Annotated in this window: 38 protein-coding genes; 5 read left to right on the top strand and 33 right to left on the bottom strand. The window is 49.2% G+C overall.

The annotated features are described in order from the left end of the window. Positions 1-404 precede the first annotated feature (404 nt). Positions 405-1,433 (bottom strand): DUF7309 domain-containing protein, encoded by a 1,029-nt coding sequence (locus FS806_RS12965; RefSeq protein ID WP_144936940.1) that lies wholly within the window; start codon positions 1,431-1,433, stop codon positions 405-407. A 568-nt stretch (positions 1,434-2,001) separates the two neighbouring features. Between FS806_RS12965 and FS806_RS12960 the strand changes: the two genes are divergently transcribed. Next, positions 2,002-3,279 (top strand): hypothetical protein, encoded by a 1,278-nt coding sequence (locus FS806_RS12960; RefSeq protein ID WP_144936938.1) that lies wholly within the window; start codon positions 2,002-2,004, stop codon positions 3,277-3,279. Between the two features lie 13 nt (positions 3,280-3,292). Next, positions 3,293-3,523, top strand: coding sequence for a hypothetical protein (locus FS806_RS12955; protein ID WP_144936935.1), 231 nt, complete (start codon positions 3,293-3,295; stop codon positions 3,521-3,523). A gap of 353 nt (positions 3,524-3,876) precedes the next feature. Here the strand turns inward: FS806_RS12955 and FS806_RS27000 are convergent, their stop codons facing one another. From FS806_RS27000 to FS806_RS12885, 14 genes are all read right to left on the bottom strand, one after another. Next, positions 3,877-5,649, bottom strand: coding sequence for an acetate/propionate family kinase (locus FS806_RS27000; protein ID WP_144936932.1), 1,773 nt, complete (start codon positions 5,647-5,649; stop codon positions 3,877-3,879). 377 nt (positions 5,650-6,026) lie between these two features. After that, complete coding sequence (locus tag FS806_RS12945; RefSeq protein ID WP_144936929.1) at positions 6,027-9,392, bottom strand: DEAD/DEAH box helicase family protein; 3,366 nt, start codon at positions 9,390-9,392, stop codon at positions 6,027-6,029. After that, positions 9,393-10,586, bottom strand: coding sequence for a restriction endonuclease subunit S (locus FS806_RS12940; protein WP_144936926.1), 1,194 nt, complete (start codon positions 10,584-10,586; stop codon positions 9,393-9,395). It lies immediately after the preceding gene. Continuing rightward, positions 10,586-12,040, bottom strand: coding sequence for a type I restriction-modification system subunit M (locus tag FS806_RS12935; protein ID WP_144936923.1), 1,455 nt, complete (start codon positions 12,038-12,040; stop codon positions 10,586-10,588). The genes FS806_RS12940 and FS806_RS12935 overlap by 1 nt, the downstream gene beginning before the upstream one ends. 118 nt (positions 12,041-12,158) lie before the next feature. Then, the gene (locus FS806_RS12930; protein ID WP_144936920.1) at positions 12,159-12,344 is read right to left on the bottom strand and encodes a hypothetical protein; all 186 of its coding nucleotides are present in this window, start codon (positions 12,342-12,344) and stop codon (positions 12,159-12,161) included. Positions 12,345-12,364: 20 nt separating this feature from the next. Next, positions 12,365-13,339: a helix-turn-helix transcriptional regulator gene (locus FS806_RS12925; RefSeq protein ID WP_144936917.1), complete on the bottom strand. Its 975-nt coding sequence runs from the start codon at positions 13,337-13,339 to the stop codon at positions 12,365-12,367. A 40-nt stretch (positions 13,340-13,379) separates the two neighbouring features. Beyond that, positions 13,380-13,640, bottom strand: coding sequence for a hypothetical protein (locus tag FS806_RS12920; protein WP_144936914.1), 261 nt, complete (start codon positions 13,638-13,640; stop codon positions 13,380-13,382). Positions 13,641-13,661: 21 nt separating this feature from the next. Next, a complete protein-coding gene (locus FS806_RS12915; protein WP_144936911.1) occupies positions 13,662-15,098 on the bottom strand; it encodes a PH domain-containing protein in 1,437 nt (478 codons plus the stop codon). Continuing rightward, positions 15,091-15,582 (bottom strand): PH domain-containing protein, encoded by a 492-nt coding sequence (locus tag FS806_RS12910; protein WP_144936908.1) that lies wholly within the window; start codon positions 15,580-15,582, stop codon positions 15,091-15,093. The genes FS806_RS12915 and FS806_RS12910 overlap by 8 nt, the downstream gene beginning before the upstream one ends. Before the next feature lie 144 nt (positions 15,583-15,726). Further along, positions 15,727-16,011: a hypothetical protein gene (locus tag FS806_RS12905; RefSeq protein WP_144936905.1), complete on the bottom strand. Its 285-nt coding sequence runs from the start codon at positions 16,009-16,011 to the stop codon at positions 15,727-15,729. A gap of 902 nt (positions 16,012-16,913) precedes the next feature. After that, on the bottom strand, positions 16,914-17,675 hold the full coding sequence (locus tag FS806_RS12900; protein ID WP_144936903.1) for a Cof-type HAD-IIB family hydrolase: 762 nt from the start codon (positions 17,673-17,675) through the stop codon (positions 16,914-16,916). Between the two features lie 136 nt (positions 17,676-17,811). Further along, positions 17,812-18,984, bottom strand: coding sequence for an ROK family transcriptional regulator (locus FS806_RS12895; protein ID WP_186328346.1), 1,173 nt, complete (start codon positions 18,982-18,984; stop codon positions 17,812-17,814). A gap of 100 nt (positions 18,985-19,084) precedes the next feature. Next, on the bottom strand, positions 19,085-19,705 hold the full coding sequence (locus FS806_RS12890) for a YdcF family protein (RefSeq protein ID WP_144936897.1): 621 nt from the start codon (positions 19,703-19,705) through the stop codon (positions 19,085-19,087). Positions 19,706-20,175: 470 nt separating this feature from the next. Continuing rightward, positions 20,176-21,381: a copper amine oxidase N-terminal domain-containing protein gene (locus FS806_RS12885; protein ID WP_260982072.1), complete on the bottom strand. Its 1,206-nt coding sequence runs from the start codon at positions 21,379-21,381 to the stop codon at positions 20,176-20,178. Between the two features lie 496 nt (positions 21,382-21,877). Between FS806_RS12885 and FS806_RS12880 the strand changes: the two genes are divergently transcribed. Then, positions 21,878-22,627 (top strand): YebC/PmpR family DNA-binding transcriptional regulator, encoded by a 750-nt coding sequence (locus FS806_RS12880; RefSeq protein WP_144936894.1) that lies wholly within the window; start codon positions 21,878-21,880, stop codon positions 22,625-22,627. A 1,623-nt stretch (positions 22,628-24,250) separates the two neighbouring features. On the opposite strand, the gene FS806_RS12875 is transcribed toward FS806_RS12880, so the two are convergent. The 17 genes from FS806_RS12875 to FS806_RS12795 all read right to left on the bottom strand — a co-directional run bounded on the left by FS806_RS12875 (position 24,251) and on the right by FS806_RS12795 (position 45,409). Further along, a complete protein-coding gene (locus tag FS806_RS12875; protein ID WP_144936982.1) occupies positions 24,251-25,603 on the bottom strand; it encodes an L-cystine transporter in 1,353 nt (450 codons plus the stop codon). Between the two features lie 620 nt (positions 25,604-26,223). Further along, positions 26,224-26,976 carry an MBL fold metallo-hydrolase gene (locus FS806_RS12870; protein WP_260982071.1) on the bottom strand — a complete coding sequence of 251 codons (753 nt, stop codon included), beginning with the start codon at positions 26,974-26,976 and terminating at the stop codon, positions 26,224-26,226. Positions 26,977-27,069: 93 nt separating this feature from the next. Beyond that, positions 27,070-29,445 (bottom strand): DUF4091 domain-containing protein, encoded by a 2,376-nt coding sequence (locus FS806_RS12865; RefSeq protein ID WP_144936891.1) that lies wholly within the window; start codon positions 29,443-29,445, stop codon positions 27,070-27,072. A gap of 80 nt (positions 29,446-29,525) precedes the next feature. Beyond that, positions 29,526-31,121, bottom strand: a complete 1,596-nt coding sequence (locus FS806_RS12860) for an extracellular solute-binding protein (RefSeq protein ID WP_144936888.1) — start codon at positions 31,119-31,121, stop codon at positions 29,526-29,528. Positions 31,122-31,174: 53 nt separating this feature from the next. Then, on the bottom strand, positions 31,175-32,056 hold the full coding sequence (locus tag FS806_RS12855) for a carbohydrate ABC transporter permease (RefSeq protein ID WP_144936885.1): 882 nt from the start codon (positions 32,054-32,056) through the stop codon (positions 31,175-31,177). 12 nt (positions 32,057-32,068) lie between these two features. Then, positions 32,069-32,983, bottom strand: coding sequence for an ABC transporter permease (locus FS806_RS12850; protein ID WP_260982074.1), 915 nt, complete (start codon positions 32,981-32,983; stop codon positions 32,069-32,071). Positions 32,984-33,067: 84 nt separating this feature from the next. Next, on the bottom strand, positions 33,068-34,243 hold the full coding sequence (locus FS806_RS12845; RefSeq protein WP_144936879.1) for a Gfo/Idh/MocA family protein: 1,176 nt from the start codon (positions 34,241-34,243) through the stop codon (positions 33,068-33,070). 176 nt (positions 34,244-34,419) lie between these two features. Next, the gene (locus tag FS806_RS12840) at positions 34,420-35,466 is read right to left on the bottom strand and encodes a LacI family DNA-binding transcriptional regulator (RefSeq protein WP_144936876.1); all 1,047 of its coding nucleotides are present in this window, start codon (positions 35,464-35,466) and stop codon (positions 34,420-34,422) included. Positions 35,467-35,805: 339 nt separating this feature from the next. Beyond that, positions 35,806-36,630, bottom strand: a complete 825-nt coding sequence (locus tag FS806_RS12835; protein WP_144936873.1) for a metallophosphoesterase — start codon at positions 36,628-36,630, stop codon at positions 35,806-35,808. A 219-nt stretch (positions 36,631-36,849) separates the two neighbouring features. Beyond that, positions 36,850-38,268: an ABC transporter ATP-binding protein gene (locus FS806_RS12830; protein ID WP_144936870.1), complete on the bottom strand. Its 1,419-nt coding sequence runs from the start codon at positions 38,266-38,268 to the stop codon at positions 36,850-36,852. Beyond that, the gene (locus tag FS806_RS12825) at positions 38,261-39,364 is read right to left on the bottom strand and encodes an ABC transporter ATP-binding protein (protein WP_144936867.1); all 1,104 of its coding nucleotides are present in this window, start codon (positions 39,362-39,364) and stop codon (positions 38,261-38,263) included. Before FS806_RS12825 ends, FS806_RS12830 begins: the two co-directional genes overlap by 8 nt. A 252-nt stretch (positions 39,365-39,616) precedes the next feature. Beyond that, positions 39,617-40,444, bottom strand: a complete 828-nt coding sequence (locus FS806_RS12820) for an ABC transporter permease (protein WP_260982070.1) — start codon at positions 40,442-40,444, stop codon at positions 39,617-39,619. Between the two features lie 9 nt (positions 40,445-40,453). Next, on the bottom strand, positions 40,454-41,395 hold the full coding sequence (locus FS806_RS12815) for an ABC transporter permease (protein ID WP_144936865.1): 942 nt from the start codon (positions 41,393-41,395) through the stop codon (positions 40,454-40,456). Between the two features lie 29 nt (positions 41,396-41,424). After that, a complete protein-coding gene (locus FS806_RS12810) occupies positions 41,425-43,044 on the bottom strand; it encodes an ABC transporter substrate-binding protein (protein WP_260982069.1) in 1,620 nt (539 codons plus the stop codon). A 34-nt stretch (positions 43,045-43,078) separates the two neighbouring features. After that, positions 43,079-43,813 (bottom strand): MBL fold metallo-hydrolase, encoded by a 735-nt coding sequence (locus FS806_RS12805; RefSeq protein WP_144936862.1) that lies wholly within the window; start codon positions 43,811-43,813, stop codon positions 43,079-43,081. 4 nt (positions 43,814-43,817) lie between these two features. After that, positions 43,818-44,681, bottom strand: coding sequence for a MurR/RpiR family transcriptional regulator (locus FS806_RS12800; protein WP_144936859.1), 864 nt, complete (start codon positions 44,679-44,681; stop codon positions 43,818-43,820). Next, complete coding sequence (locus FS806_RS12795; protein ID WP_144936856.1) at positions 44,681-45,409, bottom strand: HAD family hydrolase; 729 nt, start codon at positions 45,407-45,409, stop codon at positions 44,681-44,683. Before FS806_RS12795 ends, FS806_RS12800 begins: the two co-directional genes overlap by 1 nt. Before the next feature lie 209 nt (positions 45,410-45,618). Here FS806_RS12795 and FS806_RS12790 point away from each other — a divergent pair, with 209 nt between their 5' ends. Both FS806_RS12790 and FS806_RS12785 read left to right on the top strand, forming a co-directional pair. Then, positions 45,619-45,849, top strand: a complete 231-nt coding sequence (locus FS806_RS12790; RefSeq protein WP_144936853.1) for a hypothetical protein — start codon at positions 45,619-45,621, stop codon at positions 45,847-45,849. A gap of 21 nt (positions 45,850-45,870) precedes the next feature. After that, positions 45,871-46,428, top strand: a complete 558-nt coding sequence (locus FS806_RS12785; protein WP_144936850.1) for a cytochrome c maturation protein CcmE — start codon at positions 45,871-45,873, stop codon at positions 46,426-46,428. Between the two features lie 403 nt (positions 46,429-46,831). On the opposite strand, the gene FS806_RS12780 is transcribed toward FS806_RS12785, so the two are convergent. Continuing rightward, positions 46,832-47,743: a dienelactone hydrolase family protein gene (locus FS806_RS12780; RefSeq protein ID WP_222126659.1), complete on the bottom strand. Its 912-nt coding sequence runs from the start codon at positions 47,741-47,743 to the stop codon at positions 46,832-46,834. Positions 47,744-48,453 lie beyond the last annotated feature (710 nt).

Raw genomic sequence — 48,453 nt, 5'->3', positions numbered from 1 at the left:
AGCCCATTCCATCAAACTGAGCGAAGGGGATATTACCCAAATGCGGGGGAGACTCGTCTGCCTTCCCCGCTTCAGACCCTCATCTCCTACTATCTCCCTGAGTGCACCTTGTAGCCCATTCCATCAAACTGAGCGAAGGGGATATTACCCAAATGCGGGGGAGACTCGTCTGCCTTCCCCGCTTCAGACCTTCATCTCCTACTATCTCCCCGAGTGCTCCCAACGGCTCGCTCCACCAAACTGAGCGAAGGGGATATTACCCAAATAAGCGGTGTCCGGTATCTTCATCGTAATCGCGTCATACGAGCTTCCGTGATCGGCAGGGACGGCTGAAGGCCGGTCCGGGAAACAGATGCGCGGTTCATCGCTTCGAAGTTCGCAGGAACGGGGAACTTTCCCAAAATCTAAAAAGGGGCCAGTTCATCATAAAGATGCATCTTGATCTCCTCCAGCCTGTAAAGCCGCGGAGCCCGCTCCAGCTGGATATTAAGACCGAGAGCGACCGATTCGAAGGATTCCAGCACTTCCTCTCTCTGTACCAAAAGCTTGAAAGGCCTTCCTCCCAGACGCTGCATCAATGCTATCCACTGTTCGACGAATTCCAACGGCTCCCCGCCGGTCTCAGACCAATGAGTGTGCAATACCTCGCCGGAATAATGATCAACGATTAAACACATCTTCGGAAAGTACAGCTTGTCCCTGCCCTTCAAAGGCACCGGAGCATAGAAAACATCCATTTCCCATATCCCCATCCATTTCGGCAGGGTTCCCTGGATTCGGCGCAGACTCAATTCATCCAGCCAAACTGCAGGAACCCGAGAGCGAACCATCGGTTCCGGTACCGCCCACCGGTCCGTCCAGATCAAACCGCCGTTCCGCCTAAACGGAACCCGTACCAGGTAATATGGATGGTCCTCCCGCCGCAGCAGGCCCGGATTGGATTTAAACCGCAAAGCCGTTTCGATTACTTGCTTTATAGCTATAGTCATAAACCGGACCTGCGCCCCGCTCAATAGCCATGGAACATAACCCGGCTCAAAATAACGGAAATAGGGCCAACCATTCTTACTGCACTTCAGGCCTATTTTTTTATAAAGCTCCACATCGTGCTTTTCCAGCATTTCCCGATTTTCGAAAGAAACCATTATACAATGCTGGGCATGCAGCAATTCATCGGGGAGAAGATCCTCACTGCGTATCCTCCGGAGCCCTTCGAGGCCCTCGCTGCCCAGATGGATCGACAGAGCCGCCATATCGGCAATATCGTCCGAAGAGCCCATTATGCAGCAATACCCGATCTTTCCGTCTTCCGGATTCTGCACGCCGAACACCATTTCATCGGTTATCCAATTCCAGCAGCGAAGTTGTTTGAAATGCAAAGCCGCGGCAATGCATTCCTTCCATTCTTGAAGAGTCGGTTCGACAGAATTCATGTCCGTGTCCCCTTTTATATGCATCAGATCGTTCATGCATTTTCTACATTTGTATGCATTCGGCTGCCGAATAAACACGAGGCATTCAACTAAAATCGAAGGCTATCTACTGGAAATCGGCGTTTGCCCACCACGCGAAGATGAAAGCTGCCTAGTCCATGCGGCTGCTCTTCCGAACCTAGAAAAACATCTACTCCCCAGGCAACAATTAATCCGGAACTAATATTTTTTTAGGTATTTGGACCTATATTCAAATAATTTCTGCCATATATATTGGAAATGTTTTACAGTATTAACCGTTTGCATTTATCTTTTTCACTCCCCTTTTTTCATGAAAATTCCTTGCTTTTCAAAATTGCCGACTTTGACGAAGTTCCAAAAAAGTGTATAACGACGCGGAAAACCAACTTAAACTTATGACTTTAAAGGAATAAAACTACTGTTCTTTTATAGGGAACTTACCATTTTTCAGGGATATTTCGATTCTAAGGGACCATTTCTCCATATGTCGATTTATGGTATATTCGAATTTGGCTGCACGATTGCTAAAGGAGTGAGGAGAGAAGAAATGTCTATTAAAAGAAAAAAATTGGGGTTAATTGTTGCACTAATGCTTTCCATCGCGCTTATCGTAGCCGGCTGTGGGAAAAAACCATCGCCTAAAAGCGCTATTGAAACAGGCTTGACCAACACTATGAATATGAAGTCCGGTGCCTTCGAGATGGGAATGACTATGTCGATGGATTTTCCGGAAGAAGTGCTGAATGCTAACCCTGAGATGGCGATGGTCAGCGAAATGCTGAAAAACGCTGATATTAAAGCGAGCGGAGTGTTCAAGCAGGATCCTCAGCAGATCGAGATGACGCTGGAAATGAACCTGAAAGGCGACATGGAGATGAAATTCAGCATCCCGTTCGTCCTTACCCAGGATAAAATGTGGGTGAAAATCCCCAACATTCCGATGATGCCTCTTCCGCAGGAGCTTGTCGGTAAATTTGTCGAAATGGATATGAAAGAACTGAGCGAGCAAGCCGGAGAAGAATTCAATCCGGAGCTCTTGAACTTCAAGAAACAGCAGGAATTCAGTCAGGATGCGCTGAAGGCTCTTCTCGGCAGCTTCGATGAGCAGAATCATTTCCAACTGTTGAAAAAGGACGAAGCTCAGCTGCCTGAAGGCATTGAAGCTAAAAACGTCGTGAAATTCACGATTACTGATGAGAATCTGGAAGAAGCCGTCAAAACCATCGTTGAAAAAGCGGCACCGCAAATCATTGATTTGATCGCCAGCGAAAAATATGCCGGCATGTTCCAAATTAGCAAGGAAGAGCTGGATACCGCCAAGAAGGATCTCGAGTCTACCGATGCCGGCAAGCTGAAGGAAGCTATCGATGAAATGCGCAAGTCGTTAAAAATTAACGAGTTCAGCATTTTGACTGCCGTTAACAAACAAGACTTCGTAAACTACCAAGCCATTAACCTGGATGTCGATGTCAAGGACGAAGACATGAATTTCAAGCTCGGGTTAAAAGGTGACGTGAAATATACCAACATCAATGAAGAAGTAGAATTCAAGATCGGAGTTCCTACCGATGCAGTCAAGCTGGAAGAGTTCATCGAGAAAATGGATTCTCTCTATGGCGGCGCCGATGTCTATTACGACGAGGATGAGCTTACGGGAGAGCTGGGTATGGAAGGCTTGGAAGGTATTGACTGGGAAGCTTTGCAAGGCTTTGACTTCGAGAATATGACCGATGAAGAGTGGGAAGAGTTCCTGAGCGCTTTGGAAAGCCAGGGAATCGATCCCGATCAATTCGTGGAAATGATGGAAGCAGCCGCGGCACAATAATAATGAAGCCCGGATGCAATACAAGGATGAGCTGTCCTTCAGTAAACAACTACTGGAGGGCAGTTTTTTTGCTTTTCTTAACTTGTCCCGGCGTGCGTTGTGCGCTGCATGGCGGGTGGTCAGCCCCCAATATGCTAAAGATAATCCACTTAAAGGATTGATGGGACTGAATAGGGAGCAACGCCGAAACCAGCCCGGCTGGCCGAAAAAAGTCATCTGGCTGGATTTTATGCAGGTAAATTAAAACGAAAGGTAGAAAGCGATTAAAGTAAATGGAAAAACTACAGTTAGAATCGGTACTTTCTGCTGATAACGCCCTTTAATCGTAAAATAGCTGGAGGAAATCCAGTTAGTTTTCGCTTTTCACCTTAAACAGGCAAACTAGATGGAGGAAATCCAGTTAGACGAAGCATTCTGTTTGCACGGCACCAGCAGAAAATGAAAATAGACGGATTTTCAAGATAGTTGTCGCCCACGTCATCATGGGCATCATGGGCTGACAGCTAATTTTCAAAAAGGAAGGCTGCCCTCCGTCATAAGTGACCTGGGCAGCCTCTTTGTATCGCATTGTATCTAATTTATAAATAACATGAATGATTACGCGGTGCCGATCGTTGGAGTCTGTTTGGCAGCCGTATTTGCATCCGGATTTTTGACGTATAACTGATAGGCGTCGGTAGCCATCACCAATTCTTCGTTCGTCGGGACGACCATGACTTTGACAGGCGAATACGGACTGCTGATGAAGCCCTCGCTCTTGATCGTGCGGTTGGCCTCGCGATCGAGGATGATTCCGAACGATTCCAGTCCGTTGCATACCTTCTGCCGGACTTCCGGGCTGTTCTGGCCGATTCCGGCGGTAAAGATGATACCGTCGACTCCGTTCAATATAGCAAGGTAAAGTCCTATATAACTGTGCAAGCGGGTAGTGAACAGCTGCAGGGCCAGTTCACATCGTTTGATTCCTGCCTTGGCTCCGGCCATGACCTCCCGAAGATCCCCGGATACGCCGGACACGCCCAGCAATCCGCTTTGAGTATTCAGAATATCGATGGCTCCCGAAGAATCGGTCCCCTCTATTTCCTGAATGTATGGGATGATCGCAGGATCGATATTGCCGCTTCTCGTCCCCATCGTCAATCCGGCCAGTGGAGTCATTCCCATCGATGTGTCGATGGATTCGCCGTTGCGAATGGCCGTAATGCTGACCCCGCTTCCAATATGGCAGCTGATCAGGCGCAGCTTCTCCTTCGGTGTCTCCATCAGCTGCTCTGCGCGATGCATGACATAGCGGTGCGAGCTGCCGTGAAATCCATATTTCCGAATGCCGTACTGCTCGTAATATTTGTACGGGATGGAGTAAAGGTACGAGGACGGCGGCATCGTCTGGTGGAAGGCGGTATCGAACACGGCCACATGAACGGATTTGGGCAGATAACGCTGTGCCAGCTCAATGCCTTTCAGGTTGATCGGATTATGCAGCGGTGCGAACCGACCATATTGTCTGATCTTCTCCTTAACGTCCTCGTCAATGATAACAGAACTCTTGAAGGCCTCTCCTCCATGAACCACTCTGTGGGAGACGATGGAAATATCCAGATGGGAAAACTTCTGGATCACGTCGCGAATAACGTTCTCCTGTTCCTCCCGTTTAACTCCCTGTAAGTAGTCGGAATCCAGCAGCTTGTTCGTAGGCATCTCGTAGAGCTTATATTTAACGGAAGAGCTTCCACAGTTCAACACAAGCACAAGCTGCTTCTCCTTACGGCGGATCTCGTCATAAGTAACGGCTTCCTTCCGGTAAGGAACGATGACCTCCAGCTCCATGCCATTGCGCAGACCGGCGGCGTTGGCTTCATCGGTATCGATATGGAATTCCAGACGATAGTCCGGATGCACGCGGCACAGAACATTTTCCAAAATCAAGGAACGTGTGCCTCCCACCGATACCCAGACAAATTGCTTATCCTTAACCCCGAAATGCTCCGCATCTTCCGGCGAGAAGTGAATATGACGGAAGGCCAGGATGACTCCTTGATCCAGTACAACTTCCCCATGCGGCCCCTGAACTATAATGCCGGCGCTTCCTGCCAGATCCCCCGAATCGCGAATCGGCGGCTCCACACCGAGCAGATAACTGTCCGTGCGGGAAATTTCAACTTGTGTCTCTTTGCGCAGCGGTCCCAATACCCGCACGTTGTTAATCTTCCCCTTAGGGCCGATTAGAGTTACCGTCTCCTCCGCAGCGTATTGTCCGACCTGCTTAAGATCTCGCAATTTATTGAGCTGGTAACCCGCTCCGAACAACTCTTCCAGATGTTGTTGGCTTAAGTGAATATGACGGTTGGAGATTCCTACAGGCACTTTCATTCCCGCTCACATCCATTTCTTAATAGTAATAATAAACTAGCACTAAGGATGCTTATAAGGTTGCAGCTTATACCTTTATTAAAGCTGTTTTTCCATCCTGTGTACAGGGGCCGGACCACTTTGTGAAAAAAAGTTCAAACTTTTCTTCAAGCTTTGGTCACAATTGACATTTCAGCGACAACCTCGACTATACCCGATCCACTAAAGACAACACCTGTATTATCATAAGCTGCTATCTTCTTAATGGAAATTTCTTTAATCATTACTTCTTCACCCCGAAAACGTTAATTTAAAAAAGGCGTAACTAAAATAGATGTCCATTTTAGTTACGCCCAGATGCAAGTAATTAAATTAGTGGTGTCTATAATCCGTAAAAACTAAGCCCCAGCAACCTCAGCGTTCTTATTAATCGTATCTATTATACCGATAATTGCTCGTGCATCGTCCAGATTATTGCTGAACAGTTCCGTTATACTGCCAACCGAGCGGAACGGCTCCTCTTGGAGTACGGATTTTTCAATGATACCGTTCTTAACTACATAATCGATAATCAGTTTTACAAACCGAAGTTGATTGACATTCAACCGATTTTCCTGCAGGAACACCATGAATGCTTCATTCGCGGCCTCCTGATCAAGTCCTACAACCTTCCTTACAAGCTTCGTTACTGGTAAATCTTTATATTCCCGCTCGTAATCTTCTTTGGTTCCGAGCTCTGCCCATAGAATATGTTCAAGCGTCTCCAAATCTTGTTTCGTTATCTGTTTATTGTTGCGCAATTTATAAATAGCTATTTGATCCTTGTTCGTCTGTAAATATTGGTTTACTTTTTTGCGGTAATTTTGCAGGTCATTGGTGTTATAAAAGCCGCGGCTCTCCTCCACAGCAAGCCACTCATCTTTAAAATTCGTATAATAAATTTGCTGCGTTTCCCGTTCCAGAAACTTAATAAGATCCCGTAAAGCAACACGAACTTTCTCCATTTCGAAGATGTCCGCTTCTTCCCAGAATTCTGCCATCATGACCTTCTCTATTACATCTCGCTGAGCGACGATTTGAGGAATCGTACCCAACTTGGAGAGTTTTTCTGCCGTCTCTATGACTTTGCGAATCGGTTTCGCCGATTGTGTCCCCTGAAGCTTAGCCAATTCGATGATCAGCATCATATAGTCAAACCGCTTTGCTAATTCATCGCTGTCTAAAGAAACGACAAGAGGAGCTATATACTCCTTCAAATCTCCCATATCGGTATCACTTAAGGAGTGCCATGCATTGTCATTTTTATACTTATGGACATATTGGATATGCTGCCTGATGCGAAAATGCTCCTCATTTAACGTACTCACGCTATCTTTCAACAGTTTTACCAATTCGGCGCGATGTGCGATATACTCTGGTTCTTGATAACGCAGTTGCTGAAGTTCACGTACAATCTGGGTACGTACATTGAATAATTTCTCCGATAAAGTTTCGGCAATATCGGTATCCTTCCCTTTTGGATTTACCCGGAAAAACTCAAAGTTCCGACAAAAATCAAAGATCAAAAATTCCTTTTTGTCCTCACCAATACCATGAAGATCTTTACATAGCCGTGTTCCACGACCTACCATCTGCCAAAACTTCGACTTCGAACGAACCCTCTTGAAAAATACCAGATTGACAACCTCAGGGATGTCTACGCCTGTATCCAGCATATCTACAGAAACAGCAATTTGCGGAAGCTTGTTCCATATGGAAAAATCATCAATCAGGGATTGATAATAATTCGTTTTGATATCAATGACCCGTGCAAAATGACCCTTCAATTTCGGATACAGGCAATCAAATCGCTCCACGATTGCTACTGCGTGCCTATGGTTTTTGGCAAAAATGATGGTCTTACCCAGTTTGTCTCCGCCTTCAACCTTCAGACCCCGCTCCATCACAAACTGCAGCACCCGGTCTATCGTATCCCGGTTAAACAACCACTCATTAATCGCCGCACTGTCGATATCCCGCGGCTCCTCTTCTTCATCCTCAAGCAATACTTCTTCGTATTGCTCTTTTTCCTCTTCGGACAGATCATCGTAGCGGATGCCGTCATCCATAATCTTCGTCGTCGTTTCCACCGTGCGGTAATCCACTAAGTGTCCTTCCTTGACCGCTTGCTCCAGTTCGTAGGCAAAAGTCGGAACGCCATTTTCCAGACGGAACACGTCGTATGTGTTTTTGTCGACTTCATCTTTAGGAGTTGCTGTCAATCCTAAGAGGATGGCATCAAAATATTCGAATATGGCCTTATATTTCTTGTAGACGCTTCGATGCGATTCATCGATGATAATTAAGTCAAAATGACCAACCGTAAACAGCTTTTTGCCGTCCTTCCGCTTGGCCTCATCGATTGCGTTCATCATCGTCGGGTAAGTAGAGAAAACAATTCTCGCCGTCTCCGGGTTGTCCTTGCTGTCCAGCAGGTTGCACAGCGTCATATCGGGCAAATACTGGCTGAAGCTGTTTTTGGCTTGGCGAACAAGCGTGGTGCGATCCGCAAGGAACAGCACATTCTTCACCCAGTTATATCGGCTAAGCACATCAACAATGGCACTCGCGGTACGTGTTTTACCGCTGCCTGTCGCCATGACAAGCAAAGCGGTCCGCTGTCCCTTGTTTAATGCATCACAAACCGAAAGGACTGCTTCATGCTGATAAGGACGATTTACAATGGAGTTGTTGATTAGTACATCCTGCAGCGGCCTACAGATAGAGCGCCTGTTCAAGAGCAGCTGCAGCTCATCCTGACTGGCAAACCCGGATACTTGTCGACTGGCATAGTGAAGATCATCCCAGAAGTTCGTTACAAATCCATTCGTATAATAGATCAACGGACGCTGTCCATACCGCTGCTCCAAACAATCTGCGTAAAGCTTCGCTTGCTGCTTGCCCACATTGGGATCTGAACTTGTCCTTTTCGCTTCCACAACGGCAAGCGGCTTCCCGTTCTCGCCGAATAAAACGTAATCGACATAACCGCTCCCCTGGCCGTTTGGCATACCTTGTACTTCAAACTCTTCTTCTACATTTTTATTGAATATCCAGCCAGCCAACTTCAGCTCCAGATCAATATAACGTTTTCGGGTCTCGTATTCACTAATTTGATCCGGCACAAAGTCATACTCCTGTGTATTCTGTGCCTTGCGTTCGGCCAGCAGCTTCCGAAGCTCTTCGTTTTCTTTGATCAGATCTTCCAGCTTCCGGTCCTTCGAACCCAAGCGGTCGTATAAATCCTGCAGCTCCTGAGGTCTCACTTTCTCTTGATGCTTGTTCTCTTCCAATAGAAGTTGTTCATCAAAGCTTCTTGCGGTATAATCGACCGAATAGCAATAGTCGATCCAACTGATGAAGTTATGTAGGTTACGAAGTGACAGGATTGCTTCGCCGCGGCTGATCGTCGCATTCGAATGCACAGCGATATTGCCTAGCTTCGTAATATATTTTAGCTGAGGCAGCATGGATTGATCGATAACGCGGAGAAACGTTACATCGTGAATCAAGCTCGACAAATTATCTTGATAGGGAACCTTCAAGTCGCTATCATAGGTAAACAGCCATTTGACAGCAAGCTCTAATGCCCGCCGGCTGAGAATCGCGCAGGTCGCAGGGCTGACGACCAACGCCTTTTCTGCCTCAATACATGCGCCAGCAAAGCTGGCATAAGTTTTATTTGCACTGAGAAATTCAAAATTCGTTAGCTGCACGTCACCCATTTAGACCGTTACACCATCCTTCACTGTCAATTCGCCCTTGAAGGCTTTTTGAAGAAGTGCTTGGAAGTTGGATTCTAGTTGTTGGAGTTGGAATTTCATTTGTTGTTTTTCCATTTCAATAGTTTTTACTAATTGCTCAAATTGGTTTTGCAATTCGATCGGAGGGAGAAAAACTACAAAACTCTTAAGTTGAGTCATATTAATAGTGGCAATTCCTGTTGTCTGTTTCGCCATTTTCAGAAAATAATTCTTGCCGTAGTCGCTGCTTGCACATGCACTGAGAAAATATGGATTCAGTATTTCTTCATTGACCCTAACTCGAAAAATATGGTTTTGGTGTATACAATCCTTTATTGGAGCGGTCCATACTGCACCTCGTCCAAGTTTATCAGGATCACCACCCTCAGTTAAAAGGACGTCTCTAGGCTGTAATCTGTACCTGATTGAATCATTGTATGAGACCTCTATTTCTTTAATCTCTGATATATCTACATATCCATCTTGGACATTCGCTACCCTCATGTAAGGGACAGAAACTAATGCAGCATCATTATACTTTTTCCCTTTAGTCACACCAGAAGAGACTTCTGCGATCTCCGAAAGACACTTTGTATCCCAACACTTAGTATTCAATCTTAGATCACCAAACATATCGAAAAAAACAGCTTGAACCAATTCATCAAGCTTGGCTATTGCTTGTTTGCGTTTATCGATTAATGCTTGGGCTTTGTCAAGTATTTCAACGATTACGATTTGTTCGTTATAACTTGGAAAAAAAACCAAAATATTGTTAAGTTTCTCTTTGTTAAGAGTCATGCCTTTAACAGCACGATCCGTTCCAATTGTTAAATCAAGCACTTTCAAAGCGTAGTACAAAAATTTATCGTACAAAATTGATTTATCTTTGATAATCAGACCTGCTATTGCTTCATTTGTGCACATATCATCTTTGAGAAATGATAACTTCCCAATACTTAACTTAAAACTCATTATCAAAGTTCCCTTTGGGAGTAATGTGCAGTTACATTCAGATTTTGCCCTTTCAGTAATTTGTTCTTTTGTTTGATAAATATATTTACTTTCCATATCACTTATTGAAACCCATTTATGACCTTCTCCCCAATACTCCTGATTATTCCTTGAGGGGGTTCGGCCAATTACAATATTACATAAATTCCCAAGCTTCATATACATTATTTTAACAACGCCTCCAGTTCCGCAAGCCCTTCAACAATTTCATCCTCGAGTTGCTTAATAGAAGCGAGTATGACCTTCGGGTCCTCGTACTGAACCTCCTCATATTCCGTTTCCTTGTACCGATTGATGCTTAGATCATAGTTATTGTTACGAATCTCATCAACCGGAACCAGGAAAGACTTCTCGGTGCGTTTACGCTCTTTCTCTGCTTCCCATTTGCCAAACCGTTCCACAATATCGGGGATATCATTTGCTTCGATCGGATTCCGCTTGTCATCAAGCGAGTAACCATCCGCCTTCATGTCATAGAACCAAACGTGATCTGTCCCACCTGCACCTGTTTTGGTGAAGATCATAATTGCTGTCGAAACCCCGGCATATGGCTTGAAAACCCCGCTTGGCATTGAAATAATCGCTTCGAGTTTGTGATTCTCAACGATTTCCTTACGAATGGCTTTATGGGCTGTGCTGTTACCGAACAAGACACCGTCCGGCACGATGGAAGCGCAGCGTCCCCCTACTTTGAGCATACGCAGGAACAGAGCGAGGAACAGCAGCTCCGTTTTCTTCGTGCGAGTCACACGCAACAGATCCGCTGCTACCGAATCCGCATCAAGCGAGCCTTTAAACGGCGGATTGGCTAAGATTAACGTATATCTGTCCTTGTCGGTATTGTTTTCATTCAAGGAATCGCGGTATTCGATATTCGGATTATCCACCCCATGAAGCAGCATATTCATCGCACCGATACGCAACATCGTACGGTCCATATCGAAACCGTAGAACATATGATTGTTGAAATGCTCTTTCAATCCTTGAACAAGAAAAAGATCGGCATGATGGCGACGCAAATATTCACCTGCGGCAACGAGAAATCCTGCCGAACCTGCAGCCGGGTCGCAAATGATATCTTCGGGCGTCGGCTTCATCAATTCGACCATCATTTGGATAATATGTCTCGGCGTACGGAACTGTCCGTTCGTTCCAGCCGTAGCCACCTTGGACAGCAGATACTCATATAAATCCCCGCTGGTGTCCCTATCCTTCATATCAATCGAATCGATACCCTCGACAATCCGCACAAGCATATTCGGAGTCGGGATCATAAATATGGCATCGCCCATGTATTTGGCATAGGCTGAATCCTTATCTCCATGAAGCGTCTTGATGAAAGGAAACACTTCGTTCGAGACAACATCATACATCCGCTGAGGATCGAACGATTTAAATTGACTCCAGCGTAAGTACTGCTTGTCACTTGGAAACAGTCCGGTAAAAGGCAACGACAGCAGCACGGATTCGTTCTCCTTGCGCGTTTCCGCTTCGTCCAGACCTTTAATGAACAACAAATATGTAAACTGTTCGATTACGCTTAATGGATTGGTAATACCTCCGGTCCAGAATGTCTCCCAAATCCGGTCTACTTTTTGCCTTAATTCACCTGTAATCATAACGATCTCCTCTGCATGTTGATTCTTGTTTAATTATACTACGGACTGTCCTAATATGACATGTTTCTGCAAACTAACAAAATACAATCCCGCTTCCTTTGTTTTATACCCGAATTTTTCAGACCAAGCCTTGGCATTGAACCGTGTGGACTTCCACGTTCATAACCGGCCCAAATGCTCGGCATATTCGCATAAGCCAGGATTGCCCTTCCATATAGGAGGGGGCGATGACAATCTTGCGGCGAAACGGCTCTTTACGGATCGCATCATACAAACGTCCTAGAAACGTGCCTGCTATTCTCACAAGGGACACCTTCCTTTCGTCTATCGTTCAACAACAGCACTTGACTGTCCATACAACTGTCCCCAACGCTGTAGCTGTTCCTTAAACTTTTCCCGGACAAATGCAGGCTCTAAAATCTCCGCCGAAGGTCCGTACTGAACCACCCAATTCATAAACTCTCGCTCGTGGTTGACGGTGACTTCAAATAATAAACTGCCATCTGGAAGCTCTGTCATCTTCGGTCTCACAAACAATTCTTCTTCCTTAACATAACGCGACACATCGGGATGGAATTTGATCTTAAAGGTAATTAAAGAATCTCCGCGTTCAATGGACCAGGTGTGCTTCATATACTGAGTGATGCTAAAATCACCCTTATCGAAATGATTTCCTGTCAGTTCTACATGGCGGAAACGGCTAATCCGAAACGTACGAATCTCCTGCTTGGCACGACAATAGCCGATCAAGTAAAACCGTTGATCCCGCGGGACCAGATAGTACGGATCAATTTCGCGCTCCGTTAATTCATTCCTGGACTGCGTATGATATACAGCACGGATCGTCTTCTTGGCTATGATCGCTTCCATGATAGGCAGCAAGAAGTTGGCACTGCTTTCCCGGTAAGCTGGAGTACCCATTTGGATCATATCCGCGACATTTTCCAATGTATCGTACCGCTTCCGGGATTCTTTCACATGAGTTGCCATCACTTTGTCGTAAGCGGAATCAAAGCCTGGAGGCAATTTTCCGGTGTCCAACACGGAAGGAAGGACAGAAAACACCAACGCTTCCTGCTCCGTAAAATTAAGCGGGTACATGGCGAAATTCCCGACAAAGCGGTATCCTTTCCCGTAACCTTCGTTCGTAATAGGTGCGATCAGGTCCAGGATCCTCAAGTCCCTGTAAATCGTACGATCCGTTGTCTCACACTTATCCGCCAGCTCCTTGGCCGAAATCCCCGGATTGGCTTGAATGGCAAGCAGTATTTTAAAGAGTCGTAGCACTTTATCCGTCATGTTATATCTCCTATGGACTAATATGTAATGTAAATCCTTATCATAAATGGAAATTCGACACGCTTCCTAGTTCTTCCTGCCTATTGGCATGGGAAAAATGAATCATCCACTGTTTTTGCAACAGTCGAATAAGTGAATGCAAATCAATTGGAGCTTCTTTTCCCTCTAACATCAGCAGTCGAACAAACTGCATATGACCATTGCGTAATAGAGCTGGAGGCTCGCCTAGTTCTTTCCCCCACTCTTCCAAACCGGCGATTAAATTTAATAGACAATCTCTTACGGCTTGATCTGTTTCCATATAAACACCACCTGAATTAGACTAATGACTCTTATTTTTATACCATCCTAGAATCTCATTGCAGTCTTGTTTCGTGATCCCCGACATACGGTATTCCCATACGTTCGCAGGAGAATCGATCTCCATTTCCAGCTGATAAATACGAAATAACCGCTGCCACCATGATTGTCTGATACTTATGGATTCTATGGATTCACGCAAGAGGTACACAGTCGTCTGATTGAAGCCGGCTTTGCGTAAGATGAACAAGTTCGCCGCGATTTCCCATTTCGTCTTAACATAGACGTACTTCATGTATTTATAGACGATGTAAAGGACCGGAATGATTGTCAAAGACCATAAGGTGAAATAACAACCCACAAGTATACCGAATACGAGCAACGAGATAATTGGAATCTCTGTGGCAAATTTCGCGCTTCGATGTAAAGCTCGCTCGGGAGTTTGGAGTTGGAACTCGGGAAGCAACCGACCTAGCACTTCGACTAGTTCCGATGTACGTATAGAAGGAATAAGCAATTTGACTCTCCGTTCCCCTGAATATCCAACGCAATCCATGCATACAGAAGCATATCCATACAAACGCCCAAACATCAGCTCTTTGATTCGCAGCGATTGGATACGTTTCACCTGAATCTGCACCGATCTTCGCTCCACCCAACCATGATGAATGGAAATCACATCCCCGGCTCTCGATAGATGCCAACCTTTATAACGAAATTGTGCCATCCCTATGGAGAACAGCCAAGTAACCATTACGCAGATCCCCAAGAAAGCTGCCAAGTACAGTGTGACTTTTATGCTGTCATCTAAGGTTATCCCGCTCCAAGTCTCTTTCTTGAATAATTCCATGAAGCTGACTTGTTCTTCTTCCGGTGTAGGGAATAACCAACTCCACAAATGTTGAATGACAGCGATCGTGACAGGAAGTCCTAGCCAGAATGTATTCGAACTCATGGACAGCATTATGATTTCTTTTCTGGTAACGTGATGATCTTTTGACTCTGGAATCGCACTTCGGTTTTCGATCTGCCCAATGGATTTCTTGAGCAAATCTGCCGTCTTTCTGGATGTAATCAAGCGGGCATCGGCATCATCATTGGAATCGCTCGTTTGAAGTTCAACATTGGCGATCCCGAGCAGCCGATATATCCAGCTTTGCTCGATTTTTAAGTTATTGATTTTCATGAGCGGTATCGTTCTTTGGGTTACGGTAAATACACCTTTGGTAGTATGCAGCGCCTTGGAATCCAATTGATAGGTTTCTCTATACCAAGAAAGGATTGACCAACCACCAGTCACAATACCGTAGACTGTGGCCGCGATATATACCCAATCAGGTTGTTGTCCGGTTCCTGCTCGAATCTCGTTATATAGAAACGCGGTAAGGGGAATAATCGAATACCGGATTTGACTGTATATCTTATAAATGACGGTAATTGGATGATGCCGCTTAATCATAGTAAGTATCCTTGTTGTCTAATTTGGATAATTCGATGATTTGTCTGCGCAGCCGAACGGCATCCTCTTCTGTCAGTCCCACAATAAAGTGGTGATCTCCTGCCGTTGTAATGGTTAGCTCAGATAGGCCCAATCTTTTGGCAAGCATGTCTTGTTCTTGATCCACATGCAGCACCCGGCTGAGAGGAATAATGGAGGAGTTATCCGACCAGACATTCCCCCATCGAATCATCAGCTCATCGTCACCAAGGAGATAGCTTCTTCGAGAGTATTTTCTGTAGACCCCGTAACAAATAAAGACGAGTCCCTTAATGAAGAAAAATAGTATCGCCAGATAGGAAATTATGCTTAACCAAACCCAAGCAGGTAACCAAACTCCCCGGATAATTAACGGGAAACTACCGAGCAGCATCCATTTGAACGTATGTAAGCCATATTTAATTTGCCAATATCGAATCACATTCGGGTGAAGCTTTTGTTCCAACTCAATCAACTCCTATTGCGCTTTAAAAGATAATATATCGAAGAGCAAAGACAACAATCTGTCAGCGAACGAATGTTCGAAATGCGAAAAAAACGACTAATCAAACTTAGCCGTTTTCATCACTTGGTTGTTAGAATGATTCATTCAATTTTGACTTAATGCTGTGAACGTCTCCTCGGGGGAAAAGGACTTTAGTATTTCCGATGTGCTCATGGCTTTGCCTAGCTTGAATTCTCTCCTGCTTTGTTCAATCATGGCTCTCAGTTCTGGATTGGCTTCAGCATCAGCTTGAATGGATCGCTGTTCTTCCTCTTGTAAGACGAGAGTGAACGTCCCTTTTCCAGGAATATGAAATTGATAAACAGAGTTGTCACGGCTCATATTCGCGATGTTCTCCATTAACTCTTCCGGTGAATTTACCTTTTCCATTCGATGTCACCCCTGTCATAAACATTTCCGCTCTTTGATCACAGTATAACATAGCCCGCTTCAATTGCAGAAGCAAATCAGCCGACTTCTCGGACCGTATTATCGCTCCAGACAACAATCTGTAGGCGAACAAATGTTTGAGTTGTGAGAAAAACTCCTATCGGATCTTCTTCGAAGACGAACAACCCGGTTTTCATGTAGCTTTTTATGCGAATAAGAGTCTTGTTACACCAATTTGATTACTGTAAACCGCAAGACTCTTATGTGGTAAGAAAGAAAAGGCCCGATGCGGATGCACCGGGCGAGAAGATAAGTTTTGATATAAATGTTGCATAGAAAACCATTTCTTGTCTTGTGGTGGATCCTCCACCGTCTAACTGTATTTTATGTAGGTAAATTCAAGCGAATGGTGGAAAGTGATTAAAGTAAATGGAAAAACTACATTTAGAATCAAGGCTTTTTGCTGAAATCGCCTTTTTTGTCCAAACTAGCTGTAGTTTTTCCACTTAGCTTCCGTCTTTTGGCTCCGCAGAGCAAACTAACTGTATGAAATCCAGTTAGACGCGCCATTCTGCGAGTAGACTGCTTGCACGGCACAAGCAGAAAATGAAAATAGACGGATTTTCAAGGTAGACGCCCAAGTAAGAAAAGCGTCACCGGTACCGTCAAGCGGCACCGTCAGATTATCGAGACATAACCAGGTAAACGGTTCTATTTGCTACGTAGAATATCAGTTATTCTCAAACGGGCTGTCGTCTTACAGCGATTGGATCGGCGAAACCGTCATAAAAGCAGGAGAGGAATCACTGATTCGGTTCAGCGTAAAGCCGGAAATTAAATAGAAAGATGGCCTATTGATTTCAAAGGTTATTTGGCGATTTCAGTCTGCGAAAGTTGAGTTCTTAAGCAAACTTTCTCTCTTGTTCGTCCCCTAACAAGTAACGTTGAATTGCCTGAGCTACCCCGTTTTCTTCATTCGTTCCGGTGCTGCCATCCGCCGCCTGCTTCAGCTTCTCATCGGCATTGCCCATCGCAACTCCCATTCCCGCCGAACGAATAAGGCGAAAATCGTTCATATTATCACCGACGGCCATGACTTCCTCCATGTCTATACCGAGCAACTCACACACCTTGCTAACGCCGCTCTCCTTGGTAATCCCTTTGCAGGAAATTTCCATATTCACCGGAGCGGAACGGGTAACTTCCAATGTACCCCAGCCCTCAACAGTTTCCCTCAGCTGCTGCATCACCTCGAGGTCATCATGCCGAATCCCGAACTTCATCCAGCCTCGTTCGAACATTTCATCCGTCCAGTCCTTCTTGCCCGTCAAGCTTTCCACGCTGTATCCCCAGTAGCCGGCGCCGGCTTCCACAGCCAGGGAATGCAGCCGGTGAATATCCTCCTTGGACAAGTAATGACGCTCAACCAACTCGCCGGGTCTTCGCCAAATCTCGGCTCCGTTAAGAAGAACCATGGGGGCATCCAGCCTGAGCTCTTCCCAGAACGCTTTCGTAGTCTGGACTCCACGGCCTGTGGCAAAAATAACCGTCACTCCGGCGTCCCTCGCCCGCTGAATCCACTCCCTCGCTTCCGCTGTTATCCGTTTATCCTCCGTAAGCAGTGTACCGTCCAAGTCGAGGGCTAGCAGCCGATAATTGGCCATAACCATCATCTTCCCCTTTCATTGAGTCAAGGATAAACGGCTATCGCCGTCCTTTGGACAGGCGCGTTTACCCATGAAATCTTTGTATTTCTAATGAGAGTTAGTATAGAATTGTACAGCTTTACTACATAAGCAATTAGATTGAAAATTTGTCCAGAGGCACGTCAAAAAAATGATTCATGACCAGACCGACCGCCGAGCTGGATTCATCCGGCGTCCGGGGCAGATAGACAAGCTCTACCTCCCGGCAGGACTCTGGAACCGTCTCCATAATCCGCCGGTTTAGAGCAGGGATCAGCCACTCCCCTAATACATCGATCATTTTGCCGGTCAGCAGCACATGATTCGGGTTCAGGATCGTGATGACGTTGCCAATCGCCCGGCCGACCGCCGCTTCAACTTTGCCAAACAGCCTTATAGCCTCCGGCTCGTCCGCCTCGAGCGCCTGCTTAAGCTCTTCCGGCGTGTAGCCGCCGTTGCGCTTCAACCCGCTGGACGATGCGAAAGTGGTCAAGCAGCCTTTGGCCCCGCAGTGGCATTGGCGGGCATCCTCTCCGTCGAAGGCTTTATAATGACCGAATTCCCCGGCGACGTGCCTCATTCCGGCCAATAGCTGCCCGTTGGCGACAATTGCTCCTCCGATCCCGTAATCCAATTTAATCGTCAGGTTATTGGGGGAGTCCGCCAGCCGGCCGTTGAGATTCTCAACGAGCGCGAGCAGGTTGGCATCGTTCTCCAGATACACGGGCAGACCATAAGCAGCTTCCAGACGTTCCTGAAGAGGAAACTGCCTCCATCTCAATCCGGGCGAATAAATGACTACACCCCGTTTGGAGTCCACCAGCCCCTGAATACTGCAGCCTATCCCCTTCAACTGATTACGATGGGTCACATGCCCCAGCAGCTCATCCACGACTTGCCGGATATAGAGGACGGGATGCTCATCGTTGTTGTAGACCGGAACATCGACGACAATCTCTTTAACCGGACGGCGGCGGAAATCCATTAGCGTCCCGCGGACATATCGGACCGCTATCTCTACCCCAATGGCGTAGAGATTTTCGCTTTTCACCATAAGCGGCACCGGTTTGCGCCCTCCATTGCTGGCAACCGGATTCAACTCCTGAAGTACATCGTCCTGCAGCAGCCGGTTTACGATATTGGTGATCGTTTGCTGGGTTAATCCCGTTTTCTCTGCTAATTCCACCCTGGTAATAGGGCCTTCGGTGAAAATGAGACGCAGTACTCTTTGCTGATTGATCGATTTTAGCAGCTTGCTGCTAGCCGTCTTGCTCTTATTCGTCTGCATATCAACCTTTCCTTTCCTGGAAAACTGGATTGACATCCTTCATAAACCCTTTTGCTTTATTCTTCCTTGCGCCCTGTCTGTTGTCAATCACTCTCAATGGTTAACCGGATGCGGATCGGGAATTGGTATTTCCCATCCATCCATTTTGTTCCCAATTGGCAGCCTTATGCAACCAGGGAAGGGTTAGTCGGAATGCCCGGATTTCCAGGAAAGTCAGCTTCCATTGCCGTCTGATCGACGGCAGCTTCCGGCTTCCGTAGAAGTTCGCCGGAATATTCAGCCGCCGGGCTATGTATCTCATGCGTCTAAGATGAAACGAATTAGAGACATAAAGGCAGGTTTTCAAATGATGCCTTCTCATCAACAGAGTACAATTCACGATATTATGCACTGTATTCCGGGAGTACTCCTCCAGCAATATCCGCTTGGCATCCACTCCTTTGGAAATAAGGTAGTCCCGCATAATCGCGGCTTCTGTCCGTTCGGAGACTACGGCTCCTCCGGATAGCACTACATAACGATACCGGAATCGGTTCCATAAGTCCAATGCCGTATCCAGCCTTTCGGCAAGCAGAGGGTCTATCTGCCCATTTATACACTTATAGCCCAGCACGACGAGAGCATCTGCTTCCCGCGGCGCCCATCTTCCTGCATGAATCCAAATAAAGTAGATAAGCGGAATGCCGGCCAACACTCCTAGCAAGCTGATAACAATGACCAAGTTATACTGATTCCTTTCTTCGATGAACTAGTTTTTCTCCTTGTGCAATGAGTGCAAAATATAGGCTTCATAGCCGAAGAAGCTTTCCTTCGCTTTGCGCTGAAAATGTCCCTGCGAAACGACTTCGGAGACCCGCAGCGTTGAACACGAAAATATGCCGGTTAGAGTGAATAATCTCTATCCCTCAAGCCGTTTTTTTCAAGGAATTTTCGAAATCCGGACGAGGAAGCCCTTACAAATTACAAACTTACTAAATCAATTTGATTAAGTATCATTCTAAAATAGTTTCTTCCTTCTGACAAGACTCTTTATAAAATAAATTTTTGCTCGTTTTTTTTACGCATTGGAGAGGCAAGCAGGCAGTCATTGATTTTTTCAAAAAAGCCGGCAAGGGACATGAAGCGAAAAAAACACCTGCCCGTATTTGAGCAGGTGTCCTGAAAGTATGCTGCAGCTGAAGCTGCTGAAATTTATTTCGTTTCGATAACGACCGTCTTCGTCATATCGTCCCATTCGACGTGAGCACCCAACGACTCGCTGATGAAACGGACCGGAACCATGGTATTGGATTGGACCAGCTGGGCCGGCACTTCCAGGTTTATCGTTTCTCCATTCCGTTTGGCCTGCTTGTCCCCGATTTTTAAATAGATCGTCGTATTGCCTTTGGTAGCCGTTACGGAGTACTCTTCTTGATTCCATTCGATATTCGCACCGAGCTGTTCAAAAATCGCCCTCATCGGCACCAGTGTATTCCCGTCAATAAGAACCGGAGGCTGTTCAAATGAGAGTAATTTCTTATCGATCAGCACTTTGATAGGATCGAAGCCGATCACCAGCGGTTTCACATCCAAGGAACCGCCAAAATGCTTTTCCCGCATAGAAAGAATTTCCTTAAGCGATTTCGCTCGTGTCGATTGGAAGATGTCAAGGGTTTCATCCCGGAGTGCGAACAGGGTATCGACCGTTTGTTTACGGGTTTTCGTCACGTCAGTCATCGCCTTGTCGCGCGCCTCTTGTAAATCCTCCGCACCCTTGGTCAGAATCTCGTCCATCTTCTTGCGGGCATCCGCCAAAGTCAGATTTCCTAGTTTGTAGCTCCACATCGTGCTGGAGGAATAATTCGGGTTGCTTTCATTCTTAAGCTCCCACATTAAGCCCGAGGAATAACTCGGGTTCATATCGTTCCGGTAGTTCCACATCGTACTCGAAGAATATTTCGGATTGGTCGTGTTGCGGTAGTTCCACATCGTACTGGAGCTGTAGTCGGGATTGATTTCGTTCTTCAGCTTCCAATGGGATCTGGCGGAATAATTTTTATTGATCTCCTTATTGTACTCCCACATTGGTCCGCTGGAATAATCGGGGTTAATGGCTCTCCGGTATTCGGTCAGCTTATCGCGGTAATCCCGCTGGTTTCCGTATTTATCATTCAACTGCTTGAAATCTTCATTGAACAAATCCACTAAATAACGCAAATCCGCATCGGCTGCCTGCTCCAGCCGTTCCCGCTCGCCCGAAGTGATGGCGATAAGCCAATCATATTCTTTGCTTGCCCGATTATAATCATCATTATACTGATTGCTGTAGTGCTCATATAAGCGTTTGTACATGTCATCGATTTCATCGATGAAGGCGTCCGCGTAGGCGCGATCTGCAAGAAGAAGTGTTCCTCCCAACAGTACTCCCACCGATAGAACTGCCGAGAAGAGTACATTTTTGCACTTTGTCCAAGAGACATTCATTAATTTGTTTACCCTCCATTTAAGTTAAAATGATCACAGAATCCGCTGATGCTGCTGACAATGCTTCTCTTTTTCATATGGATCCTGCAGTTTCGATTTTTTCGACGCATGGCAGGCAATTCCTTCTTTCCGCGCAGAAATAGAACTTTTTTCCTTCACTAGAACAGGTCTTTAGATCTATTAATTGGTATGAACGACCTTCTTGGCAATGACATAGCCTGTTTAAGCCCGACTCAAATCCGCTTAAACAGTGAAAGATAGGGCGTCCTCCGTCCCTAGATTCCCCTACCCCATACCCCTGGAAAGGCGAGACTTGCCAATCGGAGAAATCCTTGATGGTCATCAAGTTGTTTCTTGCGTTTCCGGCCCGGGTTAGATACGATAATTAGTAGAACTGTTCTACTGAAATAAGGAAAGGAGCCACCCAACGATGGCCGGACATTCCAAATGGAAAAACATACAGCATCGCAAAGGAAGACAAGATGCCCTCCGCGGGAAAGTTTTCACTAAAATCTCCAAAGAAATATATGCGGCGATCCGCAGCGGCGGGGACGATCCGAATACGAACCTTCGCCTCAAGACCGCTCTGCAGAAAGCAAGACAAAATAATATGCCTAACAGCAACATAGAAAATACGATCAAGAAGGCTTCCGGAAATATGGAAGGCGTAACTTATGAAGAAATTATTTATGAAGGCTATGGACCGGCGGGCGTGGCTGTCATGGTCGAATGCCTGACCGATAACCGAAATCGGACGGCGGCGGATGTCCGTCATATCTTCTCCAAATATGGCGGCAACCTGGGAGAGAGCGGCTGCGTCTCTTATTTATTCAGCCGCAAAGGAGTTCTCACCCTTCCAATCGAGGATGGCGGACCAGACGAAGATACCCTCCTGATGGAGGCGCTGGAAGCAGGGGCCGAAGACGTCCGCGTGGAGGACGGAATCGCCGAGATTACGACGGCACCCGAAGACTTTGACAGCGTCAAACAGACTCTGGAAGGCAACGGCTACCAGTTCCAGCAAGCGGAGCTAAGCCTGATTCCAGCCACCACCGTCAATTTGGAGGAAGAAGATGCGATCAAGATGATGAAATTGATGGAGGCGCTGGAGGACAACGATGATGTCCAGGACGTGCACTCCAATTTTGACATGGACGAGGAAGTAATGGCCAAGCTTTAGGCAGAATATGGTATGGCGGAAAGGCAGTGTGACCGACAATGACGGCCGCGCTGTCCTTTTCTGTTATACTCCAAGGGACCGAAGAAGCGCGTGGCGCGTTTTATTCTTTTATATGGGTTCGGTTAATAGTCTGCAGCTTTTGTGCCAGGCCTGCGTTCCTTTTAATGAAGGAGGGAAGCATTATGCAGATTTTTAGATGGGCCATCATTTTGACTATTTTCATCCTCTCCTATTTTACCGGGTTTGCTGCCTATACAAGCACTCTTTGGAATGTGTGGGGGGAAACCCTTGGGGGGGATAGGTATGCGGTTATGTTTTGGTCGGGACTGGCCTATTTGCTTATTTTGGGCCCTCTTTTTGCCCTGATCTGCATTCTGGTCAAAAGCAAACTCAAGCACCCGGCTCTCGGTCTTCTTTTCTACCCTTTGTTCTGTTCACTATCTTTCATTGTTCCTACCGCATTTATTTTTTTGTTCAACGGAGGGGGCAGCTTATTGTCTGCCGAGGCACAGTTGTTTTATTCTTTCTTTGCCGCTTCCGGCCTAACTTTCGGGTTAGGGTATAGCATAATCTCTATAATATGGCGACCAAGCCCCCGATGCAGAATGAATCCGTAGAGCACGTCCAATAAGCTTCGGCATCCTTGTTGTTCGGTTACGAAGGCAGACGATGGGGGGGCTCTCTCTTCTCCTTGCTCATTTGTTTACGAGTGTGGAGGTATACTGCTAGCCAACGCTTCTTGGAATAAAATCGCTCCGTGCGGCTGATTAATTTCCCCGTCTTTTTTTTCTGAAAATGTTCGTGAAATTCGCCCAAAGCGAAACACTGATTATTCCCGGTAATTCTTTATTAATCGAGGCTTTGGACTGTTATCCCCTAACCTCAGAAAAGTTCAATTAACCCCCGTGCCATCGGGTTAAATTCCATCATAATGATTATGAGTCAAATCGATAATCGCGAACCAAACCATAGGGCAATTTCTGAGTTGATGGGATAGCAGATAAAAGGAACAAGGTGCGGCACGTATTCTGAGCATAGGGGATAACAGACTTAAGAAGATGCAAGCGCGGTACCCGTTCTGAGCATAGGGGATAATAGACATAAGAAGATGCAAGGCACGGCATACATTCTGAGCAAAGGGGATAATAGACATAAGAAGGTGCAAGCGCGGCACCCGTTCTGAGCATAGGGGATAACGCACATAAGAGGATGCAAGCGCGGCACCCGTTCTGAGCATAGGGGATAATAGACAGAAGAAGATGCAAGCGCGGCACCCGTTCTGAGCATAGGGGATAATAGACAGAAGAAGATGCAAGCGCGATACCCGTTCTGAGCATAGGGGATAACGCACATAAGAGGATGCAAGGCACGGCATACATTCTGAGCAAGAGGGATAATAGACAGAAGAAGATGCAAGCGCGGCACCCGTTCCGAGCAAAGGGGATAACAGACATAAGAAGATGCAAGGCACGGCATACATTCTGAGCATAGGGGATAATAGACATAAGGACAATAAAATGATACAAGGCCCGGCATGTATGATTTATGCGGGCCCTGCTATAATGATTTCAATAATTAACCATCTTTCCTGCCTGCAGCTCATCGCCACGTTTAAACTGCAAATCAAGCCTCCAACTGCTGCTTACTATTATCATTGTAGATACTTAAATCCAGTTCCTTCGTCGCCTTGCCGGTAAGAATTCCGGCAACCATACTGCCGCTGACATTTAACGCCGTACGCCCCATGTCAATAAGAGGCTCGACAGAAATCAGCAGTCCCGCCAGAGCAACCGGGAGGTCCATCGCAGACAATACGAGCAATGCGGCAAAGGTCGCTCCTCCTCCTACACCCGCTACACCGAAAGAGCTGATAGCCACTACAGCAATTAAGGTAATAATGAAGGAAGGCGTTAACGGGTTGACTCCGACCGTCGGCGCAATCATAACAGCCAGCATGGCGGGATAAATCCCGGCACAGCCATTCTGCCCGATCGATAATCCGAGTGATCCGGCGAAGTTGGCTACACCTTCAGACACTCCGTAGGAATGGGTTTGGGTCTTCACATTCAAGGGAAGTGCACCCGCACTGGTACGGGAAGTGAAGGCAAAGGTTAACACGGGGATAGCCTTCCTTATATAAGTAATCGGATTCAGCCTGGCACCGGCCAGCAGCAGCAAATGAATAAGGAACATGACAATCAGAGCGACATACGACGCGATGACAAATTCGCCCAGCTTCCAGATTCCCTCATAATCCGTAGTCGCCGTTACTCTCGTCATTAGCGCCAGAACACCATATGGAGTGAGCCTCAGCACAATGGTAACCACTCGCATAATAATGGCATAGAGCGCTTCTACGATTTTCTGAAAGAACTCCGCCTGCTCCGGCTGTTTTCGCCTGACTCCCAGGAACGCGAAGCCAATGAATGCCGCAAACACTACTACGGCGATCGTTGAAGTGGCCCGGGCCCCCGTGAAATCTCGGAACGGATTTTCCGGCAGCAGCTCAAGCAGCTTTTGCGGGAAGGTCATTTTCTGAAGGTCTCCCAGCCGATTCTCCAATTGCTCCCCGCGAGAAGTTTCCGCTTCCCCGCCCTCAATTTGAATTCCCTCCAGGTTGAATACGGTTGCGGTAGTAATCCCGACGGCTGCGGCTACAGCCGTTGTTCCGACCAGAATTCCAATAATCAAGAGTCCGATTTTCCCAAAATTTTTGGTCACCTTCATCTTCGTAAACGCCGTCAGAATGGAAATAAAGACGAGGGGCATGACGACCATCTGCAGAAATTTAACGTACCCTCTCCCTACGATATCAAACCATGCCAGGGAGGTCTTTAACACCTCAGACTGGGCTCCGTAAATAAATTGCAGCACAAGTCCAAACACAATCCCGATCCCCAAACCGGTGAATACCCGTTTGGAAAAAGAAACATGCTTTCTTTGCATAACAAAAAGTCCGATGATAAGCAGAAGCATGATTACAATATTAACGATTGTCCATAACACGTTGACCAACTCCCACTTTTAAATTCGAGGCGATAAAAGTATATTCAGATGTATCCAGTTATATAACAACTATTCATACCTGTCAAGTTGGAATTTGACTTACTTTTTATTCGCGGGTCCGCGACAGTCGACTTGGGCAGCCGGCAATTATTTATTTATGTAATTAACATGAGCATTCGCATTCCAACCATAATGGTCCGGATTGAATTCTATCGCCATATATTAGAGTAGTAAACTTATAGTATGCCGGCTGACATTTTTTGATATCGATTTTTTTTAGTTTGCCCATATTCCATTAATTATGTTCATTCATTGGAAAATAGCGGGTAAATAAGCCGGCCGTTATGTCGCTGCAGTTGAAGAGGCTTACGGCGCGAAACAGATGCATTTATCGGGTTGTTGGAAAAGCATCTGTGTGTTGCTTGCGGAGTCAACAAAAATGGCTGCCAAGGCGGCAGCCATCTTAGAGAGAAACTAAACTACGTTCTACTTTACATTTATTTTAAACCTCTTCGGCGGACTCGATATGAACCGTTAATCCATCGTAGGCGCATAAGGCGCCCAAGCGCTGTGCCTTGGCTTCGATTTCCTCATGGGGTCCGGCCCCCCCCTTGATGGGAGAAGTGAGTCGCGATAACCGTCGTCGTATCCGTCACCGCTCCGATCTGGCGCATGCGCTCCAGCATCATTCCGAAATCCTTCTCATTCAGATGCTCTTTGCCCGAAGGGTGGCCCCAAATCGTCCCTTCCAGCACTACACCATCGAACCGGAAGCCCTCCAGCTCTTTCCAGACCGTCTCTGTATATAGGCCGCTGTCCGAAGCATATAACAGCGTCACCTTGCCATCGTTAATGATGTAATTCATCGCATCGCCAATGCGCGATTGATGAGAGGCCTCGATGGAGCAGATCGTATATCCGGAGGCCTGTATCAGGCGTCCCGGCAGTATCGGAACTCTGCGAATTTGCGAATGCTGGTCGCTCCCTCCGCTTTCATCCCATTTCATCCAGACCGAAGGACCGGCGATCATCGTGATCTCGGGAAGCTCGGTAGCTAACCGGAACGCCTTGGCGCGCATCCTGAGATTGTTCGGATCGAAATGATCCGAATGACTGTGTGTAATCAGTACCGTTTCGATAGAACATAACGAAAGTCCCAGATGGGCGCAGGAAGCAAACAGATCCGGACCGAGATCAATCAACATATGATCATTGACGATCACGCTTTGCCTTCTGCGAATGTTTCGCCCGCCGTTAGCTCTCGCATGCTCACATGTGACACAATCGCAGAATGGCGAGGGAATGCCTTCGGCCGCTCCGGTTCCCAAGAAAGTAAGCTTCATAAACTGCCACACTCTTTTCGTTTAGGATTGGGTACTTGTCAATCGTTTGCTAACCATAGTATTCGATAGTGGTCGGTGTTATTCCGTATCCTCTTAAGGAGCCATCGTTTCCCCGGGCTCAGTAGATAAGAACCTGAAGTTGTCGAAATACAAGGTTTGCTGAAGGCTATGCCGCCACACCCAGATTTCAATCCCCTTCATTTGAGTGATATCCAGATCGACTTTATTCAACGGGATGCGTATCGTTTTTCCATGTTGGCTTCTTACCGTTTGGATAAAGGAATCATCCGTCTTGCCGTTCAATTGATGGAATTTGACATAAAATTGGGTGGTACCGCCCGGATTATAAACATCAAACTCCAGCACATCGAACCCGGACCAGTCGGCGCTGCGGAAGCCTTTGCCCGCCTCGAACAGGCGGAAATTCGGAAAATTCACATCGGCCGGGAATACCGCCTTCATCGAATGATTCCCTTCCGTGACATATTCGTCAGACAAGCTCAGATTTACGGTGGATGAAGTAAAGCGTTTGATCGCCTCCTCCGTCTCCACATCGTTGAGCGGTATCGTATAAGGAGTATCGAATTCGTATACCGCCAGCTCCCGATGAATCTCCCGGGTCATCCCGTTCTTGGTGACTATGATATCCACCTTATGAAGTCCCGGCCCAAGTGTAAGCGTACGGGCAAATTGGTCATGCATCCCTTCTGACTTGGACACCTCAAGAGGCATCCCGTTCAAAGTAACCTGAGCGCCCTTCTCAGCATAAACCGTTACGGTTCTGCTGCCTACCGTCGGCGCTTCGACCGCGACCAATGCCGTTACCGCTTCCCTAGCCACGATTTCCCGGGCGATTTCCCGGCGAACCTGCATGACGAGATCGGGATTTTCTTCAAAAGTTTTGATGTCCTCATACAACCGGTCATAGAACGGCCGGATCGCATCGCGATACGGGAAAGAGTCCTCTACTCCCAGTCTGGCCGCGGTTTCGCGCAGCCGCTGCTCATAATGCCACAAGTATTCGTAATCCTCCATGCTCTCCCTTAGCACTTCCAGACGGATCGTCCCGATCGGACCGTCGATACCGATCTCCGTGCCGGGATAGAACAAATAGCCGTCGCCATTCGCTCCCGGAAAAGCAAGCGGATCCTTCCATACATCCCGGCTCACATATTTCTTCTCGGCGGCATTATACTTCTGAAACTGGGTAGTGGCCCAGTACAGCGTGCCTTCCACACCGTAATCATGCTGCATCCACGTTAACAGACGGGTTCCGACCAGGTCGTCATCCAGATGATAGGACGGGAACGGATGCTTGGGGAAGACGCTCGTGTACCACCAAACATGCTCTCCTGCCGCCTGTCTCTCCCGCGCGAAATCATAATCATATTTATCGATTTCCGGGGTCCAAATGTCGACATCGCCCAGCAGTTCATCCAGAGGCTGGATCGTCACCAGATGCGGAACATCCGGAGCTGCTTCCTTCAAGGCATCATTAATGACCTTCACCCGGTCGTAATGATTCGGAGCATTCGGATGCGGGACCGGCTCATCAATTTCGCTGACATAGAAATACCCTTTGTCCAGCATGCCTTTTTCCCTAAGCTTGTCAACGAGTTCCTTGATCTTCTCCTTATTCGGTTCCCCTTGTGCATCTCTATAATAAGGCAGGCGATAAGCCGATATCCGGGGATCATTAATAAATCTGGCCGCACGCTCTATGTACTCATCGATATCCTTATCCGGAATCGGCAGATAGCCCGGGGTCAGACGTTGTTCGACGGAAGCCCAGTAATATTTCTCAATATACTTCCATGCCTCTTCTCCTTGAACATTCCCGTGAGCTTCCTGAACGGGACCGCCCCAGACGCCAAACCCTGTCTTGGAATGGCTTTCATCCGTCAATTCGAAATCCCATACGGTCAGTTCCACCGGAATCCGCACCGGATTTCCCGTCTCATGCAATTGAATCTCTCCGGTATAGCTGCCCGCCGGTATTCCTTTCGGAACATATACTTTGACCCAAATGCCCTGATTCTCCCCTGCGGCCACCTCCAGCTTGCCTTCGAGAGGGATGAGCGCATCCGGATACCATCCTTTCGGATAGGCTGGAGTCGTAGACGTTGTTACCTCGATATAATGCTGCCTGAACAGTTGAATATGCTCCTTGCCTATTTTCGCCGGGCCGCCCTGCTGCTTCAGGTCGCTAATAGATACCTGCAGCTTGCGCAGAGGGTTGTTTTCCGCCTTCACGATCACTTGGCCGCTTTCGAATTCATTGCGGGCGGCCTCCAGCTTCATTACCCGGTTAGCATCGGCCGGAAACGGTTCATCCCGCATCACTTTTTGCGTATTCGACGGCGCCCATACATCAAATAAGGGCTCCGTCTTTGCATGAGCGGCCGGAAGACAGGACAGCAACAGCGTAATAGCCAGCAACACAGAAATCGATTTGCGCTTCCAAAACATAACTTTCCCTCCCGAAATAGTTGTATTTGGATAAACTCCTCCCCGGATCAAGATGACCCGGGGGGGAAAACTTCTTGACGCTAGCCGTTATTCTTAAAACGCTCGTAAGCGGCCGAATATATTTCCTTATATTCTTTCAGGCCCATCTTTTCGATCGTCTGGATATATTTATCCCATTCGGAGAAAGGGGTGTCCCCCGTAATAAATTTCGCGGTCATTTCATCCACGTATTTGTTGATATCGGTGTGAAGAGGGGTATACCGGTTCAGCTCCTCCTGGGTGAAAGTGAACGCGGGCCATACTTCCTCCGGCCAATAAGGCTCTGCCTTGGCGGCCGCCTCCATACTTTCCGGCGTCGATTCTCCGCCCTTGTACGTCTTGGCGGTCAGCAATGCGGGATAGAACCCGCCCGCGAACGAAACGTATTTCGACGGTTCCTTCTTGTACTCTTCCGTATATTCGAGTGTGCCGTCCGGCTTCTCGACGTAGCTCAAATCTTTAATCCCCATAAAGAACAGCTTGCTGCCTTCCTCGCTGTAGAAGTAATCGATCCAGCGCACGGTCGCTTCCGGATGCTTGTTCTTATCCGTAATGACGAAAGCTCCAAGATCGATAAGCGCCGGACGCGCCCTTGAGAACACCTGGTCTCCATGAGGCCCTTTCAATACCGGAGCCCCGACAAAATGCTCAATGCTCACTCCGCTGATCGCATGCGGGCTGTTCGTCACGGAAGCGCCGACGATGCCTTCGTCCATCAGAGCATTGACTTCCGGGCCTTTAATCGTCAGCAGGTTATCGACGAATAGTCCTTCTTTATACATCTTGTTCATGTACTCCAGCACTTCCTTGTACTCCGGGGAAGCCGGAATATATCGTAGCTCCTTCGTCTTCGGATCGATGTCCATCCGGTGGGCGTTACCGCGGTTGCCGAGCCCCCATGCTCCCTTCACTTCATCGAGCAGCGAGCCGTAATTGCTGGCCGCATACGGAATATATTTGGGGTTCAGCGTCTTGACGGCCTTCAAATATTCATAGAATTCATCGGTCGTTTCCGGCTCCTTCATGCCGAGCTGCTCCAGGAAGCTCTTGTTATACCACAGCTTCTGGCCGATGATAACCGACTTGAACTCCGGATCGTAGAACGTCGGGAAGGAATAAATATTGCCGTCCGGCATCGTCAGGCCCTTCTTTATCTCCGGGTACTGTTCCAGAAGCTTCTTGAAGTTGGGAGCGTACTTGTCTATCAAATCATTAAGAGGAATAAAAATGCCCTGAGATCCATAGTTCATAACATCGACTGGAGAAAGCCTGGCCGTGTGGAACGCATCCGGATAATCCCCGCCGGACAGAACCAGATTCCGCTTCTCCGCGAGACTTTCCGTCGGAGTCAATTGGAAATCGACCTCGATGTTCGTCATCTTCGCATATTCCTTCCAGACCGGAAGATCGTTCCAGTTGGCAGGGGCGGATGGTGCTTTGCCCGCAAAGAAGGTCAGCTTGATCGGATTCTCAACAATCGGAAATCCTTCCGTCTTGACGGCCGGCTCCACCGGTTCTTTATTTGTGTCATTCCCGGAAGACGTCTGCCCTCCCTTGTCTCCGCCGCAAGCCGAGAGCAGCCCGGCTGTCATGGCGCCCACGAGCATTACTGAAGTCAGTCTTTTCAAACTTTGCATAAAAAGTTTAACCTCCCTTAAGCTAATGTCTATTTGTGAACAAAGACTATGGGCTAGCCTTTGATTGCACCGACCAGAAACCCTTTCGTAAAATACTTCTGCAGGAACGGGTAGACCGCCAGAACCGGCAAATTAGCCACGATGACAATCGCATATTTGATGGCCTCCGCCTCCATCAAATGCTTCTGTACCGACAGGTCCATGCCGCCCGCCATGTTATCCACTTCCGATTTGATAAGAATTTCCCGCAGGAATAGCTGAAGCGGATATTTATCGCGGTCGTTCAAATAAATCAAGGCGTTGAAATAAGCATTCCAATGGCCGACGCTGTAGAACAAGATCATGACGGCAATCACCGGCATGGAAAGCGGAAGCACAATTTTCCACAGAGTCTGTAAATTGGAGCAGCCGTCGATCGCCGCCGATTCCTGAATTTCGTTCGGTATGCTGGTCTGGAAGAAGGTCCTCATAATGATGATGTTCCAGACAGAGACGGCTCCGGGAATGATCAGCGCCCACATGGAATTGATCATGCCGAGATTTTTGACAAGCAGGTAAGTCGGGATCAGCCCGCCGCTGAAAAACATCGTGAAGACGATATACCCCGTGATGACATTGCGGCCGGCAAAGTCTTTGCGCGATAGCGGATAAGCGGCCATAATCGTCATGATTAAATTGACAGACGTGCCGACAACGGTGTAAATAATCGTGTTCTTGTATCCGATCCAGATTTCTTTGTTGGCGAAAATCAGTTCATAGCCTATGAAGGACAAGTTTTTCGGAAACAGCCACATCTCACCCTTGGTCACCGACAGCGGATCACTGATCGAGGCGCTGACGACAAAGACAAGCGGGTACAAAATAATTAGGAGTATGACCGTAAGGATGGCATAGATGATGCCCCCCACCAGACGGTCCGTAAAAGTTTCTTTCACCGTTATGCCTCCCTACCACAAGCTGGTTTCATTGACTTTTCTCGCGATTTGGTTCACGGCTACCAGCAGAATGACGTTAATAATGGAATTAAACAGTCCTACGGCGGCGGCAAAGCTGTACTGCGCCCCCACAATCCCTTGCGTGTACACATAGGTGGATATAACGTCGGAGCTTTCGATGTTTAAATTGTTCTGCATCAAATAAATTTTCTCGAAGCCGACACCCATAATGTGACCGACATTCAGAATCAAGAGAATGACGACCGTCGGCATAATTCCAGGCAGGTTGATATGCCAGATGCGGCGAAGCCGGCTTGCTCCATCGACTCGTGCCGCCTCATGCAGGGAAGGATCGATACCGGAAAGCGCTGCCAAATAGATGATCGAGCTCCAGCCCATTCCCTGCCACACCCCGGAGAAGACGTAAATGGTTTTAAACCATTTCGACTCCGTCATGAAAGAGATCGGTTCGCCTCCGAAGAACACGATGATATGATTGATGATCCCGTTTTGCGGTGACAGGAAAATAAAGATCAAGCCGACCATAACGACAGTGGACAGGAAATGCGGCGCATAAGTAACCGTTTGCACGAACCGCTTGAAGGACCTGCTTCCAACCTCGTTAATCAGAAGAGCGAGCAATAACGGTATCGGAAATCCGACAGCCAGCTGATACAGACTAATGCTGAATGTGTTCCAAATCAGGCGCCCGAAATAATAGCTGTCAAAGAACCGTTGAAAATGAACGAACCCGCTCCAATCGCTGCCCCAAATGCCTTTGGCGGCAACGAAATTTTTAAAGGCGATCTGCACACCGTACATCGGTATGTAATCGAAGATGAAAAAGTAGACGATAACGGGAGTGATGAGCAAATACAAATCCCAATTTTTGCGAAGCGTTCGTTTGAACGCTTTCCATTTAGACAGGCGTTTCGCCTTGTCGGCATGGGTATAAACCGCTGGTTGATTCAACAATGAGCCCCCCTTTACTGCAAGCTTGATGGTTCATGGTCAATAGCGGACCGCTGATTCGTTAAGGCCAAGCATCCACGGCTGGGGCTCTTTCACCCGAATCACTCTGCCGCCTGCTCTCATCGACTCGGTCGCGGCGCAGCCGACAGCTACACTCATCCGGCCGGCAATAGGCTGAGCTACCGGTTCTTTCCCATGGAGGATCATGTTAATGAAGTCCTCACATATCTTCTCGTCCGCCCCGTTGTGAGAGCCTTCCGCTTTGCGGATGTTGTAAACTCTGTCCGACAAATCGCGCCACGTATTGGATTTTCTCGATTTCACAATCACCTGGTTATTGGGCTCCGAATTCTCTATTCTCCCTTCCGTCCCGATAATCGTATAATTCCTTTCGTAATCCGGAGTAAAATGACACTGCATGTAAGAAGCCTTGATGCCTCCCTCCAGCTCCATCAGCACCATGCTGTTATCCTCCACGTCGATTTCCTCGCGGAAGGCGCATTGTGTCAGAGGACCGAACCGCGCTTCCGGGCATGTCTCCTTCTCCGGACATTCGGGACAGGTGAGATCATTAGGCTTGCTGCCTCCGAAGTAGTCGACTCCGCCGAATGCGGCCACCTTGGTCGTATAACGGCCGGTAAGCCAATGGATGATGTCGATATCATGAGAGGCCTTCTGCAGCAGCAGGGAGGTCGTGTTCTTCGAGCTGCCGTGCCAGCTATGGTAATAGTAATCGCTTCCAAGTCCTACAAAATGACGGACCCAGACCGCCTTCACCTCTCCGATATCGCCGGCTGCAATTATTTCCTTCATCGTACGGTACATGTTCATGTAGCGCATATTGAAGCCAATCATGAAATGCTTGCCGGAATCCCGCCACGCCTCCAGAATCCGGTCGCAGCCGTCCACCGTAACGGCCAGCGGCTTCTCACAATAGACGTGCTTGCCGGCTCTTAGCGCCGCTACCGCATGTTCGTCGTGGCAGTGATCGGGAGTCATTACTACGACCGCATCAATATCCGGCCTCTGCAATAGCTCCCGGTAATCCAGCATCACATCGGCATCCGGATTGACTCTCTCCCTAAATTTGTCCAGACGCGCCGGATTGGTATCCGCCCCTGCGACAACAACCGATTTGCCATCCGGCCGATGCCAGTATTTAGTGACTCCCGCTCTCCATCCGAGTCCGATAACCCCGATTCGTATCTGCTCCAAGCCGATTCCCTTCCTTCAACATAATGTATTTTTGGGCCCAAAAATGGCCGTTATTTGTCCAATGATCAAAAAAAATATTGCCGCGGAGGTTTCGGACTCTATCATCTATATAGATCGGAAGATTGCTTCCTTTCCTCTCCGTTCCGCGGACTCTATGTCTTCATACCTGCGCTGTTTTACTCTCTCTGATAATCGGATGATTGCCGGATTATGAGTTGAAAAGGCATCAGCAGCTTGAACGGAAGCGGATGGTTGCCCTCTATTTGATCTACCAGCACCTTCGCCGCCATCATGCCTATCTCGCTCTTCGGAATGTGAATCGTCGAAAGCGGCGGAGTGGTAAATTGGGACACTTCGATATTGTCCAGCCCGACGAAGGCCATATCCTCCGGAATCCGCAATCCTCGTTCTGTGACGGCCCGCATCGCCGAGATCGCCATCATATCGCTCGCGGCGAAAATAGCCGTAGGAGGCTCTCCCGCCTTCGAATCCAGCACTTCGGCCATCCGGGAATAGCTGACGTTCACGTCCCAGCCCGCATTAATGATCCAGCGGGGGTCCGCTTCCAGTCCCGCCTCCTGCAGGGCATCGCGATAACCGCGATAGCGCTTCTCCCGCTCCAAATCACCGGTAAGTCCCGTCCCGCCGATAAAACCGATCCGCTTGTGGCCCTGCCGGATCAGATGCCGTACCGCCGATTTGGCCGCTTGCACGCGATCATAAGAAATAACGGGGACGGAAGGATCGGCAATATCGATGCCTACGACGGCCGGAACAATCCTCTTGATCGTTTCGTACATCTCCTGGTCGATACCCTCAACAATAATGAGGCCGTCCAGCTTCGTATCCTGAAGCAGCCTGCGCATCGCCTTCTCTCCCTCTATTTCGTTCATGGTGATTACGTAAGCGAGGGAGCAGTTCAGCTCAGACAGCTTCTTCTCTATTCCCTCCAGAATCGGAGAGAAATAGGGGTGGTTGTATTTATTCTGGGGAACGGATACGATACAGCCTACTTGCCGGTATTCCGTCCTCGCCGGGGAAGCGCTTTTACGTGCGGTCGATTTGGCCGTTTGGGCAGGAATATAGCCTAGCTGATTGGCAACATTCCAGATCTTTGATTTGGTCTCCGAGCTAATATGCCGGCTGTTATCATTATTTAAAACCCGGGAAACGGTAGAAATAGAAAATCCGGCGTGCTGCGCGATTTCTTTCAAAGTAGGCATCTTTCTCTATACTCCTTCGCCTGTAAAGTAATATCCGCTTATGTTTCAAGCAGTGCCATGCTTGCACAAAATTTGGGCCAAATCCTATTTATACAAGGCAATGATATCAACGTTTTGCCCCAAAGTCAAAGGATTTTTTGCCCAAAAAGCGGCGAAGTAGAGAAACTTTTTCAAAGAACAGCTTTAAACCTTTCGTTTCATGTCAAGGAAATCGGGATTATTAAAGGGAGCAGACACTTCGTTTGGCCGCTTTTGTTTTTGGGCCCAAAAATATTTGTTTGTCTTACAAGTTCAATATACATACTGATTGTTAACTCTATATCAGAGGGATGCTATCTGTTAGTCCAAATCAATCGTCAACAAGGCTCGTTTGACTTCCTCCATCGCTCCTTGGCCGCTTCTCCATTCCCGGCGATAACCCAAACCGTTATTCAATAATCGGACACCGTTCTCTTCCACCTCTTTACGGTAATGGACATGTCCCGATACGGCATAACGAATGGAGTCCGAGTAATCGCGAATCAACTTGCCGTACTGTCGGCTCCCGAGGAATCCGTTGAAATAACGCCACTCCCCGATCGTTTCCGGCACGGTAAAAGCCTTGTGAGGAACTACATGAGTTACGAGAATAATGCTGCTGCCTCGATGCTCATCTAATTGCCTCTTCAATTTTTCCACAAAATAATTATGGACCTGCCCCACCGACATTCCCCAATCGGCATAGAGGCTGTCCTTCCAGGTCCGTTCCCCCCACTGCATGCGCTCCAACTGCTCGAAAGTAAAGTCGGGGGAGGCGAAAGAGTAATCATACCAGCCGAGGTCGCCGATCACCACCCAATGATCCGTTAACCGGAAGGCTCCGTTTGCAAGATTGCGAGGAAATTCCTTCAGCTTGTCGTAGGCTTCCCAGGCCGATCTTCCGGGAGCGTTGATATTCCATACATCGTGATTTCCCGGCACGAACAAGCAGGGAACCGAAGTCATCCTTTCTATTCTGTCCAGCGCCTCCAATGTCGTCTCCCAATCGTTGGTCAAATCCCCGGCAATGATCATCCTCTCGACCTGCCGTTCTTCGACTGCCCGTGCCAGCGCCTCCTCTATCGGGATGTCCGTCTCCGAGTGATTCAAATCCACATGCAAATCCGATAAGATGCCTATTCTCATTTAGTCAGCCCCTTCTCCTCTATATCCAAATGTCGTTGAAAATCGATAGCCTTCATTTCTTCGCTCCATCAATGGAGCAATGCGTCGGTCATTCCTGTGATTCAGTCCACTCAAGCAGTTTCCTATAGTAGGATAGCTGCCGTAACAAACACCTCATGGAAAAATGTAGTGACCCGATAACTGCAACATACCGGAGGATGGGCCGTGTTCGTCGAATCCTTAAGGCAGAAAGCAGCGAACATAGTGGCCGTCCCCCGCTTCCTGCAGAGGCGGCACCGCTTGTCTGCAACCTTCTCGGGCCCAAGGACAGCGGGGGTGAAAAGCGCAGCCCGAAGGCGTCGACACGGGGTCAGGCATTTCTCCAGTAAGGGCCGTCGGATTAGTCGTTTCACTTCGAGGAGCCATCAGCTCGGACGTTTCTTCGCTGAACGTTCTTGGGCCATCCTCCTTTGTAGCAGGTAATTCAGAGAGGCCTTCGCCAAGCAAAAGCGGGCGGGAAAATGCTCCGCTGCCCGAGGCCGTCCTTCCGCCTCTGCTCTCTTGGCGCTTTCCTGGAATCAAGGCAAGCAATCCTTGGGTATAAGGATGAAGCGGCGAGGAGTAAATCCGATCTACAGGCGCTATTTCCACGATTTTACCCAAATACATGACCGCCACCCGGTCACTCATGTAATGGACTACATTCAAATCATGGGATACGAACAAATAAGTCAGCGAAAATTTCCTCTGCATTTCCTTCAAAAGGTTTAAGATTTGCGCCTGAACGGATACATCCAGCGCAGAAACCGGCTCGTCGGCGACAATTAACCGGGGCTGCAGCATCAATGCGCGGGCGATGCCGATCCGTTGGCGCTGCCCGCCGCTCAGCTCATGCGCGTACCGCCTCCCGAAAGAAGCGTCGAGCCCGACGAGTTCCAACATTTCCTCCGCCTGCTTGCGTCTTGTCCGTTGGTCCCCAAGTCTATGCACCCGCAGAGGCTCTTCCAGCACAGCCAAAATTCGGTGACGAGGGTTGAGAGAAGCGTATGGATCTTGAAAGACAAGCTGAATTTCCCTGCGCAGCGCCCTCTGTTCGCTGCCCTTGGCTTCGGCTGTGCTCTTGCCGCCATACCGAATCGCTCCGGAGGTCGGCCTGACGAGGGAAGCAATCATATGTGCCGTGGTGGATTTGCCGCAGCCGCTTTCTCCTACCAGTCCGAGCGTTTCACCTTCCAGAATGTCGAAGGAAATACCGTCCACCGCACGCACCAATCTGCCTCTTCGCAGCCCTTGTGACGCCACCGGGTAATGCTTCACCAGGGATTGAACGGACAGAATCGGTGCGGAATTGTTCGGCCTGGTACGGTTCAGTTCGGCACTGCACGTCTCTGCACGGTTTGACCCGGCACTGCCCGACCGGGCATGGACCGGTTCGGCACTATGCGGCCAGGCACTGCTCAACTCGGCATTGTACAGCCTGGCTCCGTTCGTCCTGGCACCGCTAGGCCTTGCCGTGTCCGGGCCCGTGCCTGCAGGCCTGACGGGCACCGGCCTGCCGGAAACCTGCCCGGCACCTATAGGACCGGCACTGTCCGGCTCGGCAGCGATCCGCTCGGCTGTGTCCGGTTTGGCGGAAAGCGCCTCTATATGTCTAGGCATGGGCCAATTCCCTCCTCTCTTCCGCCTCTGCCCCAACCGCCCAGCAGCGTACGGTGTGCCCTTCATCGAGCCTGACCGGAGGCGGTGCGCTCAACCGGCAGCGTTCGTCCGCATAAGGACAGCGCCCGGCAAAATGACAGCCCGCTCCCCGCTCGGCTATCCCTGGCACACGTCCCGGTATGGAATACAGCGGTCGGCCTTTCTTGTCCGGAGATGGGATCGAATCGATCAGTCCCCGGGTATAGGGATGCTGCGGAGAGCGAAACAGCCGGTCCGTTGCCGCCATCTCTACAATTTGTCCGGCATACATGACAGCCACCTTGCCGCATCTCTCGGCAATGACGCCCAAATCGTGGGAGACCAGCAAGATGGAGGTGTTGTCCGTCCGGTTGAAATCGGCCATTAAATCGAGAATCTGCGCCTGAATGCTGACGTCGAGCGCCGTTGTAGGCTCATCGGCAATGAGCAAATTAGGCGAGCAGGAAAGCGCTATGGCGATCATGACCCGCTGCCGCATTCCTCCAGATAATTGATGGGGGTATTCGCGCAGCAGCATTCCGGCCCTGGACAGCCCTACCTTGCCCAGCATCTCTGCCGCATGCTCCAGCGCTTCGCGTCGCTTTATCCCCAGATGAAGGGTGATCATCTCCACAAGCTGCTCTCCGATCGTCAACACCGGATTGAGCGATGTCATCGGGTCCTGAAAGATCATCGACAGCTCCTTGCCACGCAGCTTGCGCATTTCGTCCTTGGGGAGCGAATGAAGCTCTCTCCCTTGATACCGGATCGAACCGCCCGTGATGCGGGCCCCGCGGGGAAGCAGACCTAGAATGGCGAGAGAGGCCATGCTTTTGCCGCAGCCGGATTCCCCGACCAAGCCCACGATCTCTCCCTGGGCTATCGGCAGAGTTACTCCTTCCAGGACATTTCTTATCTCCCTGCCCTTTCCCACACCAACATACAGGTTTTCTATTTCGAGCAATGGCGCCTGGTTCCCGTCCTTCTGCCAATTTTGCCCTTCCTGCCCCCCATTATTCCTCTGACCTGCTTCTGCCTTCCGATGGTTCCTCCCCGTTAGCAAATGTATTTGCTCCATCCATATCCCTCCTTCTCCGGCCTGTCCGCAAATCGATCAAACCTCAATATAAAGGACCATTGGTTTCCAGAAGTTGCTTTCCGGCCAAAATCGATGCATTTGTACTGCTATTTCGACACATCCGAGGATTTTGGCGCGAAATAGATGCATTATCTTCTTCCTTGTCCGGTTAAAACGTATCGCATAAGCTCCTATCATATTTCTTATCCCACTCATCCACGATTCGACCAAGATCCATACGTCTCCCTTCCATCATGCTCCACGTTGCCCGGCCATCCTCGGATCGTTCCAATCCCGTATGCCGTCTCCCAGCAGATTGAAGCCCAGCACCGTGACCGTGATCAGCACTCCAGGAGCCAAGGTATACCAGGGAGCTCTGACAATATAACTCTGAGCCTCATTCAGCATTCGGCCCCAGCTGGGGTCCGGAGGCTGCACCCCTAATCCCAGGTAGCTAAGGCCCGCCTCCGCCAGGATCGCTCCCGAGAAGCTCATCGAGGCGGCAACGATTAATGGCGGAACGACATTGGGCAGAATATGCAGGAACATGATCCGAAGATGCCCCGCCCCGACCCCTCTTGCCGCTTTGACAAAATCCAACTGCTTGAACTGCATAAATCCGCTCCTGACAATGCGGGAAAAAGAAGGAATCCCCATTATGCCAATGGCCAGAATGGTGTTCTGCAGGCTCGGGCCGAATACGGCGACAAGTGTCAACGCCAGAATAATGCCGGGGAAGGCCATCATCGCATCCATCACCCGCATGGCCAATTCGTCGGCCCAACCGCCGAAATATCCCGCGAACGCGCCAATGATCAGGCCGCCGGAAGCGGCGATAATTACCGACATGCCCCCGATTTGGAAGGCGGTCTGCGAGGCTTGCATCAGCCGGCTGAAGACATCCCGCCCGAAATGATCTGTGCCCAACAAATGCTGATAGCTTGGAGCAAGCAGGCGGGCACCGGAGTTCATCGCATTCACGTCATGAGGAATATAGATCAGGCTGACAACCATGAATAAAAGCAGTGCGCCCACGATCGAGCCGCCGATCCACAGGCTCGGATTCGTCGCCTTCTTCACTTCTCCCACCTACTTTAACCGGATTCTTGGATCAACGACCCTGTACAGCAAATCTACGGTAAAATTGACCAAAATCACTATGAAAGCCGTAAACAGCACCATTCCCTGCACCAGCGGAAAATCCCGGGCACCGATCGAGGAAACCATCAGGCGGCCCAATCCGGGAAGCGCATAGACCTGCTCAATGATCAAACTTCCTCCCAGAACATCGGCAAAAATCATGCCAACGACCGTGATGACAGGAACGAGCGCGTTTTTCAGCACATGCTTGTACAAAACCGTTGTCTCACGCAAGCCTTTGCTGTGGGCTGTTTTCACATAATCCTGGTTCATCTGCTCCAGCAGGGTCGTCCGCAAATACCGGACAATGACCGCTACCTGCGGAATGGCCACGGCCAGGGAGGGCAGGAACAGCGACTTCAATGCCTGCGCCGGACTTTCCGACCATGGCACATATCCGCCGGCGGGAAACCATCGGAAGGTCAATCCGAGCAACAACACCAGCAGAATGCCGAGCCAGAACGAAGGCACCGCCATCCCTAGCTGAGTCCATCCGGAAATCAGCAGATCGGCCGCTTTGCCGTGCCGTTTTACCGCTAACAGACTTAGGGGCACGGCGATGACCAGCGCCATGACGATGGACATCAGCGCAATCGACACGGTTACCGGCAGCCGTTCCAGAATCAGCTGCAGCACCGGGCGGGAGAACTTCAGAGATTCCCCGAAGTCCCCCTTGGCCATTTGCTTCACCCACTGGGCAAACTGCTCCGATAAGGGCCGGTCCGTCCCGAGCTTCTCCTTCATAGCCGCCAAAAGCGCCTCGTCCGCATCCATACCGAGGATGGTCAGCGCCGGATCTCCCGGTATAATCCGGAAGACGACGAAGGTCATGATAACTACCAGAATCAAAGTAACGATGAACGTCATCGTTCTCCGAAGGATATAAGGCACTGCGGACACTCCTTTTGAAAGCAGAAGGCTTATTTTTCGTAATACATGGTGGACATGTCCTGCACATAAATCGGATAGAGCTTGTAGCCTTTCAGCTCTTTTTTCATCGCCACAACAAAGTTAGGATCCATAATATAGACGGCGACCGCGTCATCGGTCAGAATCTTCTGGGCTTCCTTGTACAGCCCGACCCTTTTGGCGTCGTCCAGCTCAATTTGTGCTTGCTTGATCAGCTTGTCGTATTCCGGATTGACATAATTGTAAAAATTCGCTTTGTAGTCGGATGCATAACGCACCAGAACCTCATGAGGGTCCAGCTTACCGGTCAACCCGATAATGGTCATGTCATAATCCCGGCCTTTATAAATCCGATCAAGCCAGACGGCCCACTCGACCTGCTCAATCTCGGCCTGGATTCCCACCTTCTGCAGCTGCTGGGCGATGACCTGAGCGGTGTCAACGTGAAACTTGTAGTTGGAGGGTACGGATATGGTAGTGGAGAACCCGTTCTCATACCCTGCTTCGGCCAGCAGGCTTTTAGCTTTTTCCAGATTGACGTCGTAGGTGTTCTCCAGCCCTTCCTGGTAATACTTCTGCATAGCCGGGCTCATGTTGGAGCCGAGCTTGGTTCCTTTGCCTGCCGCAACCACCTGAATGATCTCATCCACATCAATCGCGTAATTGATCGCCTGACGCACCAGCACATTGTCAAAAGGCTTCCGGGAGTGATTCATGGTCATAAGCTGAACCATATTCTGCATCCCGTCGACAAAATGGAAGCCGTCCCCAAGCTCTTCCGCCCGCTCGCTGTCAATCCGCGGATACATATCGATCTCCCCGGCCTTCAGCGCAAGCAGGGAGGCTTCGCTGTCCGGCATGATGCGGAATTCCACCCGATCAAGATAAGGGACGCCCGGAATATAGTAGTCCTTGTTCTTCTCCAGAACGAGCCGCTGGTTCGGAGCATATTCGACAAACTTGAACGGGCCGGCGCCGATCGGAGCCGTGTTCTGATCCTCGTAACCTTCGGGAAGAATGGCAGCCGTCAAATAGCTGAGGAAGGACACGTCGTTCGCTTTCAGCTTCACCGCAATGGTCTGCGAATCCACTATCTCTACCGACTCCACATTGCCGAAAGCGGTGGACAGAGGCTTCCCGCTGTCCTTGCCCATCAGCCGTTCATATGAATACTGAACATCCTCCGCGGTGACGGGATTGCCGTTGTGAAACTTGACCCCTTCGCGCAGCTTGAAGGTATAGGTCAGCCCATCGTCGGAAATCTCGTACGATTGGGCAATTGCCGGCTGAACTTCCCCCCGCTCGTTAGGCTTGAGAAGCCCCTCGAACACGTTGAACATCATCTCCTGGGTACCCGAGGCGACGGCCAGGTGCGGATCGAGAAAATCCGGGTCCTGCGGCACGGCCACAACGACCGTCCCGCCTTCCTTGGCGGAATTCTCCGTCTTGGCCGAATCTCCCGAGCCCGATGAGGTGCCGCCCTGATCGGCATTCGACCCGGCCGACTGCCCGCTGTTCTGCTCCGCGCCTCGTCCCCCCGCCGCTCCCCCGCTGCCGCATGCAGCCAAGATCATCGTTAGCAGAGCACACGCGATAATAACGGACATGGTTTTCCATTTGCGACTTATCATTGGTTTTTCCTCTCCTTATCATTGCATTAATGGATCAAATGACGAAGCAATCGCCGGTATAGGTTAGCTGCACAGGTCCCGAATAGTGTTCCTGTGCCTGTCTCACTAATGTCTGATGGTCTCCGTAATGCGGCAGATGGGTCAGCACGAGCCGGCCCGCATCGGCCAAAGCCGCCAGCCTGCCGGCCTCGCCCGCGGTCAAATGGCCCCGAATCTTCCCAAACTGCTGATTGTACAAACTGCATTCGGACAGGAGCATATCCGCCCCCCAGCTCAGCTCGACCAGCCCGTCATGCCATTCGGTATCGGCCGTGTAGGCAATACTTCTATCTTGATGCTCGATCCGCATGGATAAGCACGACACGGGATGCACATTCCGGCCGAATTGGAAGCGGACATCCCCAATGGTCAGCCGGTCGCCCGCGTCTATCGGGTAAGCCCTGCAGTAGGGCGGATAATTCAAGCTCTCCATCCGCTCCGGTTCCTCGATATGGGCGTAAATATCGAGCGGCCGGGACCGTTTGCCCAGTTCGGTCAGGATCATAATGGCATACTGCAGGCAATAGACATCGGCGATATGGTCCGTATGGGAGTGCGAGAGAACGACGGCATCCAGCCATTCGAGCTCTGTATAGCGCTGTAGTTGGGCCAGTACCCCCGAGCCGCAATCCACGAGAATACGGGTCGTGCCGGATTCGAGCAAATAGCCGGAGGTGGCGGATTGAGCGGCCGGATAGGCGCCCCAGGAGCCTAAAGTAGTTATATGCATCGTTTTATTCCCCTTCTTTGCTGCCCGTAGGCCATATGAATTGCGAATCGAACCCGCGGAAATGGGTTTCGGTCCGCAGCAGATTCAGGGCGACCCTTTCCTTGTCCAAGCGGGCGATTCTTTGAACGAGCGCGTTCACGACCGCAAGCGGGGCAATGTACGAATCGAGAAAACCGCCGGACCGGGTCGCAGCCAGCAAAACCACATCCGCGAGTCTGGCAAAAGGGGACAGCGGCGAATCGGTCAGGGCGATGAGGGGGACTCCGGCTTCCCTGGCCGCCTCGCTGACCTTCATCGTGCGGCCGCAGTATCGTGGAAAGCCGCAGACGAACAAGACATCTCCCGCTGTCAGCCGGGCGGCGAATTCGGCGCATTCTCCCTGGGGAATCAACTCTCCCTCCCCGAGCATGTATCTCAGGATGTAGGAGAGGGGGCTGGTGACCGCCAAGCCGGCGCGCCAGCCGGCAATCGCGATCCGGTTAGCCCGAATCAGGAGCTTCGCCGCAGCCTCTATGCGATCTTCCTGCTTGAGCTCGGCAGTGGCCTGCAAATTATCGCATTCCAGGCGGAAATGCTCCTCCAGCCAGGAAGCCGCATAATCCGCCTCCGCCGATTGAAGCAGCCTCTGCACAGGTCTGACCTCCAGCACCTGCGCCTGCAGATCGGATTGCATCGCCGAGAAGCTTCCATAGCCGAGCTGCCGGGCAAACCTATGGACGGTCGCTTCGCTGACCCCGGCTAATTTCCCGAGCTTTCTCGCCGGTGTAATGGCCGCCTGCTTCATCTCCTTGGCCGCAAAATAAGCGATCTTCTTCATTCCGGGGCTTAATGCGTCGAAAGCGGCCTCTACCTTTTGCTCAAATCTCATCAATGCCGGGAAGCCCCCTTCAGCCCTCCAACCGCCTGCCTGTCCAGAAGCTCGAGAATATCCCGGGCCGACGGGATGACCGGCGCATGATCGATTTCCTCTATTCCGCAGCGGTCAAACCGGTTGATCAGCCAGCATTCCATCCCGGCCTGCCGGCTTCCGATCACATCATCGTAATAGTTGTCCCCAACGTAGACACACTCTTCGGGCGACACTCCCGCCGCTTTCAACGCCATCTCGAAAATAGCCTTATCCGGCTTCTTCACCCCCCGCTCCTCAGATATGAAAAGATGATCGAAATACGGCAGCAAACCGCATTGCTCCAATACGGTCCGGGCCGTATGATCCCAGTTGGAAATCAGCCCTACGCCGTATGAGTTTTCTTTTAACTGTTCCAGCAAGGCGGCGCTAAATTCATAAGGAACCCACATCCGCTCTTTCTCTTTTCCCAGTTCCTGCAGCCTTCGGCACTGCTCGACCAGCGGAAAGCGGAAGCCAAGATAATAATTCACCACGCCGATGTACCAGGGGAAAAACGTTCCCCTTTCACCCCCAAGTACGTCCGTGTACTCCCGCATGAACAGCTTGTCCGCCAAATGGTAGGCTCTTGCAATCTCTTCAGCCTTGGCTTCGGCTCCTTGCTCGCGCAAGTAGGTCTGGTAATCCTCTTCTCTCTGCATTTGTACAAGGGTATAGCCGAGATCGAACCAAATGAACCGTTTTTCCATCCTGCGATATGCTCCTCCTCCAGAAATCAGACGGACGTGAAAAATGAAATCCTACATCCATCCGTCCGTTGTCGCATTTCCTACAATTTCAATATACAGAGGGATTGTTATGTGCGTGTTAGACGGTTCCTAAGCTTTTGTAAAGGGGGAAAGGGAGTGAGTTGTTGCATAGGAGCTTCCGGGAAAGAAGGGGGAGTGGGAGAAAACCTGTGGGTATCATTTGCTTCGTTGGATTTGTTCGGATGGGGGAAGTAGGTATATTATTTCTTGACGCTATAGACGATTGGAAATATGCTGGTTCCAAACTCAATCTCAGCTACAACTTTGGCGGTGGTGGTGATATTTTTATTGGAGGAAGTGACTTTGGTAATGCTGGAAATCCTGAAAGAACACTCTGCTCCCAACAGGATGATGTCAACGGGGTAAATAATCTATATTAGTTCGAAAGGGTGATTTAACCTATGAAAATTCTAAAAAAATATAAGACATTGTGGATTTTAAGCGCAGTTGTTTTATTGGCAGGCGCTGTTTATTTTTCTAACATCCCGCTGCTTGCTATCAACTCTACCGGTGAACTCTCCGAGTACTATTCTTCTATAGATGAATTAAGCCAAAGAGCGGATATCATTGTCCAAGTAGAAAAAACCGGAGGTAAATCCTTCAAGTATGAAGATGTTCCTTTTACCCTCTCCCAGGCAAAAATTCAGCAATCCTATAAAGGAAGTAAGCCGGCCGGTGAGAGGATTGTCATTCTGGAGACGGGAGGAATCATCCATAATATTGAATATACTTTTGAAGGGAATAAAATATTGCGGGACAAGGATAGGGCTGTCCTTTTTTTGAAAAAATACACGGGCCCTGTAACCAATGAAGATGCGTATGTTATTCTTGGTGTATTCCAAGGGAAGTTCAAGCTGGGTGGAAAAGACGGTATCATTCATTCCTCTGATCATCTGTCCAAAGATCTTGCCAAACTTCGGACCAAACATGAATTAGAAAGCTTAATAAGGAGTCATTAGCAAATCGAGGCTATCTATATTAACTATGAATAACTAAGATCATGCGAAAAACCTGCATGCTTTTGGCTATAACGGACACCACTGACCTTAATCGGTCTAGAGGGGCCTTCCGGCAAATTTAACAGACTCAGAAGACCTTATTCCAAGAAATGCAGGCGAAAATAGGAGAATTCTATGAAATAAGCGAATCTGCGTCCGTTAGTCTAAAAAAACCGCCTAATTTGACGAAATAGGGTCTCTCAGGTCCGTACCGTTTCACTTGCGCTGTACGACACTTGGACGTTACCTTTAGTACAATCCAACAGTCTCGTATCTTCGAAATTCAGCACGGACCATCTGCAGAAGCGAGATGGTCCGCTTATGGCATGACGCAACAGCTCATTTTCTTAGGTAAGTGCCGCTCCTATAGCCACTGCTTTAGAAAGGCAATGACTTCCGCACGCATCTCCGCTGTTTCGAGGTGCCCGCACGGGCAGCGAACGAGCTTCCAGGCCTCGGGCCGCCCTTCTTCCTGATAGATCTTGCGCAGATGGGCGTCGATCCGGTCCAGTCCGGCCGGCGGAGTCAGCTTGTCATAGTTCCCAGCCAGTCCCAGATGGGCGCGTGGAGCGATTAACGCATTGATGTCGGAGGAAGTAAAAGCTTTTAACAATCCGGGGACATAATAATAGATCCCGTGACCGTCCAGCCCCCGGGTATGGATTAGCTCCTGATAGTCGGTCAGGCCGCAGATGTCTACGCATACCCGGATCCGCCTGTCCAAGGCGGCCGTCCACCAGGACATTGTGCTGCCCATGGACATCCCGAGGGTTGCGAGCCTTGTCTCGTCCACATCATCGCGGGTCGTGAGATAATCAATAGCCCGCAGGCTGTCATAGACCATCATGCCCCACAGCACCTGTCCGTTCCAGAGCATCTCCTTAAACAGCTCGCTCTCCGACCGGCCTCTCCTTTCGCCAAATCCCCAGGCATCTATACTGAGAACGGCGTACCCCATCCGAGTAAGCTGTTCGGCATAGGGAGGGTCTTGCAGGTAGCTGTTTCCCCGCAGCAATTCGTCTTTCCCGAGTGCGTAGTTTCCTCCATGGGAATGGTTGAACAGAACGGCAGGCAGCTTGACGGAAACGTCCTTGGGCCGGATAAAATAAGCCGGAACCGGCTCGATTCCATTGAGATGCAGCAGCAGCTTCTCCAAGTAATACCCTTCTCTCTTCTCTTCCGCGAGCATTTGCACCTTAACGGGAAGCTCCCGGTCAGGCAGATCGCCCAGCAGCCGGTACAATTTTTCCCTCTGCTCATCCTTGGACAGGTTCATGGGTGTGACCTCCTTAATAAGGAATGAATTTCATTTAAATGCGGTGTGAACGCGGTTCCGTAACGGGTTTCCTTAGTGGCCGTTGAAGAGTCTCTTAGTGGTACGGTGAAGAGCGTTCCTAGGGTACGGTGAAGTGCGGCCTTAGTGGTTCGGTCGAGAGCGTCAAGAACCGGCAAAAGTGCAGGTCTTTTCAAGGAGTTTGGCTGAAATCGGCAAATGACAGGCGAAAGTGCAGGTAAATTTAGTCATTTGGCTTGTTTTTGGAGTTTGTGTGGTGAAAGACCTGCAGTTTTGCTCGTCTTCTCCGGGATCTGGCGGATTTTTGCAAAAAGACCTGCAGTTTTGCATGTCCTTTTGCCCCCTTGTGCCTTAATTCCCTTAATGTCACTAATACCTCACTGCATTGGGGCTGTACGGGTGTAATGCCTTTAAGTAATCGCGCGGTTCGCTAGGTCGGCATGCCTCGGCTCAACAAACAATAACCTATGGAAAGTTGCGATCGGCAGCCTGATTATATTTAGGGAGAATATATATTTTAAGCTCCAATTTCATCCTACTGCTACTGTCATGTATACTTCGACGTTCATGAGAATTATTCCTTTCCCTGACGGGCCATCAAGGTTTAATGGTTTTAACATGAAATCGGAATGTGGATAACTCAAATCTGTGGATAACCCGTCTTTGTCCCCAGAATCCCCGTTCAATGCGGG

It is taken from the genome of Paenibacillus sp. 32O-W, from assembly GCF_007679495.1.
GTDB classification, from domain to species: domain Bacteria; phylum Bacillota; class Bacilli; order Paenibacillales; family NBRC-103111; genus Paenibacillus_L; species Paenibacillus_L residui.
Note: the sequence above shows the minus strand (reverse complement) of the source record. Positions and strands in the feature narration are given on the sequence as shown.

What these genes read in the sequence shown, in the direction of transcription:
- FS806_RS12860 (WP_144936888.1), bottom strand. Translation starts at nt 31,121, where the DNA reads ATGCAAAGTTTGAAAAGACTGACTTCAGTAATGCTCGTGGGCGCCATG.
- FS806_RS12805 (WP_144936862.1), bottom strand. Translation starts at nt 43,813, where the DNA reads ATGCATATAACTACTTTAGGCTCCTGGGGCGCCTATCCGGCCGCTCAA.
- FS806_RS12915 (WP_144936911.1), bottom strand. Translation starts at nt 15,098, where the DNA reads ATGATTAAGCGGCATCATCCAATTACCGTCATTTATAAGATATACAGT.
- FS806_RS12920 (WP_144936914.1), bottom strand. Translation starts at nt 13,640, where the DNA reads ATGGAAACAGATCAAGCCGTAAGAGATTGTCTATTAAATTTAATCGCC.
- FS806_RS12960 (WP_144936938.1), top strand. Translation starts at nt 2,002, where the DNA reads ATGTCTATTAAAAGAAAAAAATTGGGGTTAATTGTTGCACTAATGCTT.
- FS806_RS12865 (WP_144936891.1), bottom strand. Translation starts at nt 29,445, where the DNA reads ATGTTTTGGAAGCGCAAATCGATTTCTGTGTTGCTGGCTATTACGCTG.
- FS806_RS12795 (WP_144936856.1), bottom strand. Translation starts at nt 45,409, where the DNA reads ATGGAAAAACGGTTCATTTGGTTCGATCTCGGCTATACCCTTGTACAA.
- FS806_RS12830 (WP_144936870.1), bottom strand. Translation starts at nt 38,268, where the DNA reads ATGCCTAGACATATAGAGGCGCTTTCCGCCAAACCGGACACAGCCGAG.
- FS806_RS27000 (WP_144936932.1), bottom strand. Translation starts at nt 5,649, where the DNA reads ATGAAAGTGCCTGTAGGAATCTCCAACCGTCATATTCACTTAAGCCAA.
- FS806_RS12940 (WP_144936926.1), bottom strand. Translation starts at nt 10,586, where the DNA reads ATGTATATGAAGCTTGGGAATTTATGTAATATTGTAATTGGCCGAACC.
- FS806_RS12780 (WP_222126659.1), bottom strand. Translation starts at nt 47,743, where the DNA reads ATGAACCTGTCCAAGGATGAGCAGAGGGAAAAATTGTACCGGCTGCTG.
- FS806_RS12785 (WP_144936850.1), top strand. Translation starts at nt 45,871, where the DNA reads ATGAAAATTCTAAAAAAATATAAGACATTGTGGATTTTAAGCGCAGTT.
- FS806_RS12900 (WP_144936903.1), bottom strand. Translation starts at nt 17,675, where the DNA reads ATGGCCAATTATCGGCTGCTAGCCCTCGACTTGGACGGTACACTGCTT.
- FS806_RS12870 (WP_260982071.1), bottom strand. Translation starts at nt 26,976, where the DNA reads ATGAAGCTTACTTTCTTGGGAACCGGAGCGGCCGAAGGCATTCCCTCG.
- FS806_RS12965 (WP_144936940.1), bottom strand. Translation starts at nt 1,433, where the DNA reads ATGAATTCTGTCGAACCGACTCTTCAAGAATGGAAGGAATGCATTGCC.
- FS806_RS12880 (WP_144936894.1), top strand. Translation starts at nt 21,878, where the DNA reads ATGGCCGGACATTCCAAATGGAAAAACATACAGCATCGCAAAGGAAGA.
- FS806_RS12825 (WP_144936867.1), bottom strand. Translation starts at nt 39,364, where the DNA reads ATGGAGCAAATACATTTGCTAACGGGGAGGAACCATCGGAAGGCAGAA.
- FS806_RS12835 (WP_144936873.1), bottom strand. Translation starts at nt 36,630, where the DNA reads ATGAGAATAGGCATCTTATCGGATTTGCATGTGGATTTGAATCACTCG.
- FS806_RS12935 (WP_144936923.1), bottom strand. Translation starts at nt 12,040, where the DNA reads ATGATTACAGGTGAATTAAGGCAAAAAGTAGACCGGATTTGGGAGACA.
- FS806_RS12875 (WP_144936982.1), bottom strand. Translation starts at nt 25,603, where the DNA reads ATGCTTCTGCTTATCATCGGACTTTTTGTTATGCAAAGAAAGCATGTT.
- FS806_RS12840 (WP_144936876.1), bottom strand. Translation starts at nt 35,466, where the DNA reads ATGCCTACTTTGAAAGAAATCGCGCAGCACGCCGGATTTTCTATTTCT.
- FS806_RS12810 (WP_260982069.1), bottom strand. Translation starts at nt 43,044, where the DNA reads ATGATAAGTCGCAAATGGAAAACCATGTCCGTTATTATCGCGTGTGCT.
- FS806_RS12895 (WP_186328346.1), bottom strand. Translation starts at nt 18,984, where the DNA reads ATGCAGACGAATAAGAGCAAGACGGCTAGCAGCAAGCTGCTAAAATCG.
- FS806_RS12945 (WP_144936929.1), bottom strand. Translation starts at nt 9,392, where the DNA reads ATGGGTGACGTGCAGCTAACGAATTTTGAATTTCTCAGTGCAAATAAA.
- FS806_RS12800 (WP_144936859.1), bottom strand. Translation starts at nt 44,681, where the DNA reads ATGAGATTTGAGCAAAAGGTAGAGGCCGCTTTCGACGCATTAAGCCCC.
- FS806_RS12905 (WP_144936905.1), bottom strand. Translation starts at nt 16,011, where the DNA reads ATGGAAAAGGTAAATTCACCGGAAGAGTTAATGGAGAACATCGCGAAT.
- FS806_RS12925 (WP_144936917.1), bottom strand. Translation starts at nt 13,339, where the DNA reads ATGACGGATAAAGTGCTACGACTCTTTAAAATACTGCTTGCCATTCAA.
- FS806_RS12955 (WP_144936935.1), top strand. Translation starts at nt 3,293, where the DNA reads ATGCAATACAAGGATGAGCTGTCCTTCAGTAAACAACTACTGGAGGGC.